Origin of the sequence: Parafrankia sp. EUN1f (genome assembly GCF_000177675.1) — a bacterium.
Taxonomy (GTDB): Bacteria; Actinomycetota; Actinomycetes; order Frankiales; family Frankiaceae; genus Parafrankia.
Genome location: NZ_ADGX01000048.1, coordinates 1 through 57,294, shown reverse-complemented (window position 1 = coordinate 57,294; position 57,294 = coordinate 1). Strand labels below are relative to the sequence as shown.

The 57,294-nt window shown below is 70.5% G+C and carries 47 protein-coding genes (1 of these 47 only partly in view); 19 read left to right on the top strand and 28 right to left on the bottom strand.

What is annotated here, in order from left to right:
- The 4 genes in view from FREUN1FDRAFT_RS16330 to FREUN1FDRAFT_RS16315 are tightly spaced (at most 37 nt apart) and all read right to left on the bottom strand, a layout consistent with a single transcriptional unit that may run on beyond the window.
- Window positions 1-359 carry the beginning of an acyltransferase gene (locus FREUN1FDRAFT_RS16330; RefSeq protein WP_006541207.1) on the bottom strand. Its footprint begins 997 nt before the window's first position, so the window shows 359 of its 1,356 coding nt (coding positions 1-359); the start codon lies at window positions 357-359; its stop codon lies off the left edge, out of view.
- A gap of 37 nt (window positions 360-396) precedes the next feature.
- Window positions 397-1,272, bottom strand: coding sequence for a glycosyltransferase family 2 protein (locus FREUN1FDRAFT_RS16325; RefSeq protein ID WP_006541206.1), 876 nt, complete (start codon window positions 1,270-1,272; stop codon window positions 397-399).
- Window positions 1,265-3,157 (bottom strand): asparagine synthase (glutamine-hydrolyzing), encoded by a 1,893-nt coding sequence (asnB, locus tag FREUN1FDRAFT_RS16320; protein ID WP_006541205.1) that lies wholly within the window; start codon window positions 3,155-3,157, stop codon window positions 1,265-1,267. Before asnB ends, FREUN1FDRAFT_RS16325 begins: the two co-directional genes overlap by 8 nt.
- The gene (locus FREUN1FDRAFT_RS16315) at window positions 3,157-5,568 is read right to left on the bottom strand and encodes a glycosyltransferase (protein ID WP_006541204.1); all 2,412 of its coding nucleotides are present in this window, start codon (window positions 5,566-5,568) and stop codon (window positions 3,157-3,159) included. The genes asnB and FREUN1FDRAFT_RS16315 overlap by 1 nt, the downstream gene beginning before the upstream one ends.
- A 546-nt stretch (window positions 5,569-6,114) precedes the next feature.
- Between FREUN1FDRAFT_RS16315 and FREUN1FDRAFT_RS16310 the strand changes: the two genes are divergently transcribed.
- Genes FREUN1FDRAFT_RS16310 through FREUN1FDRAFT_RS16295 form a run of 4 tightly spaced genes read left to right on the top strand, consistent with a single transcriptional unit; the run spans window position 6,115 to window position 9,674 of the window.
- Window positions 6,115-7,317, top strand: a complete 1,203-nt coding sequence (locus tag FREUN1FDRAFT_RS16310) for a glycosyltransferase family 4 protein (protein ID WP_369809799.1) — start codon at window positions 6,115-6,117, stop codon at window positions 7,315-7,317.
- Window positions 7,314-8,033, top strand: a complete 720-nt coding sequence (locus FREUN1FDRAFT_RS16305; protein WP_006541202.1) for a class I SAM-dependent methyltransferase — start codon at window positions 7,314-7,316, stop codon at window positions 8,031-8,033. The genes FREUN1FDRAFT_RS16310 and FREUN1FDRAFT_RS16305 overlap by 4 nt, the downstream gene beginning before the upstream one ends.
- Window positions 8,030-9,004, top strand: a complete 975-nt coding sequence (locus FREUN1FDRAFT_RS41530) for a glycine betaine ABC transporter substrate-binding protein (protein WP_006541201.1) — start codon at window positions 8,030-8,032, stop codon at window positions 9,002-9,004. Before FREUN1FDRAFT_RS16305 ends, FREUN1FDRAFT_RS41530 begins: the two co-directional genes overlap by 4 nt.
- Window positions 9,005-9,011: 7 nt before the next feature.
- Window positions 9,012-9,674: an acetyltransferase gene (locus FREUN1FDRAFT_RS16295; RefSeq protein ID WP_006541200.1), complete on the top strand. Its 663-nt coding sequence runs from the start codon at window positions 9,012-9,014 to the stop codon at window positions 9,672-9,674.
- On the opposite strand, the gene rfbA is transcribed toward FREUN1FDRAFT_RS16295, so the two are convergent.
- The 3 genes from rfbA to rsmI all read right to left on the bottom strand — a co-directional run bounded on the left by rfbA (window position 9,671) and on the right by rsmI (window position 12,425).
- Entirely contained in the window at window positions 9,671-10,534 is an 864-nt protein-coding gene (gene rfbA / locus FREUN1FDRAFT_RS16290; RefSeq protein ID WP_006541199.1) for a glucose-1-phosphate thymidylyltransferase RfbA, read from the bottom strand. The genes FREUN1FDRAFT_RS16295 and rfbA overlap by 4 nt on opposite strands.
- 73 nt (window positions 10,535-10,607) lie before the next feature.
- Window positions 10,608-11,183 (bottom strand): dTDP-4-dehydrorhamnose 3,5-epimerase family protein, encoded by a 576-nt coding sequence (locus tag FREUN1FDRAFT_RS16285; protein ID WP_006541198.1) that lies wholly within the window; start codon window positions 11,181-11,183, stop codon window positions 10,608-10,610.
- Between the two features lie 303 nt (window positions 11,184-11,486).
- Window positions 11,487-12,425 carry a 16S rRNA (cytidine(1402)-2'-O)-methyltransferase gene (rsmI, locus tag FREUN1FDRAFT_RS16280; protein WP_035951814.1) on the bottom strand — a complete coding sequence of 313 codons (939 nt, stop codon included), beginning with the start codon at window positions 12,423-12,425 and terminating at the stop codon, window positions 11,487-11,489.
- Window positions 12,426-12,465: 40 nt separating this feature from the next.
- Between rsmI and FREUN1FDRAFT_RS16275 the strand changes: the two genes are divergently transcribed.
- Complete coding sequence (locus tag FREUN1FDRAFT_RS16275) at window positions 12,466-14,109, top strand: phospholipid carrier-dependent glycosyltransferase (RefSeq protein WP_035951813.1); 1,644 nt, start codon at window positions 12,466-12,468, stop codon at window positions 14,107-14,109.
- A 451-nt stretch (window positions 14,110-14,560) separates the two neighbouring features.
- On the top strand, window positions 14,561-14,758 hold the full coding sequence (locus FREUN1FDRAFT_RS16270) for a hypothetical protein (RefSeq protein ID WP_006541195.1): 198 nt from the start codon (window positions 14,561-14,563) through the stop codon (window positions 14,756-14,758).
- Here the strand turns inward: FREUN1FDRAFT_RS16270 and FREUN1FDRAFT_RS46380 are convergent.
- Window positions 14,716-15,669: a hypothetical protein gene (locus FREUN1FDRAFT_RS46380; RefSeq protein WP_006541194.1), complete on the bottom strand. Its 954-nt coding sequence runs from the start codon at window positions 15,667-15,669 to the stop codon at window positions 14,716-14,718. The genes FREUN1FDRAFT_RS16270 and FREUN1FDRAFT_RS46380 overlap by 43 nt on opposite strands.
- Before the next feature lie 352 nt (window positions 15,670-16,021).
- On the opposite strand from FREUN1FDRAFT_RS46380, the gene FREUN1FDRAFT_RS16260 reads away from it, so the two are divergent.
- The 7 genes from FREUN1FDRAFT_RS16260 to FREUN1FDRAFT_RS16220 all read left to right on the top strand — a co-directional run bounded on the left by FREUN1FDRAFT_RS16260 (window position 16,022) and on the right by FREUN1FDRAFT_RS16220 (window position 25,940).
- Window positions 16,022-17,836 carry a glycoside hydrolase family 15 protein gene (locus tag FREUN1FDRAFT_RS16260; protein WP_006541193.1) on the top strand — a complete coding sequence of 605 codons (1,815 nt, stop codon included), beginning with the start codon at window positions 16,022-16,024 and terminating at the stop codon, window positions 17,834-17,836.
- Window positions 17,837-18,551: 715 nt separating this feature from the next.
- Window positions 18,552-20,033, top strand: a complete 1,482-nt coding sequence (locus FREUN1FDRAFT_RS16245) for a hypothetical protein (protein ID WP_232295222.1) — start codon at window positions 18,552-18,554, stop codon at window positions 20,031-20,033.
- A gap of 27 nt (window positions 20,034-20,060) precedes the next feature.
- The gene (locus FREUN1FDRAFT_RS16240; RefSeq protein WP_006541190.1) at window positions 20,061-20,495 is read left to right on the top strand and encodes a hypothetical protein; all 435 of its coding nucleotides are present in this window, start codon (window positions 20,061-20,063) and stop codon (window positions 20,493-20,495) included.
- A 252-nt stretch (window positions 20,496-20,747) separates the two neighbouring features.
- The gene (locus tag FREUN1FDRAFT_RS16235) at window positions 20,748-22,178 is read left to right on the top strand and encodes an FHA domain-containing protein (protein ID WP_006541189.1); all 1,431 of its coding nucleotides are present in this window, start codon (window positions 20,748-20,750) and stop codon (window positions 22,176-22,178) included.
- A gap of 119 nt (window positions 22,179-22,297) precedes the next feature.
- Window positions 22,298-23,182: a DUF305 domain-containing protein gene (locus tag FREUN1FDRAFT_RS16230; RefSeq protein WP_035951829.1), complete on the top strand. Its 885-nt coding sequence runs from the start codon at window positions 22,298-22,300 to the stop codon at window positions 23,180-23,182.
- Between the two features lie 172 nt (window positions 23,183-23,354).
- Entirely contained in the window at window positions 23,355-25,070 is a 1,716-nt protein-coding gene (locus FREUN1FDRAFT_RS16225; protein ID WP_083828706.1) for a SulP family inorganic anion transporter, read from the top strand.
- 111 nt (window positions 25,071-25,181) lie between these two features.
- Window positions 25,182-25,940: a YceI family protein gene (locus FREUN1FDRAFT_RS16220; protein WP_006541186.1), complete on the top strand. Its 759-nt coding sequence runs from the start codon at window positions 25,182-25,184 to the stop codon at window positions 25,938-25,940.
- A gap of 54 nt (window positions 25,941-25,994) precedes the next feature.
- Here the strand turns inward: FREUN1FDRAFT_RS16220 and FREUN1FDRAFT_RS16215 are convergent, their stop codons facing one another.
- Complete coding sequence (locus tag FREUN1FDRAFT_RS16215; protein ID WP_006541185.1) at window positions 25,995-27,770, bottom strand: MFS transporter; 1,776 nt, start codon at window positions 27,768-27,770, stop codon at window positions 25,995-25,997.
- Between the two features lie 114 nt (window positions 27,771-27,884).
- On the opposite strand from FREUN1FDRAFT_RS16215, the gene FREUN1FDRAFT_RS16210 reads away from it, so the two are divergent.
- Together FREUN1FDRAFT_RS16210 and mptB are read left to right on the top strand one after the other, a co-directional pair.
- Complete coding sequence (locus FREUN1FDRAFT_RS16210; protein ID WP_006541184.1) at window positions 27,885-28,598, top strand: TetR/AcrR family transcriptional regulator; 714 nt, start codon at window positions 27,885-27,887, stop codon at window positions 28,596-28,598.
- Between the two features lie 199 nt (window positions 28,599-28,797).
- Entirely contained in the window at window positions 28,798-29,436 is a 639-nt protein-coding gene (gene mptB / locus FREUN1FDRAFT_RS16205) for a polyprenol phosphomannose-dependent alpha 1,6 mannosyltransferase MptB (RefSeq protein ID WP_035951808.1), read from the top strand.
- Here the strand turns inward: mptB and FREUN1FDRAFT_RS16200 are convergent.
- The 11 genes from FREUN1FDRAFT_RS16200 to FREUN1FDRAFT_RS16155 all read right to left on the bottom strand — a co-directional run bounded on the left by FREUN1FDRAFT_RS16200 (window position 29,373) and on the right by FREUN1FDRAFT_RS16155 (window position 40,183).
- Window positions 29,373-29,855, bottom strand: a complete 483-nt coding sequence (locus FREUN1FDRAFT_RS16200; RefSeq protein ID WP_006541182.1) for a hypothetical protein — start codon at window positions 29,853-29,855, stop codon at window positions 29,373-29,375. The genes mptB and FREUN1FDRAFT_RS16200 overlap by 64 nt on opposite strands.
- A 218-nt stretch (window positions 29,856-30,073) precedes the next feature.
- On the bottom strand, window positions 30,074-30,997 hold the full coding sequence (locus tag FREUN1FDRAFT_RS16195; protein WP_232295221.1) for a PHB depolymerase family esterase: 924 nt from the start codon (window positions 30,995-30,997) through the stop codon (window positions 30,074-30,076).
- A 104-nt stretch (window positions 30,998-31,101) separates the two neighbouring features.
- The gene (locus FREUN1FDRAFT_RS16190) at window positions 31,102-32,472 is read right to left on the bottom strand and encodes a WS/DGAT domain-containing protein (protein WP_006541180.1); all 1,371 of its coding nucleotides are present in this window, start codon (window positions 32,470-32,472) and stop codon (window positions 31,102-31,104) included.
- Between the two features lie 320 nt (window positions 32,473-32,792).
- Window positions 32,793-33,482 (bottom strand): DUF4232 domain-containing protein, encoded by a 690-nt coding sequence (locus tag FREUN1FDRAFT_RS16185; protein WP_006541179.1) that lies wholly within the window; start codon window positions 33,480-33,482, stop codon window positions 32,793-32,795.
- 76 nt (window positions 33,483-33,558) lie between these two features.
- Window positions 33,559-34,344 carry an ABC transporter ATP-binding protein gene (locus FREUN1FDRAFT_RS16180; RefSeq protein WP_006541178.1) on the bottom strand — a complete coding sequence of 262 codons (786 nt, stop codon included), beginning with the start codon at window positions 34,342-34,344 and terminating at the stop codon, window positions 33,559-33,561.
- The gene (locus tag FREUN1FDRAFT_RS16175; RefSeq protein ID WP_006541177.1) at window positions 34,317-35,336 is read right to left on the bottom strand and encodes an ABC transporter permease; all 1,020 of its coding nucleotides are present in this window, start codon (window positions 35,334-35,336) and stop codon (window positions 34,317-34,319) included. The genes FREUN1FDRAFT_RS16180 and FREUN1FDRAFT_RS16175 overlap by 28 nt, the downstream gene beginning before the upstream one ends.
- Window positions 35,337-35,376: 40 nt before the next feature.
- Window positions 35,377-36,411: an ABC transporter substrate-binding protein gene (locus FREUN1FDRAFT_RS16170; protein ID WP_006541176.1), complete on the bottom strand. Its 1,035-nt coding sequence runs from the start codon at window positions 36,409-36,411 to the stop codon at window positions 35,377-35,379.
- A gap of 197 nt (window positions 36,412-36,608) precedes the next feature.
- Window positions 36,609-37,538, bottom strand: a complete 930-nt coding sequence (locus tag FREUN1FDRAFT_RS16165) for a TauD/TfdA family dioxygenase (protein WP_006541175.1) — start codon at window positions 37,536-37,538, stop codon at window positions 36,609-36,611.
- A gap of 225 nt (window positions 37,539-37,763) precedes the next feature.
- Entirely contained in the window at window positions 37,764-39,089 is a 1,326-nt protein-coding gene (locus FREUN1FDRAFT_RS16160; protein WP_006541174.1) for an ROK family protein, read from the bottom strand.
- Window positions 39,090-39,199: 110 nt separating this feature from the next.
- Window positions 39,200-39,283, bottom strand: coding sequence for a putative leader peptide (locus FREUN1FDRAFT_RS48045; RefSeq protein ID WP_369809800.1), 84 nt, complete (start codon window positions 39,281-39,283; stop codon window positions 39,200-39,202).
- A gap of 78 nt (window positions 39,284-39,361) precedes the next feature.
- On the bottom strand, window positions 39,362-40,183 hold the full coding sequence (locus tag FREUN1FDRAFT_RS16155) for a helix-turn-helix transcriptional regulator (protein ID WP_006541173.1): 822 nt from the start codon (window positions 40,181-40,183) through the stop codon (window positions 39,362-39,364).
- A gap of 378 nt (window positions 40,184-40,561) precedes the next feature.
- Here FREUN1FDRAFT_RS16155 and FREUN1FDRAFT_RS16150 point away from each other — a divergent pair, with 378 nt between their 5' ends.
- On the top strand, window positions 40,562-41,155 hold the full coding sequence (locus tag FREUN1FDRAFT_RS16150) for a TetR/AcrR family transcriptional regulator (RefSeq protein WP_035951820.1): 594 nt from the start codon (window positions 40,562-40,564) through the stop codon (window positions 41,153-41,155).
- On the opposite strand, the gene FREUN1FDRAFT_RS16145 is transcribed toward FREUN1FDRAFT_RS16150, so the two are convergent.
- From FREUN1FDRAFT_RS16145 to FREUN1FDRAFT_RS16115, 7 genes are all read right to left on the bottom strand, one after another.
- Entirely contained in the window at window positions 41,079-42,593 is a 1,515-nt protein-coding gene (locus FREUN1FDRAFT_RS16145) for a hypothetical protein (protein WP_198144343.1), read from the bottom strand. The two genes, FREUN1FDRAFT_RS16150 and FREUN1FDRAFT_RS16145, sit on opposite strands and share 77 nt — an antisense overlap.
- A 111-nt stretch (window positions 42,594-42,704) precedes the next feature.
- Window positions 42,705-44,483, bottom strand: coding sequence for a fatty acyl-AMP ligase (locus FREUN1FDRAFT_RS16140; RefSeq protein WP_006541170.1), 1,779 nt, complete (start codon window positions 44,481-44,483; stop codon window positions 42,705-42,707).
- On the bottom strand, window positions 44,480-45,196 hold the full coding sequence (locus FREUN1FDRAFT_RS16135) for a thioesterase II family protein (RefSeq protein WP_006541169.1): 717 nt from the start codon (window positions 45,194-45,196) through the stop codon (window positions 44,480-44,482). Before FREUN1FDRAFT_RS16135 ends, FREUN1FDRAFT_RS16140 begins: the two co-directional genes overlap by 4 nt.
- A 223-nt stretch (window positions 45,197-45,419) precedes the next feature.
- Window positions 45,420-46,667, bottom strand: coding sequence for a cytochrome P450 (locus FREUN1FDRAFT_RS16130; protein ID WP_006541168.1), 1,248 nt, complete (start codon window positions 46,665-46,667; stop codon window positions 45,420-45,422).
- Window positions 46,664-47,674 carry a cyclopropane-fatty-acyl-phospholipid synthase family protein gene (locus FREUN1FDRAFT_RS16125; protein WP_006541167.1) on the bottom strand — a complete coding sequence of 337 codons (1,011 nt, stop codon included), beginning with the start codon at window positions 47,672-47,674 and terminating at the stop codon, window positions 46,664-46,666. Before FREUN1FDRAFT_RS16125 ends, FREUN1FDRAFT_RS16130 begins: the two co-directional genes overlap by 4 nt.
- The gene (locus FREUN1FDRAFT_RS16120) at window positions 47,671-47,928 is read right to left on the bottom strand and encodes an acyl carrier protein (RefSeq protein WP_006541166.1); all 258 of its coding nucleotides are present in this window, start codon (window positions 47,926-47,928) and stop codon (window positions 47,671-47,673) included. The genes FREUN1FDRAFT_RS16125 and FREUN1FDRAFT_RS16120 overlap by 4 nt, the downstream gene beginning before the upstream one ends.
- A gap of 16 nt (window positions 47,929-47,944) precedes the next feature.
- Window positions 47,945-48,916, bottom strand: coding sequence for an acyl-CoA desaturase (locus tag FREUN1FDRAFT_RS16115; RefSeq protein ID WP_035951807.1), 972 nt, complete (start codon window positions 48,914-48,916; stop codon window positions 47,945-47,947).
- 805 nt (window positions 48,917-49,721) lie between these two features.
- On the opposite strand from FREUN1FDRAFT_RS16115, the gene FREUN1FDRAFT_RS16105 reads away from it, so the two are divergent.
- Together FREUN1FDRAFT_RS16105 and FREUN1FDRAFT_RS16100 are read left to right on the top strand one after the other, a co-directional pair.
- Entirely contained in the window at window positions 49,722-51,230 is a 1,509-nt protein-coding gene (locus FREUN1FDRAFT_RS16105; RefSeq protein WP_006541163.1) for an alkaline phosphatase, read from the top strand.
- A gap of 11 nt (window positions 51,231-51,241) precedes the next feature.
- The gene (locus tag FREUN1FDRAFT_RS16100) at window positions 51,242-52,492 is read left to right on the top strand and encodes a hypothetical protein (protein WP_006541162.1); all 1,251 of its coding nucleotides are present in this window, start codon (window positions 51,242-51,244) and stop codon (window positions 52,490-52,492) included.
- A gap of 87 nt (window positions 52,493-52,579) precedes the next feature.
- On the opposite strand, the gene FREUN1FDRAFT_RS16095 is transcribed toward FREUN1FDRAFT_RS16100, so the two are convergent.
- Window positions 52,580-53,605 carry an aminoglycoside phosphotransferase family protein gene (locus tag FREUN1FDRAFT_RS16095; protein ID WP_232295220.1) on the bottom strand — a complete coding sequence of 342 codons (1,026 nt, stop codon included), beginning with the start codon at window positions 53,603-53,605 and terminating at the stop codon, window positions 52,580-52,582.
- Window positions 53,606-53,789: 184 nt separating this feature from the next.
- Here FREUN1FDRAFT_RS16095 and FREUN1FDRAFT_RS39860 point away from each other — a divergent pair, with 184 nt between their 5' ends.
- Window positions 53,790-57,083, top strand: coding sequence for a BTAD domain-containing putative transcriptional regulator (locus FREUN1FDRAFT_RS39860; RefSeq protein WP_006541160.1), 3,294 nt, complete (start codon window positions 53,790-53,792; stop codon window positions 57,081-57,083).
- Window positions 57,084-57,294 lie beyond the last annotated feature (211 nt).

Here is a 57,294-nt window from a genome sequence, read left to right as displayed (position 1 = left end):
TAGAGCAGCCACCCGACGTACCACGGGCCGTTGTTGCGCGGGAATCCCGGAAAGACAATCAACCAGCAGTGATGGAGAACCACGAACATCGCCGCCAGACCGCGCACTCCGTCCAGCCACGCGGTGGCTCCATGGAGCTTTTCGGGTGCCTTTCCAGCGGCCGGACGGGCCCGATCTCCGTCCGTACCCGGGCGGGTGGCACGGGCGAACCTCGGAATCGTCACCGTCCGTTCGGCGGCCTCCGAGCCCGGGAGGGCTCGTCTGGGCACCCACACCGTGGCCTGGTCGACGGAAGCAGGGCCGGGCCCGGGATCGGGCACTGCGGCGGGTGACTCGAAGCCTTCCCGGTGGGTCGTCATCGCGCCACTACCATCCCCCCGCCGCCATCACTTGTGATCATGCCCGGCTGCTGTTGTCCCGCAGCCAGACAGGGGTGCCGCCGCGGCGGGCCCGTGCCTGGCCCCACAGACGCCCGCCCAGCGTGATGGCGACGAAGACGGCGACCGCCGGTGCCCGGGCCGGCTCCCGCCGGAGGATCCCGGCCACCGCCCGGGCGCTGGCGGTGCTGTCCTCCCGAGCACGCGAGCCGGACTGCTCCGCGTTGCCCATGGAAGCCCGGGCACGGCGGCGCAGCAGGTCAGCGACCTTGCGCGGAGGATGGACCGTCGACCGTGCCGAACGCACGACCGTACGTTCGGAGGACCCGAAGGCTCGGTGCAGATAGAGATCGTCGTTGACGACGTCGGGCAGCGCGGCGATGCGCTGGTGGCCTCGTTCGCTCACCGCTACCACGCCCCGGCCGATCAGCCCGTTCGACACCACCGGCAGCTGCGACCACACCGAGTAGTACGCACGCACCAGCCAGGGAGAACCAGCGAGGTCCAGGACCCGTTCCGGCCCCGCCGCGAGGTAGCCGCCGCCGTCGACGGCCTCGGCCAGCGCCAGCAGCCCCGCCCGGTCGATCTCGACATCCGCGTCCACGTAGATCCGCGGGAAGACGTCCGTGGCGGCGTTGCCCATCCGCAGGGCATTGATCTTCGACGGGATGTCGGTGGACAGCACACGTACGCCCGGACCGAACGACGATGCGACCTCGGCCGTGCGGTCCTTGCACCCGTTGCAGACCACCACCACATCGAAAACGGCGCCCGTGTCGTCCGGGCCAGAGCTGACGATCCTCGACAGGAGCCGGCCGATCACCCGTTCCTCGTTGTGGGCTGGTACCACCACACTCGCCGACACCCGCCCGGTGCCCGTCCGTGGCTCACTCATGCCCCGCCCCCGGCGCTGCCGATCCGGTGCGATCCGATCCGATCCGATCCGGTCGGCGGAAGAAGACCTCGTGCCAGACCTCGAGACACAGCAATGTCCAGATCCTGATCTCTTCGTTGCGCCGGCCCTGCTGGTGCGTGGCGAGCAGCTGCCGCACGGGTGCTGTGCCGAGAAGGCCACCGACGAAGGACCCGTTGCTGGTCAGCATGTCCGCGGCGAGGTCGGAGAGATCGCCGCGGAACCAGTCGGCCAACGGCACCCGGAAGCCGACCTTGGGCCGGTCCACGATCAGCGTCGGCAGGTAGCGGCGCGCCACTTCCTTGAGTACCCACTTGCCGCGGCCATCCCGCACCTTCACCGACGAGGGAAGCCGGAACGCAAGCTCGACGAGCTCGTGATCCAACAGGGGCGGCCGCATCTCGACCGAGGCGGCCATCGTCATCCGGTCACCGCGTTCGAGCAGGTTGTCGGGCAGCCAGCCGAGCAGGTCCGCCTCGAGCATGCCTCGCAGCGGGTCGTTGCGGGTAGCCGGTAACAGCCGGCCCGGCTCCCCACGGGCGATGCCGAGCAGCCGGTTACGCTCCCGTTCGGTGAACGGCGCGAACCAGCCGTCGCGACGGGCCCGCTCGTCCTTCTCCCCCAGCGCCCGCAGCGCGATGCGCAGCCGGTTGGCGCTCGCCGGAAGCGACCGCTGGACTCCGTCGAACAGCGGCCCGCGCAGGCCGGAGGGAACGATCCCGATCCGGGATGTCAGCGCGGCCAGCCGGTACTTCGGATAGCCGCCGAACAGTTCGTCCGCGCCCTCGCCGGACAGCACCACCCGCACGTGCTCCCTGGCGAGCTGGGCGAGCCGGTGCACGGCGATGTCCGCCGGCTCCGACACCGGAGCGTCCCGGTGCCAGGTCAGGGTCGACCACAGATCGGCGAAGTCACTCGGCTTCACCACGATCTCGTGATGGCGGGTGGCGAACTGGTCGCTGACCAGGCGGGCCATCGGCCGCTCGTCGTGCTGGCCGGGCCCGAACCCCACGGAGAAGGTATGGACCGGCTCGTCCGTCCGCTGGCTCATCAGTGCTGTCACCAGGCTGGAGTCGACGCCGCCGGACAGGTAGGCGCCCACCGGGGTGTCCGCGACAGTCGCCCGTTCCACGGCCCGCCGCAGGGCGGCGTCGACCAGGTCGACCGCCTGCCCGGGGTCCACGGGCAGCACCTCCGTGGCCAGGGGCGGCGACCAGTAACGCCTGATCGTGGAGCGGCCATCCCGGGCCACGCTGAGCGCGTGGCCAGGCAGCAGCTTGCGGACCCCCTCGAACAGGGTCGCCGGCGCCGGGACGGACCGGCCCGCCAGGTAGTCGGCGACCGAGGCGTGGTCCACGGCCGGCGGCTTCGGCAACGCCGGCAGGATCGCCTTGATCTCCGAGGCGAACACCAGCTGCGAGTCGTCCAGGTAGTAGTAGAGCGGCAGCACGCCCACCCGGTCCCGGACGAGTGTCAGCCGACCACTTTCCGCGTCGTGAACGGCGAACGCGAACTGGCCGACGAGGCGGCTCAGCCCGTCGATGCCCTTCTCGGCGAACACCGCGAGCGCGACCTCGGTGTCGCCACCGGTCTGGAACGGATAGGACATCTGCTCGCGCAGCTGCCGGTAGTTGAAGATCTCGCCGTTGAAGCAGATGTGGTGCCGGCCGCCGGCCGAGGCCATCGGCTGCGCGCTGCCCCCGAGATCGATGATCGACAGGCGGCGGTGCCCGAAGCCCACCGGCCCCTGCGCCCAGAAGCCCTCGGCGTCGGGGCCACGATGAGCCAGTAACCCGGTCATCGTCGACAACATCGCCGAATCAACCGGCTGGCCGTCGAAGCGGGCGATACCCGCGATGCCGCACATCAGCCGGCTCGTTGCGGCTTACCGCCGGCGATCGCCCGCCGGCCCCGCCGGCCCGCCGGGCCGGGCGCCGAGGTCTCTCTGGTAATCTTGTCGATGAGCTCGAGCAGCTCCTCGGCGCGGGCGTCCCAGGAGTCGCGCTCGACATGGCGGCGCCGGCCGGCCGGGTCGCCGGGCCCGCCGTCGGCGATCGTGTCCCGGATGAGCTCGACGAAAGCCTCCGGGCTCCCCGCCACCCGCACGACACCGCGGTCACTGGCGATCTGCGGATAGTCCGTGGTCACCACGGGCAGCCCCAGCGCCAGATACTCCTTCAGCTTGATGGGGTTGCAGAACCGGATCCACTCGTTGCGCAGCCACGGCATGATCGCGACGTCGAACGCGGCGCCGTAGGCCGGGATCTGCTCGTAGGGGCGGAATCCGAGCCAGTGCACGTTCGAGTAGGCCTCGAACCGGCGCATCGAACAGGTCGCGTCACCGATGAGGACCAGGCTCGCGGTCGGGATCTGGGCCGCGACCTGTTCGAGCAGGTCGAAATCGACCGTGTAGTCGTCGAGCCCGCCGAAGAAACCGATCCGCGGCCCCGGGATGCGGGCGATGTCGGCGGGGGCGGGACCGGCCGTCGCCGCGTTGAAGTGGCCCAGGTCGACGCCGTGCCCGAGAAAGTGCGCCCGGTCCGCCACCGCCGCGCCGTCCCGGCTCATGAGCTCGTGACTGACGTAGAGAACCCGATCGCTGTGCCGCAGCAACTCGTCCTCCAGCGCAGCCACCACGGCACCGTTGCTCTCGGTGAACTCGGAGTGCTTGTCGGACCGGTTGTAAAGGAGGCCCGACCGCGCGAGCGGGCGAACCGTGTCCCACGCCGTAGGCATCGTCACGAAATAGGCGGGCGCACGCAGCCCGAGGCGCTTCGCCACCCGGGCCACCTGAAAACGCACCAGCCAGGCGTTCACCACACGCCCCGCGCGGCTGCCGTACAGGGGCAGGAGAACCGGCGAGAGGACGTGGAAGTCCGGAAGGTCCGCACGCGGTGTTCTGACCCCGCGCGAAATGCTCTTCGCCTTCCGCGCTATCCGCCGCAACGGCTGCGTGCTCCGGCCCGGCAAGGGCATGCGCACAGCCAGGCTGTTGACGAACAGCACCGGCCGGTGTGCGGCTATCCGGGTCATGAGCTGGAAATCCGAGTGGGCCCGGTTGTGATACCACCAGTCCTGGCCGGAGAAGCACACGATCGGCGGCGTGCCGGCGACGTCAGCGGGTAGGGCGTGCGTCGCCGACACGGCCCGGGTCGGTGTGCCGCAGACCCCGGGAGAGCCGGCGGAACGGACCGGGAGCGGAATCACGGCCGGAATCCGGTTCGCGAGCCGCGGCCCCAGGGCACCAGCTCGCCCGCCACGGCTGCCACGACCGCCGCGGCTGTCACGGCCACCGGTGGACACCGCCCCCGGCTGCCTGCCGCCCGCGCGTTCCACCAGCCGCGGCTGGCTCGCCGTCAGCAGCCCTTTCACCGCCGCCTTGCTGATGGCCCGGCCGGACGCGGCCCGAAGAAGCTCGCCCGTGAGAACCCCCACGGTGAACGCGGCACTCGCCGCGAGGCCGTGCCGGGACCGGAACAGCCGCAGCCGGTTGGCTGTGAGCAATGTCCACAGCGCGGGCGAGGTGCCCGACTCCCCGCCGAGATGCACGCCCACCGCGGCCGGCGCGAGGCGCAGCCGGAAACCGGCATCCCGAACCCGCAGGAGAAAATCGGTCTCCTCGGAATAAAGGAAGTACGCCTCGTCCCAGTCCCCGACGGCTTCCAGGCATTGCCGCGAGACCAGCAGCGCGGCACCGGTGGCCCAGTCCGCCTCGCTCGGCGCCTCATAGGCCCCCGGCGCGACGACCACCTCACCCAGCGCCGGCCACCGGCCGGCACGGCCACCGAACAATGCCTCGCCCCAGGCCCGGCCGACGGAGGGCTCCCTGCGCAAGGAGAACGCGAGCGTGCCGTCGGCCCCGAGGAGCCTGGGCGCGACGACGCCCGTGCCGGGTCGCTCCAGCAGCTCCAGCATCGCGGGCACGGCCCCTGGATGGAGCCTGATGTCGGGATTCAGGACGAGCACCGCGGAGGCCGATGAGGAAGCCGCCCGGATCCCCCGGTTGATCGCCGCCGCATAGCCGACGTTCCCCCCGGTGGAGACGATCCTGATGCCATCGCCGGCGGCTCGGGCGACCTCAAGCGTCGCGTCGCCGGAGGCGTTGTCGACGACGAGGGTCTCGACCGGGACCCGACCGCACGCCGCGGGCAGGGCCGCCAGGCATTCAGCCAGGACGGGCGCGCTGTTGAAGGTAACGATGACCACCGAGACGAGCGGCAGGTCGGACCCGGCGGCAGCGCCATCCTCGGCGGTCGGACTTACCTCGCAAACATCCATGGCCATCCCCCCATAGCCGAACACTGCCAGTCGCGAGCAGCGAGCAGCGCCCGGGTCATAGTACGGGTATGACTGCCCTTGCCCCCAAGGGGGCCGTCCGCTATCGTCATCCGCCGGATGCCCTGAAGTGGGTGATCCGGCAGGCTGGCCAGATCACGTACCAGCCCAGATCACGTACCAGCTAGGCTCACGTACGGCTCGGCATCATGTACCGACTAGTCCAGGTAGCCAGTAGACCAGGTAGCTGCTAGACCGTACTAGCTACTCGGTAACTACTACTGCCTGCGATAACCGGTGACCTGTCGCAGTCGGTCAGTTCATGTAGAGGCATCTACACGGTTGCGGTACAACACACCACCCGAACTTTAGATACCAGAATGTTCAGCAGCCGAGTTCCACGGTGCCGCCGCGTTGGGGGGAGCAGTGGCTTTGGGAACGTTAGCACGTAAACATGTCCTGATAATCGTCCAGAATCTTCCGGTTCCGCTCGACCGCAGGGTCTGGCTGGAATGCCAGGCACTGGTGAGGTCCGGGTACCAGGTTTCCGTGATCTGCCCCAAGGGCCCCGGGGATCCGTCCCGCGAGCTCCTCGACGGTGTGTGGCTCTACAAGTACCGCCCGCCGGCGCAGGCGAACGGCTTCGCCAGCTACATCAACGAGTTCGTCTACTGCTGGCTGCGGACGGCACTGCTGTTCGCGCGGATCTTCCTCACCCGCCCGTTCTCCGTGGTGCAGGCCTGCAACCCGCCGGACACCTATGCCCCGCTGGGGCTGATCGCCAGGCTTTTCGGAGTCCGGTTCGTCTACGACCAGCACGACCTCTGCCCGGAGATCTACCTGGCCCGCTTCGAGAAGCCGTCCAAGAAAATCTTCAAGGCGCTGCTCGGCCTGGAGCGCGCGACCTACCGGGTCGCGGACCATGTGATCTCCACAAACGAGTCCTACCGCGCGATCGCGATGCGGCGCGGCCATCGCACCCTCGAGAACACCACCGTGGTGCGCAGTGGTCCCGACACGACCAGGATGAAGCCCGGGCCGGCGCAGCCCGAGCTCCGCCTGGGTCGGGAACACCTCGTCTGCTATCTGGGCATCATGGGCCCTCAGGACGGCGTGGACATCGTTCTGCGGGCGATGGACGTCATCGTTCACAAATTCGGCCGCAAGGACGTGAGTGCCGCCCTGCTCGGCTTCGGTGACTGCCTTGAGGAGCTGCGCAGGCTGTGCACCGAGCTCGATCTCGACGACTACGTCACGTTCACCGGTCGGGCTGACGCGAACATGATTCGCGACTATCTGTCCACCGCCGCGGTCGGTCTCAGCCCTGATCCATACAACGAGCTGAACGACATTTCCACGATGAACAAGACCATGGAATACATGGCGCACCAGCTCCCGGTCGTGACCTTTGATCTCGCGGAGACCCGGGTCTCCGCGGCGGACTCCGCCGTGTACGTCGAACCGGGTGACATCACCGCGTTCGCCACCGCCGTCTGTGAGCTCCTCGACGACGCGGACCGGCGCAGCGAGCTGGGCGAACGCGGCCGCCGCCGGGCAGTCGAAGTACTGGACTGGGCCGCCCAGGCCAGGGCCTACGTCAGCGTGTACGACCGGCTGCACGGCATCACCCGCTCCGACGGGACGTCCGCCGCGCCGGCGCCGTCCGTGCGGGTTCCCACCCTGGCCCGCGCGTCGAAGGGCTCCGAGGTCGAGGCGGCCGGAAGTTCCGCCGGGCAGGCGCTGCGCCCATGAGCATGGCGAGGAACGTCCGCCGCCTCATGGTGGAGTCGCCGAACTCGCTCGGCGCGCGCAGTCGCGGCCGTCGGTGGGAGCGAGTGCGTGAGTTCTTCCCGAGCATCGATGACATGCGGGTCATCGATCTCGGCGGGACCGTCGACTTCTGGCTGCGGCTCGACCGCCGGCCGGCCCACGTCGTGGTGATCAACCTCGACAAGCCCGCCGAGCCCGCGCCCGGAGACATCACGGTGATCGTCGGCGACGCGTGCAACCCGCCGCCCGAAGCCCTCGTCGGGGACTTCGACCTGGTCTTCTCGAACTCGGTGATCGAGCACGTTGGCGGGCATGCCAACCGGCTCGCCTTCGCCGAGGTCGCCCGGCGGGTCGCACCGCTGCACTGGGTGCAGACACCGAACCGCTACTTCCCGCTCGAGCCGCACTGGCTCTTCCCGGGCTTCCAGTTCCTGCCCGTGGCGGCGCGGGCCTCCGTCGCGCAGCACTGGCCGCTCGCGCACACGAAGTCGCCGACCAGGCAGGACGCCCTCAGCGCGACCATGTCGACCGAGCTGATCGGCCGGACCGAGCTGAAGGCGTACTTCCCCGACTCCGACATCGTCGAGGAGCGGACGGGGCCGCTCACGAAATCGATCATCGCTGTCCGGCCGGAGGTTCCCGGAACCGGCAGCGCCGCGCTCACGACGACAGACCCTGGTGGAGGCCCAGCGCGGTGAGACTGCCGGAAGGACGAGCTCGGCGTGGTGCGGCCATCGGCGCCGTGCTCTGCGTCGTGCTCGTGGGTGCCCTGGTCGGTGCGCGTCTCGCGGGCGTCGGAACGGGCGATGACAGCGGCGAGGGCGCCTCGAGCCGACCACAGCTGGTGGTCGGCTCGACCGGCGCGATCGACGACGCGCTGGTCGCCGACCTGTACGCGCGGGAGCTCAACGACCACGGTCACAACGCGGTCGTCCGATCCTTCGCGAGCCGTGACCAGCTGATGTGGGCCCTGGAGCAGGGCACCGTCGACCTCGCGCCGACCTATCTCGACGAGCTGCGCGACGGTCTCGCCGAACAGGCCGGCAGCGGGGTGCAGGCGACCCCCGCCCTCAGCTCGAACGTCGCCGAGGTCACCGGCCTGATGCAGGCCCTGACCCAGCGGCGGCTGATCGCCTACCCCACCGCCCCCGGCGGGCGCACGCCGGCGTTCGCGGTAACCGCGGCGACCGCCGAGCAGGCCCACCTGAGCACCCTGTCGGACCTGGCCGCACCGGGCGTGGCGACCGGGCTGACCCTCGGCGCGCCGGCAGCCTGCCAGACCTGGGCGGGATGCCTGCCGGCACTGCGGGACTCCTACGGCGTCGGCTTCGGGCAGGCGAAGGAGCTCGACGACGGTGGGCCCGGCACGATCCGCGCCCTGCTGGACGGAACCGTGCAGGTGGCGCTCGTCTACGGCTCGGATCCCGCGGTCGCCGCGAACAAGCTGGTCCTGCTGCAGGACGACCGGCACCTGCTCCCCGCCAACAACCTGCTGCCGCTCGTGCGCATGGACGTCGCCAACCTCGAGCTCCAGGGCCTGCTGTACCAGGTCACCCAGACCATCACCACCGCGAACCTGCTGGAGCTTCAGCAGCAGGTCAGCGCCGCGCCCGACGGTCGCGCCCGCGCCATCGAGAGCTATCTCGACAAACACGTCCAGACCGGTTGATCGCCAGATGATCAGCGGCAGGGAGCCAGTCATCCTGGTCGCGGCGTCCGGGCTGGCCAGGGAGACCGCCGAGGCCGTCCACGCGGCGGGTGGCTACGAGCTCGCCGGGTTCGTCGACGACAATCCGCGGCGGTGGGGCACCGAGGTCGACGGGCTGCCGGTACTCGGCGGCCTGGAGGCCATCTCGGCGCGGCCGTCGGCCCGGATAGTGCTCTGCCCCGGGCCCGGGTGGGCTCGCCGGCGGCTGGCGCACCGGCTCGCCGCGGCGGGCGTCCCCGAGGAGCGCTACGCGACGATCATCCATCCTACGGCGGCGGTGGCGAGGTCCGCGGAGATCAGCCCCGGATGTGTCCTGCTCGCCGGGGTCGTGCTGACGGCGTCCGTGCGGCTGGGCCGGCACGTGGTGATCATGCCGAACACCGTTCTCACCCACGACGACGTCGTCGACGACTACGCCACGTTGTGCGCATCGGTCTCGCTGGCCGGATCGGCGCGAGTGGGATCAGGCGCCTATGTCGGGGCCGGGGCGCTGGTACGGGAGGGCGTCACCATCGGGGCCTGGTCGACGCTGGGCATGGGCGCCGTCGCCCTGCGGGATGTTCCGGATGGCGAGGTCTGGGTGGGGAATCCGGCCCGCTTCCTGCGTCGGGCGGCGCTGCCGGGCGACTAGCCCTCCAGCAGGCCCTGCAGATAGACACCGTAGCCGCTCTTCGCCAGCGGCGCCGTCAGCGCCCGCAGCTCCTCGTCGGTGATGAATCCCTCACGCCAGGCGACCTCCTCGACGCAGCCGATCTTCAGCCCCTGCCGTTCCTCGATGACCTGGACGAACTGGGCGGCCTGCATCAGGGAGTTGAACGTGCCGGTGTCGAGCCAGGCGGTACCGCGGTCGAGCAGGTGCACGTTGAGCTTGCCGCGGCGCAGGTACTCCTGGTTGACCGCGGTGATCTCCAGTTCGCCACGCGCACTCGGCTTCGTCTCCTGGGCGATCTCCAGCACCGAGTTGTCGTAGAAATAGAGACCGGTGACGGCGTACCTGGACTTCGGTGCCACCGGCTTCTCCTCGATGGAGATCGCACGCCGCCGGCCGTCGAACTCGACGACGCCATAACGCTCTGGATCCGAGACGTGATAGGCGAAGACCACGCCACCGTCCGGATCGGTGTAGCGCTTCAGCTGGTCACCGAGGCCGACCCCGTAGAAGATGTTGTCGCCGAGAACGAGGGCGACCTTGTCGCGGCCCACGAAATCCGCACCGATGATGAAGGCCTCGGCCAGGCCTCTCGGTTCGTCCTGGATCGCGTACTCGAACTGGCAGCCGATCCTCGATCCGTCACCGAGCAGCCGCTGGAACTGGGCCTGGTCCTGCGGAGTGGTTATGACGAGGATCTCACGGATCCCCGCGGCCATCAGCGTCGAGAGCGGATAGTAGATCATGGGCTTGTCGTACACCGGCATGAGCTGCTTGCTGACCGCGTGGGTGATGGGATACAGCCGGGAACCGGTGCCGCCCGCGAGAATTATTCCCTTCATACCAGCCGCCGCCCGCCTGTCGGCGCCGATCCCCACTGATCGGCGCGAAATCCTCCGCGCATTACACGCACCTTCACGCCGACGCCTCGAACGGACGCGCGTCCGCCAGCGGCACGTGCCCGCGGTCCCGCTCCGAGATCACGGCCTTGTCCAGCGGGATCGGCCAGTGCACGCCGACCTCCGGGTCCGCCAGGTTCACAAACACGTACTCGTCGTACTGATCGGCACTCCAGTGGCGGTTCACACTGTAGAGGTAGTAGGTGTCGTCGACCAGTGTCTGGAACGAGTTGGCCACCCCCCGCGGCAGGAAGACCGCACGGCCGTTATCGATCTCCACCGTGACGACCCGCCCGAAGTTCTCGCCCCGCCGCAGGTCGAGAAAGGCGCAGAAGACCTGGCCGGCGACCACCGAGATATATTTGTCCCACGGCTCGGCGTGAAAGCCTCGGGTAACCCCGGCCTGCCGGTTGTACGAGACGCTGGTCTGGACCACCTCGAAGGATTCCGGCAGACCGGCGGCGACGAGTTTGGCCCGATGGAACTTCTCCTGAAACCAGCCACGCTCGTCACCGATGCTCGTGATATCGAAGATGAGCAGCCCTGGAATCTCCGTCTCCCGGGCGGTGAACTCGGTTGTTGCCACGGCCATGCGAAACTCCCCCTCGCGTCGTCGGTCCTACCACGAGAGCAGCCTGCCTGGCCGAGACTCTCCGGGTGCGAACCGTCCCCCTGACGCTTGCCTGGCGAATCATAAACCGGCTCGCCAGCCGGATGCCGGCGGGACGACGCACCGGTGGGACCATCGGTTCTTCCGGAACCGCTCCTTTGTTCGGACGTACCTGATGGGACCGAGCGTGGTGAGGCGGACCTCGGTGCCCACCGCTCCAGTGTCCCGTGCGGGGCCGCTGCCGCCGGGTGTTTCGCCCTGGCGCGTCTGGCCACCGGTTACCGCTCAGCTCTCGACAGCCGCCTCGGCATCGGCCTCGGCGTCACGCGTCGCGATGACCGCGTCGTAGACCTGGCGAGGTGTGACCCCGTTCTCGGCGGCGACGGTCTTGCGCGCCTCCTTCGGCGCCATGCCACCGGCGATGAGACGCGCGACGGCGGCGGCCAGGGCCGCGGGCCCCACCACACCCCCGGCCGTGCCTTCCTCCACCGCACCCGCGACCGCTCCGCCGGCGCCACGTCCACCGCCACCGCCGCCTGCACCGGCACCTGCGATCACCAGAGTGAACTCACCGCGGATCACCCGACCGTCGGTCGCCCACTCCACCAGGCCGGCCAGATCGGTCCGGACGATCTCCTCCCAGGTCTTGGTCAGCTCGCGGCACAGCGCCGCACGCCGGCCACCACCGAGGACGTCCGCAAGGTCGCGCAGCGCCGCCAGCAGACGGTGCGGGGATTCCAGGAAGACCATCGTCCGGGGTTCCGCGGCCAGGCCACGCAGCCGGGCGCGGCGCTCACCCGCCTTGCGGGGCAGGAATCCCTCGAAGGTCCACCGGTCCGAGGGCAGCCCGCTGACCGCCAGCGCCGCCGTCACCGCGGACGGGCCGGCGACGACCGTGACCGCGACCCCGGCCCGCGCCGCCGCGGCCACCAGGCGGTACCCGGGGTCCGAGACACCCGGCATGCCCGCGTCGGTGATCAGCGCGACAGTGCGACCGGCGAGCAGCTGCTCGGTGAGCATCTCGGCGCGTGCGCCCTCGACCGCGTCATAGCAGGAGACCACCCGCCCCCCGATGGTGATCCCGAGCGTGTGCGCGAGGCGGCGCAGCCGCCGGGTGTCCTCGGCGGCGACGATGTCCGCGCTGGCGAGCACCTCACCGAGCCGTGGGCTGGCGTCCCGAGGGTCGCCGATCGGGGCACCGCACAGCACCAGGGTCCCGGACACCCGACCAGTCTGCCAGGAGCCAGGACCTACCCTGATCAGTGTGACGGCGACGACGGCGCAGCTCCCCCGACCCGAGACCGGGCCGTCCGGGTTGCCCGGGCCGCCCGGGCCGCCGGGGGTCGCACCGGACGTCTCGGCCGCGCTCGGCGTCACCGCACGCGATCGGTTGTACCGGCCGATGCCGACCGACCGCGTCGTCGGCTGGCTGGCGCCGGTGCTGCTCGCGGTGGCCGCCGGTGTCCTGCGCTTCTGGCGCCTCACGGAGCCCCGCGGGATGTACTTCGACGAGATCTACTACGTCAAGGACGCCTGGGGTCTCATGACCGCCGGCTACGAGATCGACTCGAACACCTGCAACGGGCCCGCCTACGTCGTCCATCCACCGTTCGGCAAATGGCTGATGGCCGCGTCGCAGTGGGCGTTCGGCTACGTCGACTGCGGCGGCACCGCGCATGGCAGCCCCGAGCTTGGCTGGCGCTTCTCGTCCGCTCTCGCCGGGACGCTGGCCGTCCTGGTGCTCGCCCGCACCGCCCGCCGGATGTTCCGCTCGACGGTGCTCGGGTGCTTCGCGGGGCTGCTGCTGGCGCTGGACGGGCTGGAGTTCGTCCAGAGCCGGATCGGCATCCTCGACATCTTCCTGATGACCGGCATCGTCGTCGCACTGGCGTGCCTGGTGCTCGATCGCGACCACGGGCGGCGGCGGCTTGCCGACCGGCTCGACCGGGTGACGGCCGACGCAGACCCGGCCGGCACGGCCGGCACGGGCTCGGCGGCCGACGCGCGGTACGGGCCCAGACTCGGCCTGCGCCCCTGGCGAGTGGCCATGGGGGTGGCGCTCGGGGCCTCGCTGGGTGTCAAGTGGAGCGCCCTCTACAGCGTGATCGGTTTCGCCGCGCTCGCCCTGGCGTGGGACATCGGTGCCCGGCGCACCGCCGGGGTGCGCTCGCCCGTTCTGGGCGCGCTGCGCCGCGACCTGCCCGGCTGGCTGGTGGGCTTCGTCATCCTGCCGATAGTGACCTTCCTGGCAACCTGGACGGGCTGGTTCGTCACCGACGGCGGCTGGAACCGCCACGAGCACGGTGACGGCTTCGTCAATGCCTGGTGGAGCTGGTGGGACTACCAGCGGGACGTGCTCAGGTTCCACGAGGGGCTGTCCGACAGCCACCCGTTCCGCTCGACGCCGATGAGCTGGCTCGTGCTCGGCCGCCCGATCGCCTACTTCTACAGCTCCCCCGCGTTCGGGGCCGAGGGCTGCACGGCGCCCGGCGGCTGCTCACGTGAGGTCATCGCCCTGGGGAACCCGGCGATCTGGTGGGGCGGCACCGCGGCCCTGGTCGGCTCGCTGGCGCTGTGGGTACGCCGCCGCGACTGGCGGGCGGCGCTGGTGCTCGTCGGCTTCGGCTCGGCGTTCCTGCCCTGGCTGCTGCTCCCCAGCCGGACGATGTTCTTCTTCTACGCGCTGCCGAGCCTTCCGTTCCTGGTGCTGGGGCTCACCGCGATGGCAGGCCTGGCGCTTGGGCCGCGGGACGCCTCCGAGGCCAGGCGGCTCGGCGGCGCGCTCTCGGTCGGCGTGTACGTGGTGATCGTGGTCCTGTTGTTCGCCTACTTCTACCCGATCCTGGCGGCAGAGGTGATTCCTTATTCATCCTGGCGAATGCGCATGTGGTTCCCGGGGTGGATCTGACCCGGTTTCGGCAGCGTTGCGTTCCAGGTCCGGCACGCAGCGCCCCGGACACCCCCTGTACGGGCGGCGCCGCCCGGCCGCATTACGCGCCAGATCGACCGGAACAGACCACAGCCGTGTCCCAAGTCACCTTTACCGAAAACTCGCCGCCGTGCCGGCAACGCCCCGAAGTGGGAGCATCACCCAGAGATGACACCGGCTGAATCGGGTCGACACGGGGGAGACGCTTTCAACCATGGGAAGTCACCGAAAGTCCATGCCGTCCGCGACTAGCAGCATCGCCTCACCCGAGAAAGAGGGGGGTCACGAACGAGCCGACAACCCGATCAGGGATCGTGGATCGGTCACCGCGTCCCTTGGCCGCAACGACGGGGATGCCCAGACGGGTCCCCGCGGCACGATCGGCCACCGGCCACGGGTGTCCGGGGGACCCGAACTGGGAGGAAAGACCATGGCGGATGTGTCGGTACGCTTCGCGATGACCGATGACAGCGAGATCGTCCTGAACCTCTCGCTCACCCAGGCGATCCGGCTCACCGAAGCCATCGCGTCGAAGGTCAGCCAGGCCATGACCGAGCAGCCGCGCGCGGGCATGAACGGCAACGCCTATGGCCCGGGAGTGCGCCCGGGGCCGTACTCGACGTCCTGATTTCTCCTGGCGCCGTCGGGGCGCCCGAAAACCGCGTCCGTTCGCAGCTCCGGGCGACGCTCCGGCGCACCTGGCCCGCCCGCCGACGCCACGACGACGGCGTCGGAGCCTGGCGGGCCCGGCAGGGTGTGCCGGGCCGCTGACGCGACGGTGAAGTCGGAGCCGACGACCGCGATCCCGTTTCCGGCCACCGGTGCGCTGGCCGGTCGGCCGGGGCGGGCCGGTACGGGCGGACTCTGGATCGGCGAACTCTGATTCGGCCTCACCTGGCCTGGCTGTACCTGGCCTGGCTGGGTCTGGCCTGGCTGGGTCTGGCCGGGCTGCGCCTGGCCGGGCTGCGCCGACGGCGATGCCTTCGCGTGGTCGGGCCCGGTGAGCTCCGCGATCAGCGCGTTGAGCAGCTGGAGATCTCGGCGGCGCAGCTCGGCCAGCGAGGCCGCGTCGGAGTTGCCTGGCGTGAGAGCGGCCCGCACCCGGCTGAGCGCGCTGCGCAGCGCCCCCAGCGCCTCGGGGGCGAGCAGCCCCTCGCGCAGCACCAGCACCACCTGCCCGCCGTGATCGACGACGTCGCAGGGCTGGCTCATCTGCATCGTGACGACACGCAGGCCCATCGGCGCCTCCTGGTCATAGACCAGGCAGAGCTTGTCCTCCGCCAGCACCTCCGCGGACCCGTCGTCCCACAGCACGGTCGCGCGGGCACACGGCGACGTGGCCACCGGCATGGCGTCGACACGAACGCCGTCCTCCGCCGCCGGCGCCTCCTGCCACTGCACCGGATGAACCGACAGCACGGTCCCACGCCGGGACCACACTCCACCGCCAAGGTCATCCACCGGGAAGACCCGGTCGCCGCGAGCGAACATGACAAGGCCGGCTCGACCGTCCGCGATGGTCGGCCACTGCTTGGTCATGCGGCGATCGTAGGGTGCGCGCTCCGGGCCTGGATACCCGAGACCCCGGGCAACACCGCCACGCCGGCACGACACCACACCACATCAAGATCGCCCAAGGGCGACTTCACTGTCAGAACAGGTATTTCAGGTGATTCCGCGCGGTTGTGCGCCCCGGCCGCGGGCCGGCACGACCGACAACCCCATCGGGTAGTCGGCGGCACCTTCGGCGCCCCCATCCGTCCCGGCATGCCGGGTGGTTCGGCCACCCGGGCGAGGTACCTTCGGCTGACCCCGCCGATGTGGACCGAGGACCTCCCGCACCCGCCCGCCGCTCCGGCCACGCCCGGACCTCCCACGCGCGGAGAACTGCATGCCCGGATCCGACCATCCACCAAGCAGCTACCCACCGAGCGGTTACCCGCCGATCGAGGAACACGCGGTCATCGGCGACCTGCGCACCGTGGCCCTCGTCGCCACGGACGGCACGATCGACTGGTACTGCCCGCAGCGTTTCGACGGTGCGTCCGTCTTCGCGAGCCTGCTGGACGCCGACCGCGGCGGCTCCTTCCGCATCCACTGCTCGCGGTCGAAAGCCAAGCAGCTCTACCTGCCGGACTCCAACGTCCTGTTGACCCGCTTCCTCACCCCGCACTCGGTGGGCGAGGTCGTGGACTTCATGGTTCCGGTCGACAACGACCTCACCGAGACGCCACACGTGATCGTCCGGCAGGCACGCGCCGTGCGCGGCACCGCCGGGTTCAACCTGCGCTGCGACCCTCGTTTCGACTATGGACGGGCGTCGCACACGGTGACCCTGGTTCCCGGGGCCGGGGCGGTCTTCGAGTCGGCCGCCGGCACCCTCGTCCTGCGTACGGCCCTGCCGCTGCGGTTGGAGGGCACCGCGGTCACCTGCGCGTTCGAGCTGGCCATGGGCGAGACGTCCGACATCGTGCTGGAGTGGAACTCGCGGATCCGGCCGCTCGCGCCCGGCGAGGCGGACGAGATGTTCGCCCGGACGCTGTCGTACTGGCAGACCTGGCTGCGAAGGGGCCGCTACCAGGGTCGCTGGCGGGAGATGGTGCTGCGGTCCGCCCTGGTCCTGAAGCTGCTCGTGTACCGCCCGACCGGGGCACTCATCGCGGCCCCGACCACCTCCCTGCCGGAGGAGCTCGGCGGGGTGCGCAACTGGGACTACCGCTACACCTGGATCCGCGACGCCGCGTTCACCACCTACGCGCTGATGGCCCTCGGTTTCACCGACGAGGCCGCGGCCTTCATGGACTGGCTGGAACAACGCTGCAAGGAGGCACCGCCGGGCCGCGGGCTGCGCGTGCTCTACAGCGTCGACGGCAACGCCAACCTGGACGAGATCGTGCTGGACCACCTCGCGGGCTACCGCGGCTCGAAGCCGGTCCGGATCGGCAACGGCGCCGCCGACCAGCTCCAGCTGGACATCTACGGCGAGCTGATGGACTCGGTCTACCTGTACAACAAGCGGGTCCCGATCTCCTTCCAGCTCTGGGAGGCGCTCGGGCGCCAGCTCGACTGGCTCGGCCGGCACTGGGAGCAGCCCGACGAGGGGATCTGGGAGACCCGTGGCGGGCGGCAACGGTTCACCTACTCCGCCGTCATGACCTGGGTGGCGTTCGAGCGGGCGTGCCGGATCTCCCGGCAGCGCGGCCTGCCCGGCCCCACGGGCGACTGGAAGGAGCACGCCGGCCGGGCCTACCGCTTCGTCCAGAACGAGGCCTGGGACCCGCGCAACGGCGCCTACATGGAGTTCCCAGGCTCACCACGGCTGGACGCCTCGCTGCTGTGCATGCCGCTGGTGAAGTTCTCCGGCCCCACCGACCCCCGGTTCCTCTCGACGCTGGACCGGGTCGGCACCGAGCTCGTCAGCGACAGCCTGGTCCGGCGCTATGCCGCGGACGGCAGCGACGGCATCACCGGCGACGAGGGCACGTTCAACCTGTGCTCGTTCTGGTACGTGGAGGCGCTGACCAGGGCCGGCCGCATCACCGAGGCCCGCATGGTCTTCGAGAAGATGCTCACCTACGCCAACCACGTGGGCCTCTACGCCGAGGAGATCGGTCCGTCCGGTGAAGCCCTGGGCAACTTCCCGCAGGCGTTCACCCACCTGGCGCTGATCAGCGCGGCGATCCATCTGGACCGCGCACTCCCCTAGCGTCCTGCACCTCGGAGCGGCCTCAGACCGCACCTCGGACAACCGTTGCGACCAGACAAGGCCTGAGGATCGTGGTCGTCAGGACGACGAAAATCCCATGATCTTCGAGCGGTGGCGATCGCGGCCCGCAGCGTTACCCGGGACGGACCGCGCGGCCGGCGTGCATGACCGGGCCCGCGTGTTGTCTTACCACGGACATCTCGCCGGATTCCGCGGTGAGGTCACCTATCGTGACATCCCGGTCGGGCGGTGCGCTCATGCCCGGCAGGCGCCGGTCCGCCGGCTGGACGCGTCGGACCGAGGAGGCCCAAGGGTGAACCGCGCGCACTTTCCCGGCGACCGGGATCCGCGCCACGGCAGTTTCGGCAGTGGTCCGGCCGGTGGTTCCCAGGGTGGTCCCCACGGTGGTTCCCAGGGTGGTTCCGACGATGCTGTCGACGGGGCCACGGCCGTGCTCGGCGGCTCGGCTACGCCCGGGGCTCCGCCGGGCCACACCCGCCCCGCCCCGCCGCCCGGGCGGGGCGCACGTACCCCGACCCAGCCGGCTCGGTCAGGGCCGACGCCAGGTCCGGCTCGTCCGGTTCCGCCGCCACCTCGCCCGGCCGCGCCGCCGGCACCCGCTCCCGCGCCCCCTCCCGCTCCTGCGCCCGCACCTGCGCGGGTCGGCGAGCCGCCCGTCCGCGGTGACCTCACTCCCCAGCTGCTCGAGACGTCGGTGTGGACGGACCGCATGCTGGCCGAGGCGGGCATCCCCGTCCACGACACGTCACTGGTCACGGTCGGTGGCGGGATCGGCTCGTTCGTCCTGGTGGACTATCTGCGCATCGCGGGGGCTCCGACCTCGGCGATCCGGGTGCTCTCCAACATCGACCACCCGTGGCAGACCTACCGTTACCTGACCCGGGTGTCCCAGATCCCCGACCACGAGCGAATTCGTTCGGATTCGGGGTCGACCCCGGACAACATCTGGGCCTTCCCGTCCTATGCCGTGCGCGAGGCGTTCGCCGCCCGCAGCCTGCGGGGCTTTCTCGCGCCGCTGTGGCAGGTGGCCACCGAGCCGGTGCTCTCGGACTACTTCACCCCGAGAATCGGCGCGGTCTTCGAAAGCATGGCGCGGGAGGCGGACCGGATCTCCTACCGGGAGATGCTGGTCTCCGGTCAGGTGCGCATGGTGCGCCGCCGTGCCGGTGGCGGCTACCTGACGATCATCACACCGCCCAAGGGCCACGCCCCGACCCGCCGGGTGGCGTTCCGCAGCCAGCACGTCCATCTGGGCGTCGGCTACCCGGGCCTGAAGTTCCTTCCGGACCTGCAGGAGTACCGGTCCCGCTACGGGGACGTCCGGCGGGTGGTCAACGCCTATGAGCCCCACGAGCATGTCTACGACGAGCTCATCCGACGGCCGGCGACGGTGGTCGTCCACGGAGCCGGCATCGTCGCCTCACGCATTCTGGACCGACTGATCACCGACCGCGACCGGCACCAGGCCGGGACGCACATCGTCCACCTGTTCCGGACCTACGTCCGAGGCTCCCACGGCCCGAGCGTGTTCATGCGCCGCCGCGGCGGCGACGGGTGGGCCTACCAGGGCTTCAACTATCCCAAGTCGGTCTGGGGCGGCCAGCTCAAGGCCCGCATGCGAACGCTCGAAGGCGACGAGCGCAAGGCGCTCTACGACACGATCGGCGGGACGAACACCCCCCGGCGGCGCCGGTGGCAGGCCCAGCTCGCCCGCGGCCGGCACGAGGGGTGGTACGTCACCAGGGTCGGCGAGGTGGAACGGCTCGCCCCCGGAACGGATGGGACGGTGGTCACCCGCGTCCGCACCGCCGACGGGATGCTGGAGATCCCGGCGGCCTACGTCATCGACGCCACCGGTCTCGTCGCGGACATCCGGGAGCACCGGGTCCTGGCGGACCTGCTCGACCACTCGGGCGCCGGCCACAACCCGCTCGGGCGCCTCGATGTGGAACGGACCTTCGAGGTCCGCGGCACGCGCAGCGGCCCGGGCCGCCTCTATGCGTCGGGCGCGGCGACCCTCGGTGGCTACTTCCCGGGCGTGGACACCTTCCTGGGACTGCAGATCGCCGCCCAGGAAATCTGTGACGACCTGGCTTCGCAGGGATTCGTACCCCACCTGGGTGTAGCACGTTCGGTGTCCCAATGGGCGCGCTGGATGCGCAACCAGCCGGTCTGACGTCGTACCCGATCGGAGAAATCGAACATGGTGCCGACACTGGCCGGACGACTTCAGACCCGGCTGTTCCTGCTCGCCACTGTCGGTGTTGTTCTGACAGTCCTGGTCACTCCTTTGCTGCCCGTCGACGCGCCCCTCGGCACCGCCTACCGGGCGAGTTTCGGCGTGCTGTTCGCCGTCGCCCTTCTCGGGCTGGGCTGGGAGCTCGCTTACCACGGCCTGCAGCAGTTCCGGTGGGAGAAGGACTGGCCGACGATGTTCGGCCTGCTCACAGCCCTGAACGAGGGACTGCTGGTCTGGCTGGCGGTGCGGGCGGACGCGGTACCGGGCGCGGCCGGGCTGGCGGGCAGCGCCTTCGTGATCCACTTCGGGGTCGTCTGGGTCGGTGTGTGGCTCTGCGCGAACGGCCCGATGCGCGTCCCGTTCCTGCGGTGGCGCTTCCACGGTGGGCGCCTGCTCTGACCGCCCTCCGGTCGACCTCCACAAATGTGATCCTTCAGGTGCTCTGGCGATTACGTCGCGCCCGGCCAGGTCGCGCTACCACGGCGGCCCGCCGGGCCGCGCAGACGGCCCGACCGAGCGTGCAGAAGAGACATATCGGGTTCCCGCGGCGGTCAACGCGGCAGGATAAGTACCGTACGACGCGCGCGGGTGCCGCTAGTCTGAAGATCGGTACCGTTTGCACCACGCGGGTAAGCGGCGAAGGGCGAGGCAATGGCGGGACTAGACCGTTTCCGGGTCGTGGTCGGGGCAGGCAACAGTGGGCAGCCGGGCGTGGTCGTAAGGCTGCCCGGTGTGCTTGTCGTCGCCTCCGTGGCTCGGCCCGAGACCATCGAGACGACCAAGCGGCTGCTCGCCCTGTGCGCGGACGCCGCCGGTGAGGTCAGCGCGACGGGTACCGCGCTCGTCCGCCAGGCCGGTGCGCTGCTGTTCAACACCGAGGCCGAGCGCGTGCCCGCCTTCGGCCTGCTCACGACGTCCAACAACCGCATCCTCGTGCTCATCCACGGAGCCATGGACGTCGTCGCCACCGGCCCCACGCCGGTCGCCCTCTCCGGCATGGACTCCGCGATCTGGGTCGACCGCCTGCTGCCAGCCGAGATCTCCCGGGTGGACATCGGCCCCGCCGACACGCTGCACGGCGCGCCCCGCCCCGGCTTCACCGGTCTCGACGACCTCGGCTTCCCACTGGATCTGCGGATCGGCGCGGTGCCCGGCATCGGGGTGAGCCTGATCTCGGCCGACGCCAGCCCGCTGGCCGCGTCCTCCGCCGCCGCGGGCGCCGACGGCTTCCTCGCCGGGTTCGACTCACCGCGCGAGCCGATGACGGGGGCCGCCCCCATCCCCACTCCGGGCACCCGGCTGCCCGACCCGCTGTCGACCGCACCGCCCCCGCTGATCCCGCTGCGCAGCCAGGACGACGAGGTCCACCGCAGGCTCGTCGCGGCGGCCGAGCCGACACAGGCGGCGGACTTCGACGAGCTCGACGAGGATCCCCCGACCGCGCTCTCGGATCACGAGCTGCTCGCACGCCGGCAGCGGCACGACGATCTCACCGACGACCTGGACGACGACCAGGACGCCGTCACCCAGCTGCCCGGTGACCAGAGCTTCACGGTGTCGGATCTGATCGAGGACGACGACGCCGCGACGATGCTGCCCGACGCGGCGCAGCCGCAGGTCGAGGGCATCCTGTGCGCCCACGGTCATTTCAACCACCCGCTGGCGCCGTACTGCGCGGAATGCGGCATCTCCCTGGCCCAGCAGACGAACCGGACGGTCCTCGGCCCGCGCCCGCCCGTCGGCGTCCTGGTGTTCGACGACGGGCAGACCGTCAACGTCGACATGGACCTGGTCATCGGGCGCCAGCCCGACCGGGACGAGGCGGTGCGCGCGGGCAACGCCCGGCCGCTGCCCGTGGAGGACGGTGAGAGCGCGGTGTCCCGGGTGCACGCCGTCATCACGCTGAACGGGTGGGACGCCGTGATCACCGACCGTGGATCGGCGAACGGGACCTACATCGCCCCGCCGGAGGCGACGGTGTGGACTCCGCTGAGCCCGCACCAGCCCGCGCCCCTCGTGCCCGGTACCCGGGTGCAGGTCGGCAAGCGGACGTTCGTCTTCAACTCGCACATCCAGATCTGAGGGCCGTCCGGCCCGTGGCAGGCAGGCCGTCGGCCCGCCCGCCACGGGCCGGGTGACCTGGCGCGCTCCTGGCGCTTCGCCCGTCACCCATGCCCGCCCATGGGTCACACTGGATGGCGATGAACCGAGCCGACGAGGACCGAGGCGCGTCCGCCATGCCACCAGCGAGCAACACCACCGACGGAGTGACCGAGGGTTCCGAGGTCACCGGCGCCGAAGGACCGGTGGCTGACCTGCCGGCCGATCCCGCGACGGATTCCGCGGCCGGCACCGCGGCTGGTTCCGTGGCCGCCGACTACCGCGCACCCGTCTGGGTCCGGCTGTGGTGGACTCCGCTCGTCCTCTTCGCGGTCGTCGGTCTGCTCGCCGCCGGCGCCGGCATCCGCGCGCTGATCGACCGGCCGCCGGCCGACAGCTCGGTCGACGTCGGCTTCGCCCGGGACATGTCCGAGCACCACTCGCAGGCCGTGCAGATGGCGATGGTCGAGTTCAGCCACGGCGGCGACGCCGCGATCCGCAGTGTGGCGCAGGACATCGCCCTGGGCCAGCAGCGGGAGATCGGCATCATGGCCACCTGGCTGTCGGGCTGGGGCCGTACCGAGACCTCCGCCCGCGAGCCCATGGCCTGGATGGCCGGTGACAGCGGCGCCACCGGTGACGGCGGCCACAGCGCGCACGAGGGCATGGGCATGGGCACCGGCGCCGAGGCTGACGCCGGTGCCACGGACGCCGGCTCCGCCGACACGTCGGTCCGGATGCCGGGGATGGCGAGCGAGGCCGAGCTCGCCCGGCTGGCGGCCGCGAGCGGCCGGGATCTCGACATCCAGTTCCTGACCCTGATGATCCGCCACCACCGCGGTGGCATCGAGATGGCCCAGTACGCCTGGTTGCACGCCGACAGCGACAAGGTGCGCACACTGGCTCGGGTGATGGTCGGCAACCAGGACAGGGAGATCACCCAGATGCAGGCTGACCTCGAGCGTCTCGGCGCGCCCCGGGCCTGAGCGGGCCGCGCGGAGGGCCCGTCCACCCGTTTTGCGGGCACTTTGTATCGTCATATCTGACCTACCGGAAGAGTTGGGCACCCGCTTCCGATCCGGGCGCGCCGCCGCACGGACCGACGCCCGGCGACCGGTCCCTCCTCCCCTACGGTGTGAGACCCTCAGCGTGCCTGACATGTCCCTGGGCCAGCCCTCGCCGGCCGCCCGTCTCCCGCTTCTCGCGCGGGCACGGTCGCGGGCAGGGTCACGCACGCGGGCACGGTTGTCCGGGCTTGCCTGGCCCAGGCCGCGCGTGATCCGGATCGAGCTGCTCGCCGGCCTGGTCACGGCGCTGGCGCTCATCCCCGAGACGATCTCGTTCTCGGTCGTCGCCGGGGTGGATCCCAAGGTCGGCCTGTTCGCCTCCTTCACGATCTCGGTGGTCATCGCGGTGACCGGCGGGCGGCCCGCGATGATCTCGGCGGCGGCTGGGTCGATGGCGCTGGTCGCGGCTCCGCTGGTGCGCGACCACGGCCTGGACTACCTGCTGGCGACCACGATCTGTGTCGGTGTGACGATGTTCGTCCTCGGCCGCCTGGGCGTCGCGCGGCTGATGCGCTTCGTGCCCCGCACCGTGATGATCGGTTTCGTCAACGCGCTCGCGATCCTGATCTTCACCGCGCAGATGCCCCACGTGCTCGGCGAGTCCCCCGCGGTGTACGCGCTGGTGGTCGCGGGCCTGGCCATCCTGCTCGTCGTTCCCCGCCTGACCCGGGCCGTCCCGCCACCGCTGGTGGCGGTGGCGCTGCTGACGCTGACCACGGTCGCCTTCGACCTCTCGGTGCCCACGGTCGGGGACGAGGGCAGCCTGCCCAGCTCGCTGCCCGTCCCGGGGCTCCCGTCGGTGCCGATGACCTGGGAGACACTGCGGATCATCGGCCCGTATGTCGTCACGCTCACCGCCGTCGGCCTGCTGGAGACACTGCTCACGGCGCAGATCGTCGACCGGATGACCGACAGCACCCACGACGCGAACCGGGAGTCCTGGGGCCTCGGGATCGCCAACATCGTCAACGGGTTCTTCGGGGGCATGGCCGGCTGCGCCATGATCGGCCAGACGATGGTCAACGTCTCCTCGGGCGGACGGACCAGGCTTTCCACGTTCTCCGCGGGTGCCTTCCTGCTCCTGCTGGTGGTCCCGCTGCGGGCGATCGTCGGTGTGATCCCGATGTCGGCTCTCGTCGCAGTCATGATCCTGGTCTCGGTGATGACCTTCGAATGGCGCAGCGTGGCCCCGGCCACCCTGCGGCGCATGCCACGCTCCGAGACCCTGGTGATGGTGGCAACCGTGGCGGTGGTCGTACCGACCCACAACCTCGCCTACGGCGTGCTGGTCGGGGTGGTGCTGTCGGCATTGTTGTTCACCCGCCGGGTCGCCCACCTCACCAAGGTCACGAGCGTTCTGGACCCGGAGGGCGGCGAACGGATCTACGCCGTCAGCGGCCCGCTGTTCTTCGCGTCCTCGAACGATCTGGTGACGGCCTTCGACTACGCCCACGACCCGGCGCGGGTCGCCATCGACCTGTCCGAGGTGCAGATCCTGGACTCCGCCGGAGTCGCCGCGCTGGACGACGTCCGGCAGAAGTTCGGCGACCGCGGGATCACCGTCCGGTTCGCGGGTGCGAGCGGCGCGACGGCGACCATGCTCACCCGCTTCTCGGCGGCGGAACCCGCCGCGCTCGCCACCGCACCCGACCGCGCCGACCGCACCGACCGCACCGACCGCACCGAGGGCATCGAGGGCGCCGAAGCCGCCTCCACGGCGGCGACCACGGCCGCGACCGACACGACATCCGATGGGAAAAGGGACGCCCCGGACGGCGGACCAGATGCGGGCTCCGCGCGCCGATAGGCCGGCCGCAGGGCCATGACACGCCCCGGTTGCGGCGCCATCAGGTTTTACTCAGGTTGTATGTGCAACATTGCCGCCAGCGACAGTCGGACCTGACAAGGCGGGTGCTCGGTGGCAGACAGTACGCCCCACAGAAAGCGGCGCTGGCCGCTTCTCATCGTCGGCGCGGTGGTGGCCGCCGCCGTTCTGGTCGTTGGTGGCACCGCGTTCTACATCAACGTCATCAAGGAGGACGCGCCGGAGGAGTTCTCGCTCGATGACCAGTCCGCCGGCACCTCGACCGGCAGCGGCTCGGCGTCCACCGGAGACGGCGCCGCCATCTCGACCGCACCCGGCGCCGCCGACGGCACCTGGAAGGTGACCGACGGATCCGAGGCCGGCTATCGCGTCGAGGAGGTCCTCTTCGGCCAGAAGACCACGGCGGCGGGCCGCACCTCGGACGTCTCCGGAACGCTGACCATCTCCGACGACGAGCTCACCACGGCGGCGTTCGAGGTCAAGATGGCCACGGTGCGCAGTGACGAGGACCGCCGCGACAACCAGTTCCGCAACCGGATCATGGATGTCAACGCCTACCCGACCTCGGAGTTCACCCTGACCAGCCCGGTCGATCTCGGCTCGCTGCCGGCCGCGGGCGAGAAGCGCACATACAAGGCCACCGGAACCCTGACGCTGCGCGGCAAGCCACGCGAGGTGACCATGGACCTGCAGGCCCAGCGCTCCGACGACCAGATCCAGGTCGTCGGCCAGATTCCGGTGACGTTCGCGGACTACGACATCCCGAACCCGAGCATCCCGGGCATCTCGACCGAGGACCACGGAATCATGGAGGTCTCGCTGAAGCTCGCGCGCGACGAGGCGACCCGCTAAGCCCCACGTGAGCAGGCGTTACCCGAGCTCACAGCACCTGGCCGGCCGCACAGCTCACGCCTCGGCGGCGACCTCCATCCGCTCGGGCTCGGCACGGCGCTGCTCGGAGACGGCCAGGGCGGCCGCCGCCTGGCCGTTCGGCAGGAGCACCGCGATGAGGCAGGCGAGGACCAGCAGTCCGGCAGCGATCCAGAAACCAAGCGCATACCCCGAGGTCAGCGCCTCGGCCGGCGTCACACCGGCAGCGAGACGGCTGTCGGTGTGATGGTCGGCGATGGTCGTCAGCGCCGCCAGGCCGACCGCCGCACCGATCTGCCTGCCGGTGTTGAGCAGCCCCGAGGCCAGGCCGGCGATCTGCGGCGGCACACCGGATGTCGCCGCGGTGGTCACCGCGACCATGTTCACGCCCATGCCGAGGCCGACCAGCACGAGCGGGCCGAAGACCTCCGCCCAGTAGGAGCCGCCCGCGGACAGGCCGCCGAGCCAACCCATGCTCAGCGCCCCGATCCCCGAGCCCATGATGATCAGCGGCCGCGGGCCGACGCGCCCGATGATCCGTGAGCTGAGCTGCGAACCGCAGATGATCATGATCGGCATGGGCAACATCGCCAGGCCGGCCTCCAGCGGGCCCATGTCCTGAATCCGCTGCAAATACAGGGTGAGGAAGAAGAACAGCCCGAACATGACGGTCCCGATGACCATAATGATCAGGTTCGCGTAGCGCAGGGCTCGCCGGCGGAAGACCCCCAGCGGAACCAGTGGGTTCGCCGTCCGCGCCTCGATGGCCACGAAGACGGCGAGCAGGACCGCGGCGACGACCAGGCAACCGATGGTGACCGGTGAGCCCCAGCTGCTGGACTCGGTGCGCACGATGCCGTAGACCAGCGCCACCAGACCCGCGGTGACGGTGATGGTGCCGGGAATGTCGAGATCCTTCACCCCGCGGGCCTGGCCGCGGGACTCGGTGAGCGCCACCCGCGACCCGACGACCAGCGCCACCCCGATCGGGACGTTGACGAAGAAGACCCAGCGCCAGTCCGCGATCTCGGTCAGCACTCCCCCGGCCAACGCACCGAGGGCACCACCGCCCGCCGCGGTCGTGCTCCACATGCCAAGGGCGCGGGTCCGCTCCCGCGGATCCGGGAACGAGGTCATCAGCACGCTCAGGGTGGCCGGCGCCAGCACCGCCCCACCCAGCCCCTGCACCGCACGCGCGACGATCAGCGTGACCTCGCTGGTGGCGAGACCACCCGCGAGGCTCGCGAGAGTGAACACCGCGAGCCCGGTGATGAACGTCCTGCGCCGCCCGAACAGGTCCGCGGCACGCCCGCCGAACAGCAGCAGACCTGCGAACGCGAGGGTGTAGGCGTTGACCACCCACTGCATGCCGGACGCGCTCAGCCCCAGGTCCGTCTGCATCGACGGCAGTGCCACGTTCACGATCGAGACGTCCAGCACGACCATGAACTGGGCCAGGCAGCACACAGCGAGCACAGCCCAGGCCGGCGCCCGGCGATCGCTGCCACCAGTGCGCGCCGCCGCCACCACGCCCGCGCCGGCATCGTCAGCCGCTCCCGCGCCCTCGGCCGCACCGATGCCCTCGGACGCTGCCGTACCCTTGGCCACGCCAATGCCCTCGGCCGCGTCCGCCACGTGCTCCGCGTCCGCCACGTGCTCCGCGTCCGCCACGTGCTCCGCGTCCGCCACGTGCTCCGCGCCCGCCACGTGCTCCGCGTCCCCCACGTGCTCGCCGCCCGAGGACGAATCCCCACCTTCGGGCTCGTCACCGATCACGGTGCTCCGAGTCTCCGCCTCGTCGTCCTGCGTCATTGCGCCTCCCGCCCGCCATGCGTGCCCGTACACCGTACGGTGCACCGGTCGAGCCTACGTCGTACGCTGTACGCCTACAAAATGAATTCCGGACAGCGTCGAGGCGGGGTGGGGATGAGCACCGCAGAGGTCAGTTCGACCAGGCTCGCCTGCCCACGGCAGGCCGCGCAGCGCGGCACCCTCTCCCCAGAGCGGATCGTCGCCGTGGCGCTGGAGATAGCCGACTCCGACGGGCTCGACGCGGTGTCCATGCGGAATGTGGCCGCCACCCTCGGCGTCGGCACGATGTCGCTCTACACCCACGTCAAGGACAAGGACGCGCTGCTGGTGCTGATGCGTGACGCACAGTTCGCCGAGTGCCTCGTCGAGGACACCGGCCCCGACTGGCGCACCGGCTTCACCCGCGTCGCGCGGCAGACCCGCGAATCCCTGCTGCGCCATCCCTGGGCGGTCGCGCTCGGGCTGCGCCCCGCCCTCGGGCCCAACAGGCTCCGCCACATGGAGCAGGTACTGACGATCGCGGCCGAGATCACCGACGATCCCACCGCCCAGCGCACCATCATCCACGCGGTGGACGACCTGGTCATCGGGTGCGCCACGCAGGAGCTGGCGGCGAGGGCCATCGGGGCCGACGTTCCGCGGCCACATTGTGGTCTGCGTCGCCGGATCAACGCCGACCCCACACTGCGTGCGCTCCTCGCCTCCGGCGAGTTCCCCCACCTCGCCCGGGTGCTGGCCGAGAGCTCCCCCTTCGCGGCGAAGCGGTTCGAGCAGGCACTGACCTGGCTGCTCGACGGCATCGAACGGACCTACCAGCCCGACGCCTGAACCCGGCACCTGAATCCGGCGGTCTCCCTGACCGGCAGCCCCGCGAGCGGTTGTGTTCGCGGCGACTTCGCCGGGGCGTCATCTTGATCGGCCTAATCTGGACCTTGTGCCTGCCTGGGCGTTATTACCGGCACGCTCCGTGTCATCGATGCGGACCGCGCGCCGGGCGCAGGCGCGCGGCGGTTCTCGCGGGCGACCCGTGCGACCCGGGCTGGCCGGCGTGGCGTTCCTCGGCCTGGCCGGTTCCTGCCTCGTCGTGGCCACCGGTGGGCGCCTGGCGCGGCAGCCGCTGGCCGAACCGCCGACGACCTGGGGCGGGCTGCTCAACCCGGTGAGCACCGACTCGATGTCGGTACTGCCGGCTCTGCTTATCGGCGGGATCGCGCTCACGCTCGCGGCCTGGGTACGGGCGTACGTCCTCGCCGAGTCGCACCGCCTGTCCGCGCGGGCCGGCCTGGTGCTCCTCGCCCTCTGGATGGCGCCGGTCACCTTCGGCCCACCCATCCTCAGCCTGGACGTCTACAGCTACGCGGCGCACGGAATGATGCTCGCCACCAGCCTCGATCCCTACAGCACGGCACCGGTCGCGCTGCCGCTCGGCAGTCCTCAGATCACGGCGGTCGACCCGCTGTGGCGATCGTCGCTGGCGCCGTACGGGCCGTTGGCACTGGCCGTGTTCCGGGCGGTGCACACCCTCACCGGAGGAAGTCTGATCGGTCGTCATCGCTTCAGGCAGCGCACCACGCGCACCACGGGCTGGCTGCCCCGGGGCGGTCAGTCCCGGGTCACCCCGGCGGGCCAGACGACATGGACCGTCTTGTTTCTGCTCCGCGCGTAGGCGACGACGTCACCCGTGCCCGCGTAGCCTCGCGCGGGCTCACCGTCCCAGACCGCGATGAGCTCGTCCACCTCGTCGACCAGCGCCCTGCTGGCGCTCATCAACGCCTCCAGGTCAACCTCCGGCGCCAGCGGCTTCCCGACCCGGCTGGCCGCGACGCACAGCCGGTCGTACACGGGTCGGTGCTCCGGAGGCAGGAAGTCGCGGTAGTTGCCGGCGGGCACGACCACGACGAGCTGACCGCCGAGGCTGAGCACCAGATCGGCGAACATGCTGTCGGTCCCCTCGGCCAGGCAGCTCACTCCGACGAGGTCCCCGGACGGATAGCGACTGAGCAGCCGACGGGTCCGCGCGACCGTGTACTTCTCGACGGCGGGCGAAAGGGCACGGTGGCCGGTGATTCCCACGACTGCCATCATCGAGAACGGTTCCTTTCGGCGATCAGGCGATCAGACCGCGGGCGGCCGGCAGGCAGCGGGCAGATCCCACCAGCCTGATCGACGTGGCGGATGGATTCGCCCGCGTTCGAAGCGTATGTGTGATCTGCCTGTGGTCTGCCCGATTGAGCCTTTTCGATCGTCGGCTCGGACCCGCGGCACCCCCGGCCGTACGCCGTGAGATCGAAAAGGCTCACCGATCAGGCAGGCAGCCTGAAACGCGCCACAAAGCGCCAGATCTCGTCGTTCGCGTCCAGGTCACCGGTGTCGCGCCCGAGAACCGCCGCCGAGAACATCGGGGCTCCGCCAGGCCAGATATGACCGCCACCCACAACCTCGAAGAGAACCACCGGAGCGGCCGGCGAACAGCCCGTGAAGTCATGCCGGACCACCGTCGTGCCATCGCCGGGACGCCGGTCGGCGAGCGGAGTGTCGACGGTGGTGTCAGCACAGCCGTCCACCAGCGCCCAGTACCGGGCGCCGGCCTCGGCCTGGGAATACTTTATGATCTTGTCGTCCTGGCCGTGGATGACCAGCATCGGGGTCCGGGGCGGCTGGCCGGTGGACCCGGCCGGGCAGCCCACTCCGGGCGCCGACCCGGCCACGACGGCGAACGCCGCGAACCGAGTGGACCCCCTGCAGGCCAGGGCTTGGGCGAACAGCCCGCCGTTGCTCATCCCCGAGGCGTACAGCCGGGACGGATCGGCGCCGTAGCCGGTGACCACAAGATCGGTCAGCGCACGGATGAAGCCGGGATCATCCGCGGTCGCCGTGTTCTCGCCGCCTGGCACGCCCTGCCAGCCGACCCCCTCGTGTGCGGGGATCACCAGCAGGTACCCCGCCTTGTCCGCGAAGGACGTCAGCCGAGCGGAGTCGTCCGCTGTCCGCGGGGTCTCGAACATGCCGGGAAAATGGAACAGCGTCGGCCGCGGACCGCTGCCAGCCGTGGGCGGAACGTGCACCACGGCCCACCGCTCGATGCCCGCATGCCACAGCCGGGCGACATGATCTCCGGGTGCGCCTCGGGTGGGACCGTCGGCCCGGGCCGCCGGTGGCAGAAGACAGCCGGCGACCAGCGCCATAGCGGCCAGCAAGGCCGCGATCAGCACAGACGTGATCGGCACAGACCTGATCGGCACAGACGTGATCGGCACAGCCGCGACCGGCACAGATGCGACCGGCAGCGCCGCGGCCGGCGTGGTCGCGACCCGCGAGCCGCGCGCGGCAGTCACCGTCCCGGCCCGTTGGCTGTCCACTGCCCGCTGCCTGCGAGCAGGGCACGGACGGCGTCGTCGAGCAGCCCGACCTCCTCCGCCCACAGGCGGGCGAGGTCGCCGGCCCCGGGCAGGCCGGCGTCCGCCGCGGTGCCCACGCTGACGGCGTCACCGAGGCCGCTGAGGTGGCAGGCGAGCCGCTGCCCCGGGAACAGCGTCGGAATGGGGACCGCCGTCGTGATCGGCTGGCCGGCCAGGGCGAGCGGGCCGGGCGCGCCGGCCTGGTTCGAGACCGACAGCAGGGAGGAGCGTCCGCTCAGCCCGGCGTCGAAGAGGCGGGGCCGGATCCGGGCCGGCAGGAACTCGAAGAGCAGCCGCTCACCCACCCCGAGCGTTCCACCCTGTTTGAGGCGATCCGTCCTGTCTCGAACGGCCAGCAGCCGATCAAGGGGCAGCTCCTCGGCACACGGCAGGACGATCCGCGCGCCCGCCACGAAGTTCGCGAGCATCGCGCGCTCCCCAGGCTGGCGGGTGCTGACCGCCATCGCCACCGGCAGGCCCACCGTGGCCCTGCCGGTACCCGGCCAGCGCCGCAGCGCACCGGCCAGTGCCGCGAGGAACACGTCGTTGACCGTCCCGCCGACGGGGGTCCCGATCGAACGGAGGAGCGACAGGGAGGTCGTCTCCCAGCCGTGGATCGTCCGCCCGATCCACGGCGCGGCGAACGAGGCCGGCCCGGCCGTCGGCGCCAGCCACTGCAACGAGCGGGCGACCGCGGCGCCGACCTCCCTCGACCGGGCCCGCCCCGCCTCCCGGCGCTGCGGCGGCACGAACGCCATCGGATCGGAGCCGACCCCGAACAGCGCCGACAGAACGAGGTTCTTCGCGGTGCCGTCCTGTTGGATGTGGCTCGCCCGGTAGAGCAGGGCGAACTCGGTGTCGTCGGCGGACCGCAGCAGCCAGAGCTGCCAGGGCGGACCAGCCATCGACACGACCTCGTCGCTGCGTCGCGCCACGAAGTCATGCAGCGCGGTTCCGCTGAACCCCGACCCGACGCCCGGGATGCTCGTGGAGGCAGGGGACGCCCCATCGCCCGCGGATGCCGGCGGGAGCACCGGGTGTTCCCGGACAAGGTGGTTCAGATCGACATCCGGGTCGGCCCGCCAGCCGTAGCGGGCCCGGCGACCGGGCACGCAGACCAGCCGCTCGGTGAGCAGCGGGAACCGGCGCAGTCGCTCGGCCACCAAGCCCCGCACCACCTCGATATCAGGCGCCGGGCCCTTCCCCAGAAGCAGGCAGTTGACGTTTATCGGCACATCGGCGTGCAGCAGCTGGTATTCAAGCAGTGCGGTGTCGAAAGCGTTGAGAAGGCGAATGCGGTCCATCGGCTCCACGCTCGCTCTCTGCGGGCGAACTCGCGATCCGGTGACAGGAGACCATCCGGAAAGGTAACCCGCGGCACCGTACCGGGCGAGCCGACAAAACCTTCCGACCCCGCTCGGGCGAAAAGCTCCCCGCCTGCCCACAGGCGGATCTCGAAGAGCCGCCCGCCCCGAAGTCAGGCCTCGAGGAGATGAGGATATTCGTCGCTCCGGCGACCATTATTCTCAGCTCTTTCCCGACACCGGAGGCGGCCCGGCGCCACAGCTCTCGCTCGGCGGCAGCGGCCCGTGACTCGGCGGCAGCCGACCCGTGAATGGACACTTCAGACCGGCTCGAGAGCACTCACGGTGAGCTGATGGACCGCCGGATCACGGCAGGTCTGGACGCCGCCGGGAACCGCCGCCAGCAGGCTGGCCCGGTCGTCGGGCGGGTAGACACGCAGCCGGGTTCCCCGGGTTGTCTCGTCGGTGCTCTCACAGCCGGGGAGCAGGCCGGGCTGCGTGATGGCCAGGGTCGCGCCGGCGCGCCCGCCCGGGGCCAAGGTGACGGGGGCACCTGACGGCCCGTTCCGGTCAGCCGCCGCGCCAATCTGGCGTCCCGCCTCGTCCACCACGGAGACGCCTGGGAACCCTGCGACGACGCACGGGGCCGAGCCGGTGTTCGTGAGCACGAGCCGGCCGTAGATGTGGCCCGCCGCGCCCTGAAGATCGTCCACGGCGGCGGTGAGACCCGCCGCGGCACACGCCGGCACATCGCCCGAAGCGCCGCCCGAAGCGGCGGTCGAAGCGCTGGTCGAGGGTGCCGTACCGGCCACGCTCGACGTCGGCGGCGGTGTCAGTGCCGGCACCGACACCGCGGCGGAGGCACCCGGGGAGGTCGGTACGGAGGCGCTCGCGCTGTCGGTCGAGTCGCCCGCGTCCCCGCAACCGGCGACTGACGCGGCAATCGACACAGCCAGCGACATCACGGCGACGAGCCGGAGACGGGCAGGCCTGCCTGGTGGGGTGCGCATGCAGACCTGCCTACCCTGCTTGTGGACCGCCGAGTCGGCGCGTGACCATCCGGGCCTGACAGTCGGCGCCTGACGGTCAGTGCGTGGCGTCGGCCAGCTCGTGAACGCCCAGCTCGGCCAGCAGCCGGGAGCGTAGCGCGGCGAAGGCCGGATCTGTTCGCAGCCGCGGCGCCGCCAGTTCGACAGAGGCCTCGAACGACAGCCGGCCCTCGGAGAGGACCAGGATCCGGTCGGCCAGCAGGACCGCCTCGTCGACGTCGTGCGTCACGAACAGCACGGCGGGCTGGTGCCGGGTGCACAGCTCGTGCAGCAGAGCGTGCATCCGGATCCGGGTCAGGGCGTCCAGGGCGCCGAACGGCTCGTCCAGCATGACCAGATCCGGTTCACGGACCAGCGCACGGGCGAGCGCCACCCGCTGCGCCTCACCGCCGGACAGCGTCACCGGCCACGAGCGTTCTCGGCCGCCCAGGCCCACCTCCTCGAGCGCGGCACGCCCGCGCTCGGCCGCACCGGGCCCCTTCAGGCCCAGGATGACGTTGGCGAGCACTCGGGTCCACGGCAGCAGCCGGGGCTCCTGGAAGACCACCGCCCGCCGGCGCGCGACCAGCACCTCGCCGGTGACCTCGTCGTCGAAGCCACCGAGGACCCGCAACAACGTGCTCTTACCCGACCCGCTGCGCCCCAGCAGGGCGACGAACTCGCCGGGTGCGATGGTGAGATCGAGGCCGTCGAGGACCGCACGGGAACCGAACGCCCGGGTCAGCCCGCGTACCCGCACCGCCGCGCCGGCACCGTCCGCGATCCTCGGGTCGGTGTCGGTGTCGGCGTCCGCGGTCAGGTCCCCGTGAATCCGCGTCGCCATGACAACAGGCTCCTTTCCAGGACACGGACGATGCCGTCGCAGAGCAGGCCGAGAATTCCGTAGATGACCAGGCAGAGAACCATGATGTCGGTGCGGTTCCAGCCCTGGGCACGGTTGAGCAGATAGCCGAGTCCGGAGTCGGTGTTGACCTGCTCCGCGAACACCACGAGCAGCCAGGCGACACCCATCGACCAGCGCAGGCCCACCAGGAAACCCGGAAGGGCGCCCGGGATGATCACCCGTCGGATCAGGCCGGTGCGGCTGAGCCCGAAAGCCCTTCCCGCCTCGACGAGCTTGATGTCCACACCACGGATCGCAGCGAAGGTGTTCATATAGATCGGGAAGGTCACACCAACCGTGATCAGGAAGATCTTCGCCTCTTCGCCGATCCCGATCCAGACGATGATCAGGGGCAGCAGCGCGATGACCGGAATCGCGCGCAGGAAGTTCATCGCGGAATCGACGACATCCTCGCCGAACCGGAAGAATCCGGCGACCACGGCGAGCGCGAGCCCCAGGGCCACGCCGATCAGGAGGCCCCAGGCAACCCGGAACAGGGAGGTGGCGAGGTTGTCCGCGAGCTCGCCCGAGCTCCACAGCTCCCGCGCCGCGCCGACCACATCACCTGGTGGGGCCAGCTCACGGTCCCCGACCAGGTTCAGGCCGGTCGCGAGCGACCAGGCGACGAGCAGCAGCGCCGGGCCGGCGAGACGGCGGGTCCAGGGCGGAATCCTCCGCGCGCGCCGCGCACGGTGACGTTTCCCGGTCGGATCCTCCAACGCGGAGACCAGCCGCACCGCCGCGCCCGTGGCCGCACCCGTGGCCGTGTCTGTGGCTGCCACGTCCGCGATCGTCAATCCCAGGGCCGTAGCCCCGATGCCGCCGATGTCGCGGGCGCCGTCGCCGGCGCGGTCACGGTCCGCGGGTCCGGCGGGCCGGTCAACCACGCGCGGGACGACCTCGTCGATCACTTCGGCCACGGAATCCTCCATCCGGTGTTCTCCGGCGCCCGGGTACCCGGCTGACTGCCGTTCACAGCGGCAGGCTCGCGGCGGTGAACGCGTCTCGCAGCTCCAGCTTGAAATCCTTGTCGATCTCGTTGTCGACGCTCAGCGAGGTCGGCAGCTCACCGACAGCTGAAAGCAGCTTCGCCTGCACCCGCTGGCTCTCGATGAACGAGTCCGAGACAGGCGTGTACCTGGTTCTGGGCAGGCTGTCGAAGAAGGTGCGCGAAGCCTTCGGGTCCTGCTTGAGCGTCTCGACGTAGTACTTCTGCACCCACTCGTCCGGATGCTCCTTGGGCCAGGTCGAGGCGCGGGAGAGGCGGACCACGAAGTCCGTCACCGCGGCGCGGCGGGCCGGGTCGGCCAGGGCGTCCTTCGCCGCCAGCAGCACCGAGTACTGCGGCAGCGGGCTGGTCTTCAGCTCACGTGCGGTCGCGCCGAGGGCCGCACCGTACTGGCGGACGTAGACCACCGCGTCCGCCTCGCCGGAGCTGAACGTGGCGACCAGGCTCGCCGCCGGAACGTTCACGACCTTGACGTCGTCCTGATCCAGCCCGACCGAGGCGAGCTGGTTGAGCAGATAGCCATGCAGCGACGTGCCCTGCGTGAACGCGATCCGCTTCCCCTTCAGGCCGGCGAGGTCGCGGATGTCCGAGTCCTTCGGCACGAAGATGGTCTGGGAGTTCACGGACGACTCCGAGACGGCCACCGCGACCACACCGGCGTCCGAGGCGTTGGCGAACAGCACCGGGGTGTCGCCCATGAAACCGACATCGAGCCGGTCCGCGCTGAAGGCGGCGTTCATGTGCGGCCCGTCGGCGAAGTTGTTCCAGTTCAGCTTGTAGGACGTCCCCTGCCCCTGGCCGGACAGGGTGATCGGCAGCTCCAGCGACTTGCTCTGGTCACCGATACGCAGCGTTCCGGCGGTTCCACCGGAGGACCCGGTGGAACCGGTGGAACCGCCGTCGTCCCCACCGCAGGCGGCGAAGCCGAAGGCGAGAACGGCGATCAGGCCGGCCTGGGCCAGCACCGGCCACCGCCAGCGGGTTCGTCGATAGCGCATGAATTTCTCCAGGTGGAAGGAGCCGTCGGCATCGGTTCGATGCCGACGGCCGGGCAGGCGACGGAAGGAGAGGACGGGAGGAAGAAACGCTGGAGGGATGCAGCAGAGAAAGGCTTGAGAAAACAGGAGGAAAGCAGCGGGGCGAACGGGTCAGGCGCCGCCGGTTCAGGCTGCCGCCGACTCAGGCCGCCACCGGCTCAGCTGCCGAGGAACGGCTCCCCGGCGACCAGCTCGGACTCCTGCCCGTCGACGCCGACCGGAACATCACCTTCGATGGTCACCCGGTAGAGAACACGGTCGAACTCGAGGTGGCTGAGGTCGGACGGGCCGAGATGGGCCGTGGCCCGGTTGTCCCAGAACGCGACATCGCCGGGGTTCCACTTGAATCGCACGGTGAACTCCGGCCTCGAGATCTGCTCGTAGAACAGCTCGAGAACACGGTGGCTCTGACGGGGCGAAAGGCCGATGATGTCGTTGTCGCGGGCGGTGAAGCTCGGGCTCACGAAAAGCGCGCGCTCACCGGTCTCCGGATGCACTCGCACCACCGGGTGTATCGCCACCAGCGGGTTCGACTGGATCCGCCTTCCGTACTCGCCGCCCTCGAAGATCGGCAGGCTGAAGCTGTGCCGGGCCCGCAGGCCGTCGGCCAGCACCCGCAGCGGCTCCGGAAGCGCCTGGTAGGCGGCGACCAGGTTCGTCCACGCCGTGTCCCCGCCGTAGGGCGGCACGATGTCGGCACGCAGGATCGAGCCGGCCGGCGGGTTGACCAGCGCGGTGACGTCGGTGTGCCACCCGTTGTCGTAGGTGGCCTTCCGCCGGTCACCGAAGAGCTTCGCGTATCGCCGGCTGTCGATCGGAAGGATCTCCGGGTGACCCGCGGGCGGCTCGGTCTCGTGCGGGTGCGCCGCGGTGAGCCGGCCGAACCGCCGACCGAAGGCCACCTGCTGCGCGTGGTCCAGGTGCTGGTCGCGGAAGAAGACCACCTTCCAGGTCAGCAGGGCGGAACGGATCTCGGCGATGGTCGCGTCGTCGAGATCCTCCCGCAGATCGACCCCGTGGATCTCTGCTCCGGTGTACCCCGAAAGCGGCCTGACGTCGATACCGATGCTTTGGACTGCTCCAGCCATCTGTACATTCACCCTCTCGGCGAGCGGAAGCGAACAAAGAATTTCAGGGGAACGCACACAAGAAAGGCACGTCGCATCACCCGAACAAATCTCCGGAAAGAAACCTGGAAATTATCGGCCGACGCCCTGAAGCGGGCCTGCCCACCCCTTCCGGGGCGAACCATCCCGCCGATTCATCATCAGACGGCAGGACAACCCAGGTCAATGTTTTCTGATCGAATGGAATTATTTCAGCGCCGCTTCCGGGATACGACCGGGTACAGCCCCGCCAGCCACCCCGGCCGCCCCGGCAGCGAGAACTGGATGGCGCGAGAATGCGTCCAGCGTCCGCGGGCTTCGGTGCACGGAGTTCAGCACAGCCGCCGTCGCCGCGACCGCGAGCACGTCCGCCCCGAAGCTGCTGGGCCGCACGACCGGCTCCGGATCCCGGCACGAACGGGAATGCGCGACGATCTCCTCGAACAGGTCCGGCAGCAGCGCGGGCTGGAAAAGCACCCCTAGCTCGGTCAGCACCAGCAGCTCCGGATCGAGCATGTCCAGCAGGGTCGCGACCACCTTGGCGATGTCACCGAGGCGGCGGCGTACCAGCTCGACCGCCGCCGGTTCGCCCGCCGCGACCGCCTGTTGGAGCAGCATCGGATCCGGTCGCGGCAGGATCCCGCGCTCGACCGCCTTGACCAGCAGCGCGCGGTCCGACAGCGACGCCTGCGCGCAGCCGCGCTCCCCGCACGGGCAGGGCTGTCGCGCACCGGGAACCGGCAGGTGCGCCACTCCCCCGGCAGCCGAGCGCAGGCCACGGTGGACCACACCCTCGGTCGCGATCGCGGCGTCCACCACGTTGCCCACGAACAGGTGGACGAGGCTGGACCGGGCACGAGGCTCACCGAAGAGGATCTCGGCCTCGGCCAGTGCGTGCGCGTGGCTGTCAACCCGGACCGGCAAACCGGTTCGGGCCGCCAGCAGTGGCCCCAGCTGGAGGTTGCGCCAGCCCAGCGGCTCATGCTCGACAACGGTGCCGGTCCGGCCATCGACGTGCCCTCCGGTCACCACACCGAGACCCAGCACCCGGCGGCGGCCGGCATGCCGCTGAAGAAACCGCGGCAGACCACGCGCGATGAGATTGATCAACTCGGCGGCGTCACCGCTGTGCGGCAGCTCCTCCCTGGCCACGGTCCGGCCCCGCAGGTCCACCAGGCCGAAGGTGAGCATGGGTACGGCGATGTGAACACCGCAGGCGAGATGCGTGTCGGTGTCGACGTCTATCGGCACGCTCGGCCGGCCCGCACGTGGCCCGCAGGCCGCGGCGGGCAGTTCCCGCAGCACACCCAGCGAGATCAGGTCCGCGGTCTGCCGGGACACCGCCGCGGGGCTGAGCCCGGTCGCGGAGCCGATGAAGCTTCGGGCGACCGGGCCGTGGTCGAGCACCGCGCGCAGAACCGCCGCGGCCGAGCCCGTCCCCCGCGACCGATGGCCGTCGCGGCCGGGGCCGGGGATGTCGGAGCTGGCAACGGGCTGGTTCGTCGCGGGTGAGCTCGTGCGCGGACCGGGCATGGGAACCTCCTACGCGCGTGTCGTCCCCTACAAGGACGGCCGCCCGCACGGTCAGGTGACGGGTGGCGGGCGACCGGTGACGAGCGGTTCGCGGGCGCGAAGCGTCGCCGTCAGCGCGTGGTCTGACAGAGCGCGCTGGCGACGCGCCGGAGATCGATATGAGCACGACCGACGAGATGCGCGTGCTCACCCATGGGACGAAAAGCTAGGCCATCCATCCCACTTTGTCAACAAGTTCGGTGTAGATATGGGTAAATCTCCCGGGCGCTCCGTCAGCCCTTCGCCGGCGTCAGCGGCGCCGCACCCAGGCCCGCGACCGGCCCGTCCGCGGGGAGAGCGCCGGCCCGCCGACGGTAGGACGACGGCTTCTCCCCGCAGTGCTGGGCGAAGGCCCGCGCGAACGCGCTCGGGTTCTCGAAGCCCACCGCCGTGGACACCTCGAGCACCGACAGGTCCGGGTTCGCCAGCAGCGCCATCGAACGCAACAGCCTCGCCTGCAGGACGTAGTGCCGCCACGACATGCCGAGCGTGGCCTGGAACTGCCGGCGCAACGTCCGCTCCGACACGCCGACCGCACGGCTGACCGCGCCGACGGAGGCGGAGTCGAGATGCGTCTGGGTGTAGGCGATCGCCGCCGCGACGATGGGGTCGGACGACGTGGGCAGGCTCAGCGGAGCCTCATGGTCCAGCGCCTCCGCGACGAGATGGCCGAGGGTCCGGAAGAACCCCTGCGCCACCGGGTCGTCGCCGGCACGGGCGATCGGCCAGCGCAACGCATAGATCATCATCTCGCGGATGAGTGGTGGCACGGCGATGATGCGAGCACGGTCACCCGGCCGCGGGACGAGCCCGGGATCGAACACGACAGAGATGGTCCGGGCGGTCGGGTTGAGCGTCGCCTGATGTTCCAGGCCCGCGGGAATCCAGGCGGCCTGCTGCGGCGGGAGGAGATAGTGTGCGCTCTCCGTCTCCACCTCGACCACGCCGGCGACGGCGTACTCGATCTGGTGCATGCTGTGGGAATGCCAGCCGGTTACCAGGCCGGTGCCCTCGTGCAGGTAGCTGCCGGCGAGCGCGTGGCCCCCTCGGCGCATGTCGACGACGCCGATCCTGGCCGGTTCAGCAGCTCTGTCAGCCGAATAGACGGTAGCGGCCACCCGGGTAAGAATAGGCGACCCGAGCCGGTGGCGAAGGCCGAATTTCCGGCCACGCCGGGCCGCCGGGCCGGGCGTCCTGGGCCGGCCGAAGTCCGTGGGCCACCCACGGCACAGATCAACACCGGGTCCTTTCCAAGGCCGACTCGGGCCTGCGGCATCGCTGATCACGTAGCGAGAGCTGGAAGCGCCTCACTATGCTGGGCGGATGCCTGGCCTGCCAGCATCCAGAAATCAAGCGATCAGGCATCGCGTTCGATGCGTCCGGCGGATCGGAGCGCGCCCGACGCCATCGACGGACGCGTGTGGATCGCCGGCATGAGTTCAGGACAACGCCGCCAGGGGAGCGAGGAGTCCGGAACCCGTACAGCCCTGCTCGACGCGACTGCCCAGATCATGCTGGATGAGGGGTACGCCGCCGTCAGCTCCCGGCGGGTCGCGGCCCAGGCCGGGATCAAGCCCGCCCTCGTGCATTACTACTTCCGGTCGATGGACGATCTCTTTCTGGCCGTGTTCCGGCGCGGTGCGGAGGCGAACCTGGCTCGGCAGCAGGCGGCCCTGCGCGAGCCACGCCACCTGTGGGCCCTGTGGGAGATCGACATCGATCCGCGTGGGACCGCGCTGCTCACCGAGTTCATGGCGCTCGCCAACCATCGCAAGGCCATCCGCGCGGAGATCGCGGCCTACGCGGAGCGGTTCCGCGAGACGGAACGCGCCGCGCTTGCAGCGGCCCTCGAGGCGCGGGGCGGCGCTCCGGCCGAGATCGACCCGCTGGTGGCGACCCTCTTCATGACTGGCATATCGCGCATTCTGGTCATGGAGCGCGCACTGGGAATCACCATGGGCCACCAGGAGACCCTGGAGCTGGTGAACCTGTGGCTGGAGGCGCTGGATCCGGCCGAGGGCCACTGACCGGGCCGTCCCCGCCGTCCCGGCGCTCCTGACGGTCCCGGCGCTCCTGACGGAGGCGGAGCACGCTGGTCAGGGCCAGTGCCACGGCTGCGCCGAGGAACGGGAAGGACGGCGGGACGTAGCGGTAGTCGAAGCCCGCGGTGGCCGGCGGCAGCAGCAGCGCGAGCAGCGCGACCCCGGCCAGCAGCAGCAGCGGCGCGCGCCTGGTCCGATCGCGGACCGACAGGACCAGGCCGGCGAACGCGGCCAGCAGCGCGATGCCGATCGCCGGCGCGGGCACCCGGACGTCACGCTGATACGAGACCAGCCAGCCGGCGGCCGGGGAATGCACCGTGGTGGCGAATTCGCCGCGCTCGTAGGCGCGCATGTCCGCTGCCTCGCGGTCCTTGCCCTGCAGGGGAATCGTCGCGGAGGCGAAGAGGTACCGCTGGGCCACCATCCGGCTCGGATAGTCCGCCAGACGTGATTCGAAGGTGCGCCTGAAATCGTGGGCGACGGTGCGAAGGTAGTCCAGCGGCTGCCGGGTGATCGCCGCGGTGGCGAACTGGCGCGCCAGCTCCTCCTTCTCCGGGCTGAAGGTCTCCCCGGGGACGTCGAACAGCGGTGTGTCGCCGTGCCAGATGTAGTTCGACGGCTGCTGCCGCTCGCCCACCGGCTCGGCCGGGCAGAGAACCCGTAGCTTCTCCGGCGGGTTGATCACGGCACAGTCGGCGAACGTCGCCGTCCGCGAGTAGAGGAAGATCCCGGTGCTGCCCGAGATCGCGAATGTTCCGTGCTCGGCCTTGTACCAGCCGCCGTAGGCGGCCAGCGGCAGTGTCAGGGCCACCGCGAAGACGCCGACGGACCGCCAGCCGGGCCATCTGGCCACCAGCCACAGCGCCGCGACCAGCGCCAGGGGCAGGCCGACGGACCTGGTCACCGAGGCGGCGCTCAGCGCGAGGCCGGCGCCGAGCGCTCCCAGCACACCCACCCGGCGGTTCCAGAGCAGGCACATGACGGCGCCGAACAGCAGTGCGGTGAAAAGCGTCTCGGACAGCACCATGTGTTCCAGCGCGATCTGGTAGGCATCGAACAGCTGCGGCACGGCGCCGCCCGCGGCGAGCCAGGCCGGGCTGCGCAGCCGCAGCAGCAGCAGGTAGATTCCGACCCCTACGGCAAGCCCGATCAGATGCTGCGCCAGCACCACCAGCTCAAAACTGTGAAACGGGAGGAAAGCCCGCAGGAACATGCTGTAACCAGCTGGCCGGACGACATAGGGCTCGGGGCGCAGCGCCACGCCGACATAGTCGTAGCTGTCGTTGAACCAGAGCGCCGGCCGATATCCGAAAACCGCGGCCAACCGCATGGCGAGAGCACCGAGAAAGAGCGCCAGAAACAGGCAGTGCCACCAGCCGCCGGTGCGGCCCCAGACACCCTTTGACGGGCCCCCGCGGCGCACCGCACGGTGCTTTGGGCGATGGATGAGGGCGTGCCCAGGCACGGACCGGAGCGTAACGTTCCCGGCCAAAGACAGCAAATCCGGGTGAGACTGGCCACCAAGCGGCGCCGACTACCGCGAACAGGCGGGGAAACCGCCGTTCTCGTAGCGGGCGCGGGCGGCCGCGCGCATGATCTTCCCGCTGCTGGTCGTCGCGAGCTCGGACGCCCCGGTGAGCACCAGATCGCCGATCGACACGTCGTGCTCGCGTACCACCGCGGCCCGGATCGACGCCGCGACGTCATCCAGGACGACATCCGGCGATTCCCGCACCTCCTGAACGACGACAAGCCGTTCGCCAGCGGCCGGGCCGGGAACCGCGAAGGCGGCCACCCTGCCCTCACGCGCCGCGGGATGCGCCTGCTCCGCGGTCCGCTCGATGTCCTGGGGGTAGAAGTTCCGCCCCCTGATGATGATCAGATCTTTCAGGCGGCCGGCAACGTACAGTTCGTCGTCGACCAGCACCCCGAGGTCTCCCGTGCGCAGGAAGCGGCGGCCCGGCTCATCGTCCGCGCAGGTGGCGTGGAAGGTGGCGGCAGTGGCCTCGACGTTCTGCCAGTATCCCCGCGCGACGTGCGGCCCCGAGACCCAGATCTCGCCGATCTCACCGGGAGGGCACGCCTGCCCGGTGGCCGGGTCGACGATACGGATGGTCTGCTCCGACAGGACCCGGCCCGACCCGACGAGCACCTGGCCGAGCCCGTCGGTGGTCGGGACGTAGCGCCGCTGTGTGAGAGCCGCGCGGTCCGCGGTGACCGTCCGCGGGCCGCGGCCCGGCCGGCTGCCGGTCACCAGCAGGGTCGCCTCAGCCAGGCCGTAGCAGGGGTACGACGTCTCGGGACGGAACCCGAACGGGGCGAAGGTCTCGGCGAACCGGGCGATTGTCTGGTGGCGGATCGGTTCCGCGCCGTTGAACGCGACCTTCCAGCTGCTCAGGTCAAGCGGCTCGTCGCCGTTCCCGGTGCCGATGCGGCGTCCCCGCGCCACCTCCCGGGCGGCGTGCGACACACAGAGGTCGAAGGCGAAGTTCGGCCCGCCGCTGGAACGGGCACGGTAACGGGAGATCGCGGACAGCCACAGCAACGGCCGGCGGATGAACGCCGCGGGTGACATCAGGACGCTGGTCGCCCCGATGTGCAGCGGCTGCAGGACGTTGCCGATCAGCCCCTGATCGTGGAAGAAGGGCGCCCAGCCGACCACGGTCGACCGCTCGTCGTGGCCGAACGCACGTCTGATCATCTCCTGATTGGCCGCGAGGTTGCCGTGGGTGACCATGACGCCCTTGGGTGCCGCGGTGGACCCGGACGTGTACTGGAGGAACGCGATGGCCTCCGGATCCGGTGGCCGCAGGTCGGCCCACCCGGTCTCGGTGTCCGCCACCCCGGCCGCCGTGAGCTCCACGGACGGGGCCATGTCGACCGCGAGCCGGCGCACCCCCGGGCGGATCTCGTCGAGGGCCGCGCCGACGGTGGCGAGCAGCGCCGGGGTGGTGAGCACGGCGACGGGCTCGCAGTCACGGACGATGGCACGGGTCGAGTTCTGCACGTGCCCGGCCCGCGGCGGGTTGACCGGAACGGCGATGATCCAGCTGTAGAGGCAGGCGAAGTAGGCGACGATGAACTCCGGGCCTGACCCGAAGGCGAGCAGCGCCCGGTCACCCGGCCTGGCGACCTCCGCCAGCTGCCGGCCCAGGGCGAGCGCCCGGGCGTGAAGCTGGCCATAGGTCAACGTGTCGTACTCCTCGCCACGGTTGTCGAGGAACACGTAGGCGCGGTCGGCCGGCTGCTCGGCGGCGCGGGCGCGCAGGGTCTCGGTCAGGCAGCGTGCCGCTGTCAGCCCTGGTCCGCTCACGCCGGGGCCCCGGTCACGTTGGCCGAGCGCAGCGCCTGTGCCATGAGGCCGACGATGGCCGCCCGATGCCGCTGGTGAAAGAAATGGCCGCCGGCGAACGTGTGGAACGCGAAGGGAGCGTCCGTCTCGCGCCGCCAGGCCTCGACCTGGTCGATGTCGACCACCGGGTCCTCCGTCCCGTAGAAGGCGGTGATGGGGCATGCCAGCCGCGGGGTCGGGCTGTAGTCGTATTCCTCGGACAGTTCCAGGTCGGCGCGAGTCACCCGGACCATGTAGCGCAGGAAGGCCGCGGTGCGGGGGACGACGCCGTCGGTCGCGCCCATCGCTTCCATCGCCCCCACGAACTCCTCGTCGGGGAAGCGGTGGACCGGCGGGCGGCGGCTCGCCTGGTGCGGGGCCCGCCGGCCGGAGACGAACAGGTGCGACGGCGGGCTGCCCGCGGCGGTGAGTGCCCGCGCGAGCTCGAAGGCCACCAGCGCGCCCATGCTGTGCCCGTAGAGCGCCAGCGGCGCCGTACCGTCGGTGATGGCGGCCGTCTGCGGCATCAGGGCCTCGACGGCGTCATGCACCTGACGCAGCGGGCGCCTCGCCGCGACCTCCTCCCGGCCGGGCAGCTGAGCACGCACCAGCGTGATCTCTGGTGGGAACAGGCCGACCCAACGGGCGAAGGAGGAGGCTCCGGCGCCCGCATGCGGGAAACAGACGAGCCGCACGGGCAGCTCTCGCCTCCCTGCTGTCGCCCCGGCGGGCTCCGAGGCACTTGGATCCGTCGCCGTCCCGGCCGTCCCCCCGTCCCGTTCGCTCCGTTCGTCCCGGCCGGGCCCGTCGGGTCCTGCGGGTCCGGCGGGTCGAGGCGTAGCCAGGGCGCGCCCACGACCGATGCCGGCCCCTGGCCCGCTGCCCCGGGCGGCGTGTGCGGCGTCGTCTCGACCGCGGTCACCGGACGTCCCTGATCGCGACGGGCAGGTGAGTCAGCCCGCGGACGATGAAGCTGTGGTCCTGCCACCGCAGTCCCTTCTCCTGACCTGTCAGCGGCTCCAGCCGGCCCGCCTGCCGGTAGAGGGCCTCGATCGCGATTTCCGCCTGGGCCTGGGCCAGTGGCCCGCCCAGGCAGCCGTGCATCCCGTGTCCGAACGCGAGGTGCCCGCGTTCCGCGCGGCCGATGTCGAACTCGTCGGGCCGGTCGAACACCGCCGGGTCGCGGTTGGCCGCGCCGAGACAAAGCAGCACCTCGTCACCGGATCGCACCTGATGCCCGCCGATCTCGGCGTCGACCGCAGCGATGCGCTTGGTCAGTTGCAGCGGGCTGTCATAGCGCAGCGCCTCGGCCACTGCGCCCGGGGCCAGCTCGGGACGCTCGCGCAGCAGCGCGTCCTGCGACGGGTTGGAAAGCAGCGCGAGCAGCCCGTTGCCGATCAGCGACGTGGTCGTCTCAAGGCCGGCGACGAAGCACATGATGCAGACGAAGGCGATCTCCTCGTCGCCCAGTTGGTCTCCGCTCCCGGTCCGTGTCGCCAGGAGGTGGCTGATCAGGTCTTGGCCCGGGCGGGCCCGACGCTCGTCGATCACTTCGCCGACGGCGGTGACGAACAGTTCGACGACATCCCGCACCCGAGCGAGGTCGTCGGCCTTGAGCAGGCCCGGTTCGAGCAGGAAGCGGATGTCGTGGGTCCACCCACCGACCTGTTCGCGCACATCGCCCGGCAGGCCCATCCAGTCGCACAGAACCGCGATCGGAAGTGGCGCCGCGAAGTCGCCGATGACGTCCATGCCGCCGCTGTCCAGTGCTCGGCGCAGCAACCGTCCGACGACGGCCGCCATCCTGGGGCGCAGCGTGTCGACCGCCGAGGCGGTGAACACCCGGTTGACCAGCGCACGCAGGCGCCGGTGCTCGGGATCATCGGTGAACACCAGCGATGACGCCGCCAGCCGCCTGATGCGACCGACGTCCTGCCGGCCGAGCTTGCCCGCCTGCCGGTCGAGCTGGCGTGGGATGACGCTGACGCCGAACCCGCGGTTGCGCAGCACACTGTGCACGTCGGTGTGCCGGGTGAGCACCCACATGCCCAGCGTGCGGTGAACCGGGCGGTGTTCGCGCAGCCCGCGGTAGATCGGGTAGGGATCCTCGCGGAACTCGGCGCTGAACGGGTTGAAGCGGATCGCCGTGCTCTGGGTCGTCGTCATCGTGCCGTGGCCTTTACGTCCCCCGAGGCAGGGGCAGGGGTCGCGCGCCCGGCGTACCCGCGGGGGTAGGGCGTGAACACCAGCCGGTACAGACAGATCTTGCCCGAGCGGAAGCCAAGCGCGGACATCCGCAGGTAGCGCTCGTAACGGGCGACGATGTCCGGGCCGACGAAGCCGGTCGCCTCGTCGCGGCGCGCGCGCAGGCGCCGGGCCCACTGTTCGCAGGTCCAGGCGTAGTCCAGCCGGTCGTTGCGGATCAGGCGCGTCTCCAGCACTCCCTCCGCGGCGGTGGTGATCTCCGCAAGGGTCGGCAGATCGGCGTCCGGGAAGATCTCCTGCTGCATGAACGCGCTGGCCTGCTCGCGGGGCATGTTCGCGTAGGCGATCGTCTGCAGCGACAGCGCGCCGTCCGCCGTCAGCCAGGATCTGGCGCGCTCGAAGAAGTCCCGGTACGTCTGGATCTTTTCGGCGGATGAGTCCTGCGGGCGCGCGAAGTGCTCGAACGCGCCGATCGAGATGATGCCGTCGAAGAGCTCGTCGGGTTCGTAGTCCCGCCAGTCCTCCGTGCGGACCTCGACCCCGGGATGACCCGCTGCAGCGACGTGGGCTGCCTGCTCGATGCTGAGCGTGAGCCCGACAGCTCGTGGCACCCGGTGGGTGAGAGCGAGACGTCCCAGGACGGCGCCCCAGCCGCAGCCGATGTCGAGCACGGCACCCGCGCGCTGCGCGTTGACGGCGTCGAGGTGGAAGCGCAGCTTGCGATCCTGAGCGGCTTCGAGATCGTCGTCCGGGCCGTCGGGCATCGCGCACGAGTAGCTCAGCGACGTGTCCAGCCACAGCCGGTAGAACTCGTTGCCGACGTCGTAGTGGTAGCGAACGGCTGCCGCGGCCGCGGCAAGAGCGTCGTTGGTGCCCCGGGCTTCGGGCCCGGGGCGGTCGGGTCCGGATCCGTCGGGCTCGAAGCCGTCGCGGTCGGCTGTCTGGCGCTCGGACGCCGGCGCGGTCACGCCGCCCCTTGCCCGGTCCGCTCATGGAGGTAGGCGGCGACCGCATCAATGGTCGGGTTCTCGAACAACGCCTCCGGTGGCAGGTCGACGCCGTACCGCTCCTCCACCTCGATCAGCAGTGAGACGGCGACGGCCGAGTCGATTCCCAGCCGGTCGAACGACGCCGTGGGCGACACCGCGTCCGGCGCGACGTTCAGCAGCCCCGCGATGTACTCCTGGCACCAGTTGGCAATGGATTCCTGGGTTGTTGTCACAGCAGCGGCTCGTTTCTCAGGAGGCGACGGCGGGGGTGACCGTGTCGTTCGCGGCGGTTCTCCGCGCGGCGATCCGCCGTGCGGAGGGTGTCTTCAGATCGCTCGCGAGGCCCAGAGCGGCGCAGGTCCGGATGAACCAGAAGCCCGGGTCGGGGCGATACCAGCGGAGACCGAACGACGGTGATTCGGGGAAAGCGTGATGGTTGTTGTGCCAGGACTCGCCGAAGGTGAGAACTGAGAAGATCCCGCCGTTCCGGCTTTTCTCCCGGGACACGAAGGGCCGGGTACCGAACATGTGCAGGAAGGAATTAATCGCCCAGATGACGTGCTCCAGGAGGAATATGCGGACCAGCCCGCCCCACAGCAGCCCATAGAACGCACCGACCAGGCTCTGGTCAATGATCCCTCCGATGGCGGCGGGGAGCGCCAGCCCCAGCGCGACCCAGAGGTTGTAGCGCCTTGCCACCCGGATCAGCGCACGGTCCTTGATCAGGTCTGGAGCATAGTGGACGACATTGGGGTACTCATGGCGGCGCATCCATAGAAAATGCGAATGAGCCAGGCCGCGCAGCCGGCCCCGCAGCCCGTCACCCGCGAGGTTCGGCGAGTGCGGGTCGCCTTCCTGGTCGCTGCACTCGTGGTGCCGTCGGTGCAGGGCGACCCAGGACACGAGGCCGCCCTGGCCAGCCATCGAGCCGGTGATCGCGAGCGCCGCCGCCAGCGCTGGCTTCGCCCGGAACGCGCGATGGGTGAACAGTCGGTGGTACCCGACGGTGATACCCAGCCCGGTGACCGCCCACATAGCCACCAGCAGGGCGATCTCGGTGGCGCCGATGGGCCGTACCGTAAGGAGCGCGAGCGCGACGGCCGTCCCGACGATCGGCACGATGTCGAACAGCAGGAAATGCCGCCGCTGCAGACGGTGCACATAGGGATTGCTGATGGTCTTCCGGCGTGGTTCGGCGCCGGCCCGGCCGAGCCCTGGCATGGGCTGGGCCGCAAGGGCGTTTTTGTCAGCTTGTTCGACAGCCTGAACGCCGTCGTCGACCATTTAGCTCACCAGCCCTCTGGTGGGGGATATTCAACCTGCGGTCGTCGGACGAAGTCATTTATAGCCCACGAGTGCCAGGCCGGTGCGACCTTGCGAAAAAATTGCCTTCAAGCAATTGATTCAGGATCCTGGAATCTTGTTCGGGTCGGCGTGCGGTGGCACAGTCGCTCGCTTTCGAGTTCGATGTCGACATCGGTGATGCGATTCCGCCGCGGTCGTTGCGGCCTGATTAAAAAATGAACATCGGTCGACATGCAGACTCAATTTATAGTCAGCAAACGCCCGGAGCAGTGCCGATGGGCGGAATCATGCTTGATTTTTGTTGACGGAGTGACCTTGCCCCGGTCGCCGGACTGGCTGGATCTGGTAGCCGTGCCACGACGGCACACCCGCCGCGCCAGGCCCTGGCTGTCAGGCCCTGGCTGTCAGGCCCTGGCTGTCAGGCCCAGGCTGCGCCCAGGATCGGGTGCCTGCCGGGGCTGAGCCCGGCGAACGCGACGATCAGCCGGATCGGCCCGACGATGCCCCTGCCGACGTTCGGGCTGGCCGTCGCGCCGGTCGCTCCGGTCGTGATCTGGACACGCCGGACGGGCTGGCGGAGCTTGCGTCCAGACCGCGCCAGGCATCGGCCAGATGACGGATCGGCTGGCGAGCACTGGGCCCCGGATCGGGCGAGCCAACGGCGCGTGAACATTCTCGGACCCCGCCACCCCCTTCCCGGGCGGCCAATAGAAACCGTCCCATGACCCAACTCAACCGACGCACCGTCATCCTCGGCGGGATGGCGGGAGTGGGAACTGCGCTGGCGGGTGTCTCGATCGCCCGGGCCGCGTCCTACCCCTTCACTCTCGGTGTCGCCTCCGGCGAGCCCACCGCAGACGGATTCGTTCTGTGGACCCGCCTCGCGCCCAGTCCTCTCAACGCGGACGGACTCGGCGGAATGTCGAGCGCCAATGTCACCGTGGAGTGGCAGGTGGCGACCGACCAGTACTTCACCACGCTCGCCGCCAGCGGATCGACGACCGCCGTCCAGGCCTGGGCGCACAGCGTCCACGTCGAGGTCAGCGGCCTGCAGCCGAACAGCGAGTACTGGTACCGGTTCCGTGCGTCGGGCCAGATCTCCCCGGTTGGCCGCGCCCGCACCGCGCCGGCCGTCGGCACCAGCCCCACCCTGAAGATGCTGTTCGCCTCCTGCTCGCACTACGAGGCCGGATACTTCACCGCCTACCGCCGGATGGCCGAGGAGACTCCGGACCTGATCCTGCACCTCGGCGACTACATCTACGAGGGCGGCGCCGGCTCCGGCGTGCGCTCGCACCAGCCGACCGCGGAGATCACCTCGCTGGCGAACTACCGGGTGCGGCACGCCCTCTACAAGACCGATGTGGACCTGCAGGCCGCGCACGCCGTCGCGCCCTGGATCCCGGTGTGGGACGACCACGAGGTCGAGAACAACTACGCGAACCTCGTCCGGGAGAACTCCACCCCCGCCGGGGACTTCACGGCCCGGCGCGCGGCCGCGTACAAGGCGTACTACGAGCACATGCCGCTGCGCTCGGCGCAGATCCCCGTCAGCCAGAACATGCAGCTCTACCGGCGGCTGCGCTGGGGCAGCCTGGCCACCTTCCACATGCTCGACACCCGGCAGTACCGCGACGACCAGGCCTGCGGCGACGGCACGCAGGTCTGCGCGGACGCCGATCTCGCGAGCCGCACGCTGACCGGGGCCGCGCAGGAGACGTGGCTGCTCAACGGCCTCGGCCAGCACCTCGGCACCTGGGACATCATCGGCCAGCAGGTCTTCTTCGCGCAGCGGCTGAGCTCCGCCGCCGGCGCGAAGAGCATGGACGCCTGGGACGGCTACACCGCCAACCGCGGCCGCATCCAGGCCGGCTGGCAGGCCAGCGGCAACGACAGCGTCGTAGTGCTCACCGGGGACGTCCACCAGCACTGGGCCTCGAACATCATGGACAACTACACGACGCAGAACCAGGTGATCGGCACCGAGCTGGTGACCACCTCGATCACCTCCGGCGGTGACGGCACCGGCGCCGGCACAGGCCTGTCCACCCTGAACCCGCACGTGAAGTTCAACTGGAACCGCCGCGGTTACGTACGCACCGTCACCACCCCCACCCAGATGGCGGTGGACTTCCGCGTGCTCAACCAGGTCACCGTGCGTGGCCTGGCGGTCAGCACCGCGCAGAGCTACGTGATCCAGGCCGGGAACCCCGGCCTCCAGACGGTCTGAAGGGGGCAGCGATGCACAGGCGCAACAGGCGCATCACCCGTGTCGCGGTCATCGGCACCGCGGCGACGGCCGCCCTCGCCGGCATGCTCGCCGGCCCGCTGGCCGGCACCGCGCTCGCGGACGGAACCACGACGGCCGACGTCACCTGGACAGTCGCCAACACCGACGCCACCGGCGACCAGGACAACGCGGAGGTGTCCGCGACCCGCAACGGCTACACGGCCGTCGTCTGGGAGGACGACCGCGACACGACCGCCCCCGAGGACACCCTGCACACCGAGGTCTACCTCCGTCTCTACAAGGACGGGACGTCCCTGTACGAGAAGCAGCTGTCGGCCGGTGGCAGCGGGAACTGGCGGCACGTCCAGCCCGACGTCGCCCTGCACGACGACGGCACCGCGGTGGTCATCTGGGCGGAGGACCCGGACGGCAACGGCTACTACAACATCGCGGTGCGCACGGTGAACACCGCCGGCACGGTGACCGGATCGGCGCAGGCGAACGCCGACTCCACCGGGCAGCAGCTCAACGCGCACGTCGCCGCGGACCCGGACACCGCCGGCTTCGCGGTCGCCTTCGAGGACGTCCAGACCGGCACGGAACCGACGGTGCGCCTGTCCGGATACGCGTCGATCTCGTCCAAGACCTACGAGGTCCAGGTGAACACGGCCGGCGGCGCCCACCACCGGCCGGACGTCGCCCAGGACGCCGTCGGCAACGCGATCGTGGTCTGGGACGAGGACGGCGACGGCAACGGCGCGTTCAACGTCGGACGCAAGGTGTTCACGCCGTCGGGTGGGGTGAAGGTCGCCCAGACCATCGCCAACGTGGCGACCGCCGGGGACCAGGTCCACCCGTCGGTGGCGGCGAACTTCAACGGTGACTACGTCGTCGCCTGGGAGACCGACCAGAACGGCACCGCGCAGGTCGGTGCCCGGTCGTTCAGCGCGGCGAACGTGGCGGGCCCGGAGGTCATCCTGCCCGGCGCGGACCCGCAGGCCGGCATCGACGACCAGCGGCGCGCCGTGGTCGCCTGGGCCCAGGGCGCCGACGTCTACGCCCAGGGCCTCAACGTGGACGGCACCAGCACCGGCCGGCTCCCGCAGCTGCGGGTGCACACCACCATCGCCGCCAAGCAGGACGAGCCGGCGCTGGGCGTCAACGCGTGGGGCCAGATCGTGATCGCCTACACCGACGACCACGACGGCAACACCTTCGACCAGGTGTACCTGGGCACCGGTCTGGTCAACAGCACCTGGTAGGAGCACCTGGCAGCGGCACCAGGCAGCGGCACCAGGCAGCAGCTACCGGGTCGACAGCCCCTGGGGCTGTCGACCCGGTACGTCCAGTCAGAGGTCGCGGGTCAGGAGGCGCACGCGATCGAGCTGCACGAGGAACTCCCCGAGTTGACGGCCACGCTTCTCCCAGAGCACGGCCGCCCAGCGCATCGCGCACGCCCGCCGCGCCGCGTCGAACCGCGGCCGGTCGGCGTCGGTGATGCCCAGCGCGTCGATAACCCCCGGCCACAGGGCGTCGTCGATCTCCTCGCGGTACGGATGTTCGACCAGGTCCGCGGCGTCGAAGACACGATCGCTCCAGCCGCTGTACTCGAAGTCGACACACCGGCAGACCGCGCCGTCCCACAGCCAGTTGCGCAGATTCCCGTCGCCCCGGGAGAAGACCCGCGGCGCCGGGCGGCCGAGGATCTCCGGGTCACCGCTGTTCGACCAGCGCCGCAGCAGGTGCCGTAGATCGGCGCTCAACGTGCTGTCAGCCACCCGGGCAAGCCGGCGCGGCCAGGTATCACTCAGGGTCTCCAGGCAGAACTGGATGGATTCCACCCGCACGAGGGTCTCGAAGCCGGCCTCCAGCGGTACGGCGGTGATTGCGCGCAAGGTGTCGACGAGGCCGTCGAGCGCCGCGATCCGCTCCCGCGGGCTGTCGAGGTGGCGGACCTCTCGGCCAGGGAGCATGGTCATGATCACGATCGGCGGGCTGCCGTGCGGATCCCACCACAGTGGCCGCGGCGCCCACGGCACCGAACGCCGTGCCAACAGTGACAGCGCCCGCCACTCACGCTCGGCTCGCCACCGGTCACCCGACGGGTAGGCCTTGACACACACCTCGCCCTCCGACGGGGTGCCCCAGCGGAACGCGTAGTTGTTCAACCCCCCGGTCAGGGGCCTCAGGCCCAGCTGACTGATCCGCTCGCCCCTCTCGTCGTCCGGGGCCGCCAGGGCCTGCCGGAGGGCGGTGGCCAGCGAACCAGGCCGGGCAGGCGGCTGCGGCTGCGGCTGCGGCTGCGGCTGCGGCTGCGGCTGCGGAGAGATGGTCGGCGTAGCGGACCGGACGGACCTCGGAGCCGGCGGGCTCACGGGGGCACCCGGCCGCTGGCTCATCAGAAACTGGTCGGACATGGACCGATTGCGACATGGCCTTGTGGGACTTCTGTTGGTGAATGTTGGCGTACCCTCCCGCACCGGGCACAACGACCGGAACGGCCCATTCGGGATGCTGGAAACGCGCCCGCGGGGCCGGTTATCCTCCGTCGGGGGGAAGATGGAAATCAAACTGCTGGGCCAGGTGCGCATCATCGCGTCCGGGCAGGTCGTCGAGGTGGGGCCGCCACTTCGATGCCGGGTACTCGCGGTGCTGGCGGTCGAGCCGGGCCGCCCCGTCCCGACCGAAACACTGATCGAGCGGATCTGGCCCGAGGAAAGGCCCGACCATCCCGGCGACAGCCTGCGCGTGTACATCAGCGAGTTGCGGCGCCTCCTCGCGGAGAACTCCGACCCGGCCCGTCCGGTGCGAATCCCGCGCAGCAGGGACGGGCGTTACCGCCTCGACCTGGACCGCGAGCAGATCGACGTCTTCCGCATGTTCGCGCTGCGGCGGCAGGCGAGATACGCGGCCGGAAACGACGAACGGCTGGCACTGCTGCGCGAGGCGAGGGGCCTGTGGCGGGACGAGCCGCTGGCGGATATGCCGTCGGCCTGGGCTGAAAGCGTCCGGGAGGGCTGGCGCCGGGAAAGGCGGGCGCTGACCGCGGACTGGGCCGCCACCGAGCTGGACGCGGGCAGCCCGGAATCCGTGGTCGAACCGCTGCTGGCGCTGACCCACGGCGATCTGCGCGACGAACGCCTCGTCTCGCTGCTGATGCGCGCACTGGACGCGACCGGCCGGCGCGGCCAGGCACTGAAACTGTACGAGTCGGCCCGCCACCAGATGGCCATTGCACAGGGCTATGAACCCGGGCCCGAAATGAGCCGGGTACACCAGCGCATTCTCGCCGAAAGTGCCACTGACGGGAACCGGAACGGCGCCCGGGACGGAAACGGCGGCGGAAACGGGGGCCGGCAGCCGACGGCCGGGTCGCAGCGCCGCGCCGGCACGCCTCGCCCAGCGGACCCGGATCGACCAGGGGTGGTCGGAGTCCTGCCGCCCCGGGCCGACAACTTCCAGGACCGGGACCTGGCCGGCCGGCTCCACGAGGCCGCGGCCGCCGGACAGACGGCGGTGCTCACCCAGGTGGTCGCCGGCCTGGGCGGAGTGGGCAAGACCCAGCTCGCCGCCGACCTCGCCCGCCGTCTCTGGCAGGACGGGCATGGCGAGCTCGACCTCCTGGTGTGGGTGTCCGCGCTCAGCCGCGACGCGGTGGTGTCCCGCTACGTCCAGGCCGCGCTGCGGCTCGGCCTCGGGCGGGAGGACGACGATCCGAACAAGCTCGTCGAGAATTTCCTCTCCTGGCTGGAGAACACGCGGCAGCGCTGGCTGGTTGTCCTCGACGACCTGGCGGAACCGGCTCACATCCGCGGTCTGTGGCCGCCCGACAGACCCACCGGACGGGTCGTCGTGACCACCCGACGCCGTGACGCGACGCTTCTCGCCCGCGGCAGCGCGGTCGAGCTCGGGGTCTTCACACCCGCGGAGGCACGGCAGTACATAACCCGGAAACTGGCCGCCCACCCGCTGCTGGCCGACGACGTGGACCGGGTCGTGGACCTCCTGGGTGCGTTACCCCTCGCCATCAGCCACGCCGCCGCGTACATGGTCGACCTGGAGATGCCCTGCACCTCGTACGCGGATCAGTTTGTCGACCGCAGCAGAAAGCTGCAGGAGATGTTCCCCGAGGAGGCGGCCAACTTCGACGAGTACGCCCACACCGTTGCCACCACCTGGGGAGTCTCCATCGACAGCGCGGACGAGAGGCGCCCGGCCGGCTACGCGCGCCCGTTGATGGAGATGCTGAGCACGCTGAATCCCCATGGAGTTCCGGGGCGGGTCATGCGGACGCGCGCCTCCCGGGAGCATCTCGCGCGCCACGTTCCCTCCGCACCCGACAGGGACCGCATCCACGGTGGGTTACGGGCCCTGCACCACTTTCACCTGGTCAGCTACGAGAACGACGTCATCCGGGTGCACGAGCTGGTACAGCGAGCGGTTCGCGATGATCTCGCGGCAGACCCCTCGTCCGGCTCGGACCGATCGGTGGTGGTCGCTCGGGTGTCCGCCGACGCCGTCCTGGAGGTCTGGCCCGCCGCGGACAGCGACCGTGATCTGGGCCAGCAGCTGCGGGCCAACGCGATGGCCATCGAGAACAGCCACCCCAAGGCCATCTGGGACCGCGGGCGCGGTGTGCACCCGGTCATGGAACGGGCCGTCGCCAGTCTCGGCACCGAGGTCCGGCTCGACGACGCAGGCGACCTGAGCACCCGGCTCGGTGACCTCTCCGGGCAGCTGCTGGGCCCGGACCACCCCGACACTCTTTCGCTGCGGAACCAGAACGCGGCGCTGATGGGCGACCGCGGGCAGGTGCGGGAGGCGAGAGCCAGTCTCGGGTCGTTGGTCCAGGACGTCCGGGCCGCACTGGACAGCGCCCGCGGACAGGCCGCGGCCCTGCGCGACACCAAAACCCACCAGGACACCGAAACCCACCACGACACCGAGGATCGCCAGGCCGCGGGTGAAGATCACCAGGCCGACGGTGAGGACCCGGCCCGGCGGGTGGAGAAACTGGAGAACCTGCTGGTCGAGGTGAGGAGGAACTTCGCCTACCAGTCCGGCCAGGCCGGCTTCCCGACAACGGCCGTGACGCAGCTGCGCGCGGTTCTCGCGGACCAGGTCCGCCTGCTCGGGCCGGAGCACGCAGCGGTGATCGACACTCGTGGTCAGCTCGTCTACTGGCGTTCCAAGGCCAGCGACACCACCGGCTCGGTGGCCGAGTTGGAGGAGCTGGTGGATCTCGCGACCCGGGTCCACGGTGCCGACAGCCGGCAGGTCCTCGAGCTGCGCAGTCTCCTCGGTACCCAGCACGGTGACGCCTTCGACCCCGCAAAGGCCGTGTTGGAGATGAGCGAACTCCTCGCGGACATGCGCCGAGTGCTCGGCCCGGATCACCGCGACGTTTCCGTCCTGCGCCTCAACCTGGCGACGCAGCAGTGGCGGGCCGGTGACTGGCACAGTGCGGCCGCCGCGCTGAGCGACCTGGCCGCCGAACGGCAGCTGACCCACGGGCCGCACCACCGGGACACGATCGCCACCCGGCACGTCCACAGCAAAGTCCTGATCGACCTGGGGAGATTCACCGAGGCCGCCACGGAGCTCGAGGCCGTCGTCTTCGGCACGAGCGAACTGGTCGGCCCCCGACATCCCGACACCCTGCGGCGACGCTACGAACTCGCGTGCGTGTACGAGCGGCTGGATGCCGATCACCGGGCGAAAGCAGCCGAGATCCTGCGGGCCGTCCTGGCCGATCAGGTGGACGTCCTGGGAACGGACGCGCACGAAGCGGTCGTCGCCACGAAGGAGGCGCTCGCCCGGGTATGTGCCGACCCCAGCCCAGGCCCGGCCTGACCCCCGTACCTCCCAGCCCGGGACGTCTCAGGCGGGCGTGCCCGCAGAGTGGTCCGTGGCGCCGTCGTGGATGGCTGGACTCGCGGGTTTGCACTGGTAGATGCCGCTTACACTGGTGCCTCGCCATTGGGGGTAATACGGCGGGGGGTGTCGGCCAGTGCGCCGGCTTGGTTCGCAGTTACGTCCTGAGCGAGCGGCTCGGCCGCGGCGC

What these genes read in the sequence shown, in the direction of transcription:
- FREUN1FDRAFT_RS16150 (WP_035951820.1), top strand. Translation starts at nt 40,562, where the DNA reads ATGAGTTCAGGACAACGCCGCCAGGGGAGCGAGGAGTCCGGAACCCGT.
- FREUN1FDRAFT_RS16230 (WP_035951829.1), top strand. Translation starts at nt 22,298, where the DNA reads ATGAACCGAGCCGACGAGGACCGAGGCGCGTCCGCCATGCCACCAGCG.
- FREUN1FDRAFT_RS16315 (WP_006541204.1), bottom strand. Translation starts at nt 5,568, where the DNA reads ATGGATGTTTGCGAGGTAAGTCCGACCGCCGAGGATGGCGCTGCCGCC.
- FREUN1FDRAFT_RS16105 (WP_006541163.1), top strand. Translation starts at nt 49,722, where the DNA reads ATGACCCAACTCAACCGACGCACCGTCATCCTCGGCGGGATGGCGGGA.
- FREUN1FDRAFT_RS16180 (WP_006541178.1), bottom strand. Translation starts at nt 34,344, where the DNA reads ATGGCGACGCGGATTCACGGGGACCTGACCGCGGACGCCGACACCGAC.
- FREUN1FDRAFT_RS16165 (WP_006541175.1), bottom strand. Translation starts at nt 37,538, where the DNA reads ATGGCTGGAGCAGTCCAAAGCATCGGTATCGACGTCAGGCCGCTTTCG.
- FREUN1FDRAFT_RS16285 (WP_006541198.1), bottom strand. Translation starts at nt 11,183, where the DNA reads ATGGCCGTGGCAACAACCGAGTTCACCGCCCGGGAGACGGAGATTCCA.
- FREUN1FDRAFT_RS16225 (WP_083828706.1), top strand. Translation starts at nt 23,355, where the DNA reads ATGTCCCTGGGCCAGCCCTCGCCGGCCGCCCGTCTCCCGCTTCTCGCG.
- FREUN1FDRAFT_RS39860 (WP_006541160.1), top strand. Translation starts at nt 53,790, where the DNA reads ATGGAAATCAAACTGCTGGGCCAGGTGCGCATCATCGCGTCCGGGCAG.
- FREUN1FDRAFT_RS16210 (WP_006541184.1), top strand. Translation starts at nt 27,885, where the DNA reads ATGAGCACCGCAGAGGTCAGTTCGACCAGGCTCGCCTGCCCACGGCAG.
- FREUN1FDRAFT_RS16240 (WP_006541190.1), top strand. Translation starts at nt 20,061, where the DNA reads ATGGTGCCGACACTGGCCGGACGACTTCAGACCCGGCTGTTCCTGCTC.
- FREUN1FDRAFT_RS16170 (WP_006541176.1), bottom strand. Translation starts at nt 36,411, where the DNA reads ATGCGCTATCGACGAACCCGCTGGCGGTGGCCGGTGCTGGCCCAGGCC.
- FREUN1FDRAFT_RS16160 (WP_006541174.1), bottom strand. Translation starts at nt 39,089, where the DNA reads ATGCCCGGTCCGCGCACGAGCTCACCCGCGACGAACCAGCCCGTTGCC.
- FREUN1FDRAFT_RS16190 (WP_006541180.1), bottom strand. Translation starts at nt 32,472, where the DNA reads ATGGACCGCATTCGCCTTCTCAACGCTTTCGACACCGCACTGCTTGAA.
- FREUN1FDRAFT_RS16175 (WP_006541177.1), bottom strand. Translation starts at nt 35,336, where the DNA reads ATGGAGGATTCCGTGGCCGAAGTGATCGACGAGGTCGTCCCGCGCGTG.
- FREUN1FDRAFT_RS16215 (WP_006541185.1), bottom strand. Translation starts at nt 27,770, where the DNA reads ATGACGCAGGACGACGAGGCGGAGACTCGGAGCACCGTGATCGGTGAC.
- FREUN1FDRAFT_RS16305 (WP_006541202.1), top strand. Translation starts at nt 7,314, where the DNA reads ATGAGCATGGCGAGGAACGTCCGCCGCCTCATGGTGGAGTCGCCGAAC.
- FREUN1FDRAFT_RS16185 (WP_006541179.1), bottom strand. Translation starts at nt 33,482, where the DNA reads ATGCGCACCCCACCAGGCAGGCCTGCCCGTCTCCGGCTCGTCGCCGTG.
- FREUN1FDRAFT_RS16295 (WP_006541200.1), top strand. Translation starts at nt 9,012, where the DNA reads ATGATCAGCGGCAGGGAGCCAGTCATCCTGGTCGCGGCGTCCGGGCTG.
- FREUN1FDRAFT_RS16235 (WP_006541189.1), top strand. Translation starts at nt 20,748, where the DNA reads ATGGCGGGACTAGACCGTTTCCGGGTCGTGGTCGGGGCAGGCAACAGT.
- FREUN1FDRAFT_RS16260 (WP_006541193.1), top strand. Translation starts at nt 16,022, where the DNA reads ATGCCCGGATCCGACCATCCACCAAGCAGCTACCCACCGAGCGGTTAC.
- FREUN1FDRAFT_RS16325 (WP_006541206.1), bottom strand. Translation starts at nt 1,272, where the DNA reads ATGAGTGAGCCACGGACGGGCACCGGGCGGGTGTCGGCGAGTGTGGTG.
- FREUN1FDRAFT_RS16270 (WP_006541195.1), top strand. Translation starts at nt 14,561, where the DNA reads ATGGCGGATGTGTCGGTACGCTTCGCGATGACCGATGACAGCGAGATC.
- FREUN1FDRAFT_RS48045 (WP_369809800.1), bottom strand. Translation starts at nt 39,283, where the DNA reads ATGGGTGAGCACGCGCATCTCGTCGGTCGTGCTCATATCGATCTCCGG.
- rfbA (WP_006541199.1), bottom strand. Translation starts at nt 10,534, where the DNA reads ATGAAGGGAATAATTCTCGCGGGCGGCACCGGTTCCCGGCTGTATCCC.
- FREUN1FDRAFT_RS16115 (WP_035951807.1), bottom strand. Translation starts at nt 48,916, where the DNA reads ATGCCAGGGCTCGGCCGGGCCGGCGCCGAACCACGCCGGAAGACCATC.
- FREUN1FDRAFT_RS46380 (WP_006541194.1), bottom strand. Translation starts at nt 15,669, where the DNA reads ATGACCAAGCAGTGGCCGACCATCGCGGACGGTCGAGCCGGCCTTGTC.
- FREUN1FDRAFT_RS16200 (WP_006541182.1), bottom strand. Translation starts at nt 29,855, where the DNA reads ATGATGGCAGTCGTGGGAATCACCGGCCACCGTGCCCTTTCGCCCGCC.
- FREUN1FDRAFT_RS16130 (WP_006541168.1), bottom strand. Translation starts at nt 46,667, where the DNA reads ATGACGACGACCCAGAGCACGGCGATCCGCTTCAACCCGTTCAGCGCC.
- asnB (WP_006541205.1), bottom strand. Translation starts at nt 3,157, where the DNA reads ATGTGCGGCATCGCGGGTATCGCCCGCTTCGACGGCCAGCCGGTTGAT.
- FREUN1FDRAFT_RS16100 (WP_006541162.1), top strand. Translation starts at nt 51,242, where the DNA reads ATGCACAGGCGCAACAGGCGCATCACCCGTGTCGCGGTCATCGGCACC.
- FREUN1FDRAFT_RS16155 (WP_006541173.1), bottom strand. Translation starts at nt 40,183, where the DNA reads ATGCGCCGAGGGGGCCACGCGCTCGCCGGCAGCTACCTGCACGAGGGC.